Origin of the sequence: Bartonella sp. AP88XZML (assembly GCF_042195565.1) — a bacterium.
In the GTDB taxonomy this organism is placed as follows: Bacteria; Pseudomonadota; Alphaproteobacteria; order Rhizobiales; family Rhizobiaceae; genus Bartonella.
The window spans coordinates 288,358-346,028 of record NZ_JBHIOQ010000040.1; the positions used below are offsets into that span (position 1 = coordinate 288,358).

At 37.8% G+C, this 57,671-nt stretch carries 55 protein-coding genes and 4 pseudogenes; 21 read left to right on the plus strand and 38 right to left on the minus strand.

Annotation, left to right across the window (positions count from 1 at the left end; genetic code table 11):
* Positions 1–129 precede the first annotated feature (129 nt).
* The gene (locus tag ACFIK2_RS05330; protein ID WP_375676949.1) at positions 130–4,839 is read right to left on the minus strand and encodes an NAD-glutamate dehydrogenase; all 4,710 of its coding nucleotides are present in this window, start codon (positions 4,837–4,839) and stop codon (positions 130–132) included.
* A 274-nt stretch (positions 4,840–5,113) separates the two neighbouring features.
* Here ACFIK2_RS05330 and ACFIK2_RS05335 point away from each other — a divergent pair, with 274 nt between their 5' ends.
* From ACFIK2_RS05335 to rpsP, 4 genes are all read left to right on the plus strand, one after another.
* Positions 5,114–5,770 carry a carbonic anhydrase gene (locus ACFIK2_RS05335; RefSeq protein ID WP_375612226.1) on the plus strand — a complete coding sequence of 219 codons (657 nt, stop codon included), beginning with the start codon at positions 5,114–5,116 and terminating at the stop codon, positions 5,768–5,770.
* A gap of 230 nt (positions 5,771–6,000) precedes the next feature.
* Positions 6,001–7,569 (plus strand): signal recognition particle protein, encoded by a 1,569-nt coding sequence (gene ffh / locus ACFIK2_RS05340; RefSeq protein ID WP_375677043.1) that lies wholly within the window; start codon positions 6,001–6,003, stop codon positions 7,567–7,569.
* Between the two features lie 24 nt (positions 7,570–7,593).
* On the plus strand, positions 7,594–7,923 hold the full coding sequence (locus ACFIK2_RS05345) for a chorismate mutase (RefSeq protein ID WP_375633593.1): 330 nt from the start codon (positions 7,594–7,596) through the stop codon (positions 7,921–7,923).
* Between the two features lie 16 nt (positions 7,924–7,939).
* On the plus strand, positions 7,940–8,314 hold the full coding sequence (gene rpsP, locus ACFIK2_RS05350) for a 30S ribosomal protein S16 (protein ID WP_375634339.1): 375 nt from the start codon (positions 7,940–7,942) through the stop codon (positions 8,312–8,314).
* A 122-nt stretch (positions 8,315–8,436) separates the two neighbouring features.
* Here the strand turns inward: rpsP and ACFIK2_RS05355 are convergent, their stop codons facing one another.
* Positions 8,437–8,652: a DUF1674 domain-containing protein gene (locus ACFIK2_RS05355; RefSeq protein WP_375606032.1), complete on the minus strand. Its 216-nt coding sequence runs from the start codon at positions 8,650–8,652 to the stop codon at positions 8,437–8,439.
* 83 nt (positions 8,653–8,735) lie between these two features.
* Between ACFIK2_RS05355 and htpX the strand changes: the two genes are divergently transcribed.
* The 3 genes from htpX (at position 8,736) to ACFIK2_RS05370 (ending at position 13,004) form a co-directional block, all read left to right on the plus strand.
* Positions 8,736–9,782, plus strand: coding sequence for a zinc metalloprotease HtpX (gene htpX / locus ACFIK2_RS05360; protein ID WP_375676950.1), 1,047 nt, complete (start codon positions 8,736–8,738; stop codon positions 9,780–9,782).
* Between the two features lie 47 nt (positions 9,783–9,829).
* On the plus strand, positions 9,830–11,194 hold the full coding sequence (locus tag ACFIK2_RS05365) for an RsmB/NOP family class I SAM-dependent RNA methyltransferase (protein WP_375634343.1): 1,365 nt from the start codon (positions 9,830–9,832) through the stop codon (positions 11,192–11,194).
* Positions 11,195–11,258: 64 nt separating this feature from the next.
* Positions 11,259–13,004, plus strand: a complete 1,746-nt coding sequence (locus ACFIK2_RS05370) for a heparinase II/III family protein (RefSeq protein WP_375634345.1) — start codon at positions 11,259–11,261, stop codon at positions 13,002–13,004.
* A gap of 919 nt (positions 13,005–13,923) precedes the next feature.
* Here ACFIK2_RS05370 and ACFIK2_RS05375 read toward each other — a convergent pair.
* The 3 genes from ACFIK2_RS05375 to ACFIK2_RS05385 all read right to left on the minus strand — a co-directional run bounded on the left by ACFIK2_RS05375 (position 13,924) and on the right by ACFIK2_RS05385 (position 17,531).
* Complete coding sequence (locus ACFIK2_RS05375) at positions 13,924–14,076, minus strand: DUF1127 domain-containing protein (RefSeq protein ID WP_273790070.1); 153 nt, start codon at positions 14,074–14,076, stop codon at positions 13,924–13,926.
* A gap of 346 nt (positions 14,077–14,422) precedes the next feature.
* A complete protein-coding gene (gene purH / locus ACFIK2_RS05380; RefSeq protein ID WP_375676951.1) occupies positions 14,423–16,042 on the minus strand; it encodes a bifunctional phosphoribosylaminoimidazolecarboxamide formyltransferase/IMP cyclohydrolase in 1,620 nt (539 codons plus the stop codon).
* 706 nt (positions 16,043–16,748) lie between these two features.
* Positions 16,749–17,531, minus strand: coding sequence for an SURF1 family protein (locus tag ACFIK2_RS05385; RefSeq protein WP_375633588.1), 783 nt, complete (start codon positions 17,529–17,531; stop codon positions 16,749–16,751).
* Positions 17,532–17,826: 295 nt separating this feature from the next.
* Here ACFIK2_RS05385 and rpmB point away from each other — a divergent pair, with 295 nt between their 5' ends.
* From rpmB to ACFIK2_RS05410, 5 genes and pseudogenes are all read left to right on the plus strand, one after another.
* Complete coding sequence (gene rpmB, locus ACFIK2_RS05390) at positions 17,827–18,144, plus strand: 50S ribosomal protein L28 (RefSeq protein ID WP_375633587.1); 318 nt, start codon at positions 17,827–17,829, stop codon at positions 18,142–18,144.
* Between the two features lie 76 nt (positions 18,145–18,220).
* A complete protein-coding gene (locus ACFIK2_RS05395) occupies positions 18,221–18,904 on the plus strand; it encodes a VUT family protein (RefSeq protein ID WP_375633586.1) in 684 nt (227 codons plus the stop codon).
* Positions 18,905–19,610: 706 nt separating this feature from the next.
* Positions 19,611–20,311, plus strand: a pseudogene (locus ACFIK2_RS05400) (DNA adenine methylase).
* Between the two features lie 8 nt (positions 20,312–20,319).
* The gene (locus tag ACFIK2_RS05405; protein WP_375633585.1) at positions 20,320–20,595 is read left to right on the plus strand and encodes a hypothetical protein; all 276 of its coding nucleotides are present in this window, start codon (positions 20,320–20,322) and stop codon (positions 20,593–20,595) included.
* Positions 20,565–21,214 (plus strand): annotated as a pseudogene (locus tag ACFIK2_RS05410) (HaeIII family restriction endonuclease). Before ACFIK2_RS05405 ends, ACFIK2_RS05410 begins: the two are co-directional and overlap by 31 nt.
* A gap of 49 nt (positions 21,215–21,263) precedes the next feature.
* Here the strand turns inward: ACFIK2_RS05410 and cobT are convergent.
* The 3 genes from cobT to ACFIK2_RS05425 form a co-directional block, all read right to left on the minus strand.
* Positions 21,264–23,159 (minus strand): cobaltochelatase subunit CobT, encoded by a 1,896-nt coding sequence (cobT, locus tag ACFIK2_RS05415; protein ID WP_375676952.1) that lies wholly within the window; start codon positions 23,157–23,159, stop codon positions 21,264–21,266.
* 14 nt (positions 23,160–23,173) lie between these two features.
* Positions 23,174–24,154, minus strand: coding sequence for a cobaltochelatase subunit CobS (cobS, locus tag ACFIK2_RS05420; protein WP_375634354.1), 981 nt, complete (start codon positions 24,152–24,154; stop codon positions 23,174–23,176).
* A gap of 201 nt (positions 24,155–24,355) precedes the next feature.
* Positions 24,356–24,976, minus strand: a complete 621-nt coding sequence (locus tag ACFIK2_RS05425) for a J domain-containing protein (protein WP_375606021.1) — start codon at positions 24,974–24,976, stop codon at positions 24,356–24,358.
* A gap of 124 nt (positions 24,977–25,100) precedes the next feature.
* Between ACFIK2_RS05425 and ACFIK2_RS05430 the strand changes: the two genes are divergently transcribed.
* Entirely contained in the window at positions 25,101–25,373 is a 273-nt protein-coding gene (locus ACFIK2_RS05430) for a BolA family protein (protein ID WP_375612716.1), read from the plus strand.
* Positions 25,374–25,391: 18 nt separating this feature from the next.
* Here the strand turns inward: ACFIK2_RS05430 and ACFIK2_RS05435 are convergent, their stop codons facing one another.
* The gene (locus ACFIK2_RS05435; protein ID WP_375676953.1) at positions 25,392–26,360 is read right to left on the minus strand and encodes a tyrosine recombinase XerC; all 969 of its coding nucleotides are present in this window, start codon (positions 26,358–26,360) and stop codon (positions 25,392–25,394) included.
* Between the two features lie 3 nt (positions 26,361–26,363).
* Positions 26,364–27,185, minus strand: coding sequence for a SapC family protein (locus ACFIK2_RS05440; protein WP_375676954.1), 822 nt, complete (start codon positions 27,183–27,185; stop codon positions 26,364–26,366).
* A gap of 131 nt (positions 27,186–27,316) precedes the next feature.
* Between ACFIK2_RS05440 and rimM the strand changes: the two genes are divergently transcribed.
* The 7 genes from rimM to ACFIK2_RS05475 all read left to right on the plus strand — a co-directional run bounded on the left by rimM (position 27,317) and on the right by ACFIK2_RS05475 (position 33,428).
* Complete coding sequence (gene rimM, locus ACFIK2_RS05445) at positions 27,317–27,874, plus strand: ribosome maturation factor RimM (protein WP_375676955.1); 558 nt, start codon at positions 27,317–27,319, stop codon at positions 27,872–27,874.
* 283 nt (positions 27,875–28,157) lie between these two features.
* Positions 28,158–28,856 (plus strand): tRNA (guanosine(37)-N1)-methyltransferase TrmD, encoded by a 699-nt coding sequence (gene trmD, locus ACFIK2_RS05450; RefSeq protein ID WP_375612244.1) that lies wholly within the window; start codon positions 28,158–28,160, stop codon positions 28,854–28,856.
* 209 nt (positions 28,857–29,065) lie between these two features.
* A complete protein-coding gene (gene rplS, locus ACFIK2_RS05455) occupies positions 29,066–29,506 on the plus strand; it encodes a 50S ribosomal protein L19 (protein WP_375676956.1) in 441 nt (146 codons plus the stop codon).
* A gap of 470 nt (positions 29,507–29,976) precedes the next feature.
* Positions 29,977–30,378 (plus strand): succinate dehydrogenase, cytochrome b556 subunit, encoded by a 402-nt coding sequence (sdhC, locus tag ACFIK2_RS05460; RefSeq protein WP_375634363.1) that lies wholly within the window; start codon positions 29,977–29,979, stop codon positions 30,376–30,378.
* A gap of 18 nt (positions 30,379–30,396) precedes the next feature.
* Entirely contained in the window at positions 30,397–30,783 is a 387-nt protein-coding gene (gene sdhD / locus ACFIK2_RS05465; RefSeq protein ID WP_375612246.1) for a succinate dehydrogenase, hydrophobic membrane anchor protein, read from the plus strand.
* 6 nt (positions 30,784–30,789) lie between these two features.
* Complete coding sequence (gene sdhA / locus ACFIK2_RS05470; protein ID WP_375620955.1) at positions 30,790–32,634, plus strand: succinate dehydrogenase flavoprotein subunit; 1,845 nt, start codon at positions 30,790–30,792, stop codon at positions 32,632–32,634.
* Positions 32,635–32,648: 14 nt separating this feature from the next.
* Entirely contained in the window at positions 32,649–33,428 is a 780-nt protein-coding gene (locus tag ACFIK2_RS05475; RefSeq protein WP_005774220.1) for a succinate dehydrogenase iron-sulfur subunit, read from the plus strand.
* Positions 33,429–35,299: 1,871 nt separating this feature from the next.
* Here the strand turns inward: ACFIK2_RS05475 and ACFIK2_RS05480 are convergent.
* The 27 genes and pseudogenes from ACFIK2_RS05480 to ACFIK2_RS05610 all read right to left on the minus strand — a co-directional run bounded on the left by ACFIK2_RS05480 (position 35,300) and on the right by ACFIK2_RS05610 (position 53,696).
* Positions 35,300–35,476 carry a hypothetical protein gene (locus ACFIK2_RS05480; protein ID WP_375628619.1) on the minus strand — a complete coding sequence of 59 codons (177 nt, stop codon included), beginning with the start codon at positions 35,474–35,476 and terminating at the stop codon, positions 35,300–35,302.
* Between the two features lie 1,258 nt (positions 35,477–36,734).
* Positions 36,735–37,796, minus strand: coding sequence for a P-type DNA transfer ATPase VirB11 (virB11, locus tag ACFIK2_RS05485; RefSeq protein ID WP_375634367.1), 1,062 nt, complete (start codon positions 37,794–37,796; stop codon positions 36,735–36,737).
* Positions 37,771–38,928: a type IV secretion system protein VirB10 gene (gene virB10 / locus ACFIK2_RS05490; protein WP_375677044.1), complete on the minus strand. Its 1,158-nt coding sequence runs from the start codon at positions 38,926–38,928 to the stop codon at positions 37,771–37,773. Before virB10 ends, virB11 begins: the two co-directional genes overlap by 26 nt.
* Positions 38,928–39,734, minus strand: a complete 807-nt coding sequence (gene virB9 / locus ACFIK2_RS05495; RefSeq protein WP_375676957.1) for a P-type conjugative transfer protein VirB9 — start codon at positions 39,732–39,734, stop codon at positions 38,928–38,930. Before virB9 ends, virB10 begins: the two co-directional genes overlap by 1 nt.
* Positions 39,735–39,747: 13 nt before the next feature.
* Positions 39,748–40,449 carry a virB8 family protein gene (locus tag ACFIK2_RS05500; protein WP_375676958.1) on the minus strand — a complete coding sequence of 234 codons (702 nt, stop codon included), beginning with the start codon at positions 40,447–40,449 and terminating at the stop codon, positions 39,748–39,750.
* Entirely contained in the window at positions 40,446–40,589 is a 144-nt protein-coding gene (locus ACFIK2_RS05505; protein ID WP_273791747.1) for a TrwH protein, read from the minus strand. Before ACFIK2_RS05505 ends, ACFIK2_RS05500 begins: the two co-directional genes overlap by 4 nt.
* A gap of 238 nt (positions 40,590–40,827) precedes the next feature.
* A pseudogene (locus tag ACFIK2_RS05510) lies at positions 40,828–41,678 on the minus strand (type IV secretion system protein).
* A 31-nt stretch (positions 41,679–41,709) separates the two neighbouring features.
* Positions 41,710–41,886 (minus strand): annotated as a pseudogene (locus ACFIK2_RS05515) (trwi protein); the annotation flags it as partial.
* A 183-nt stretch (positions 41,887–42,069) separates the two neighbouring features.
* On the minus strand, positions 42,070–42,282 hold the full coding sequence (locus ACFIK2_RS05520) for a type IV secretion system protein (RefSeq protein ID WP_375676959.1): 213 nt from the start codon (positions 42,280–42,282) through the stop codon (positions 42,070–42,072).
* Positions 42,197–42,772, minus strand: coding sequence for a type IV secretion system protein (locus ACFIK2_RS05525; protein WP_375677045.1), 576 nt, complete (start codon positions 42,770–42,772; stop codon positions 42,197–42,199). Before ACFIK2_RS05525 ends, ACFIK2_RS05520 begins: the two co-directional genes overlap by 86 nt.
* 610 nt (positions 42,773–43,382) lie before the next feature.
* Entirely contained in the window at positions 43,383–43,526 is a 144-nt protein-coding gene (locus tag ACFIK2_RS05530; RefSeq protein WP_015857026.1) for a hypothetical protein, read from the minus strand.
* A gap of 244 nt (positions 43,527–43,770) precedes the next feature.
* Positions 43,771–44,616, minus strand: coding sequence for a type IV secretion system protein (locus tag ACFIK2_RS05535; protein WP_375676960.1), 846 nt, complete (start codon positions 44,614–44,616; stop codon positions 43,771–43,773).
* A gap of 171 nt (positions 44,617–44,787) precedes the next feature.
* On the minus strand, positions 44,788–45,555 hold the full coding sequence (locus ACFIK2_RS05540) for a type IV secretion system protein (RefSeq protein ID WP_375676961.1): 768 nt from the start codon (positions 45,553–45,555) through the stop codon (positions 44,788–44,790).
* Positions 45,552–48,023, minus strand: a complete 2,472-nt coding sequence (locus tag ACFIK2_RS05545) for a VirB4 family type IV secretion/conjugal transfer ATPase (protein WP_375676962.1) — start codon at positions 48,021–48,023, stop codon at positions 45,552–45,554. Before ACFIK2_RS05545 ends, ACFIK2_RS05540 begins: the two co-directional genes overlap by 4 nt.
* A 2-nt stretch (positions 48,024–48,025) precedes the next feature.
* Positions 48,026–48,334 carry a type IV secretion system protein VirB3 gene (locus ACFIK2_RS05550; RefSeq protein ID WP_375613868.1) on the minus strand — a complete coding sequence of 103 codons (309 nt, stop codon included), beginning with the start codon at positions 48,332–48,334 and terminating at the stop codon, positions 48,026–48,028.
* A 12-nt stretch (positions 48,335–48,346) separates the two neighbouring features.
* Positions 48,347–48,655 (minus strand): conjugal transfer protein, encoded by a 309-nt coding sequence (locus ACFIK2_RS05555; protein WP_375676963.1) that lies wholly within the window; start codon positions 48,653–48,655, stop codon positions 48,347–48,349.
* A gap of 125 nt (positions 48,656–48,780) precedes the next feature.
* Positions 48,781–49,101 (minus strand): VirB2 family type IV secretion system major pilin TrwL, encoded by a 321-nt coding sequence (trwL, locus tag ACFIK2_RS05560; RefSeq protein ID WP_375676964.1) that lies wholly within the window; start codon positions 49,099–49,101, stop codon positions 48,781–48,783.
* Positions 49,102–49,227: 126 nt separating this feature from the next.
* On the minus strand, positions 49,228–49,542 hold the full coding sequence (trwL, locus tag ACFIK2_RS05565; RefSeq protein WP_375676965.1) for a VirB2 family type IV secretion system major pilin TrwL: 315 nt from the start codon (positions 49,540–49,542) through the stop codon (positions 49,228–49,230).
* Between the two features lie 114 nt (positions 49,543–49,656).
* Positions 49,657–49,968 carry a VirB2 family type IV secretion system major pilin TrwL gene (gene trwL, locus ACFIK2_RS05570; protein WP_375676966.1) on the minus strand — a complete coding sequence of 104 codons (312 nt, stop codon included), beginning with the start codon at positions 49,966–49,968 and terminating at the stop codon, positions 49,657–49,659.
* 127 nt (positions 49,969–50,095) lie between these two features.
* Positions 50,096–50,419, minus strand: a complete 324-nt coding sequence (gene trwL / locus ACFIK2_RS05575) for a VirB2 family type IV secretion system major pilin TrwL (protein ID WP_375676967.1) — start codon at positions 50,417–50,419, stop codon at positions 50,096–50,098.
* 56 nt (positions 50,420–50,475) lie between these two features.
* The gene (trwL, locus tag ACFIK2_RS05580; protein ID WP_375676968.1) at positions 50,476–50,799 is read right to left on the minus strand and encodes a VirB2 family type IV secretion system major pilin TrwL; all 324 of its coding nucleotides are present in this window, start codon (positions 50,797–50,799) and stop codon (positions 50,476–50,478) included.
* A gap of 75 nt (positions 50,800–50,874) precedes the next feature.
* Positions 50,875–51,192: a VirB2 family type IV secretion system major pilin TrwL gene (gene trwL, locus ACFIK2_RS05585; RefSeq protein WP_375676969.1), complete on the minus strand. Its 318-nt coding sequence runs from the start codon at positions 51,190–51,192 to the stop codon at positions 50,875–50,877.
* Positions 51,193–51,301: 109 nt separating this feature from the next.
* Complete coding sequence (trwL, locus tag ACFIK2_RS05590; RefSeq protein ID WP_375676970.1) at positions 51,302–51,619, minus strand: VirB2 family type IV secretion system major pilin TrwL; 318 nt, start codon at positions 51,617–51,619, stop codon at positions 51,302–51,304.
* Positions 51,620–51,756: 137 nt separating this feature from the next.
* The gene (gene trwL, locus ACFIK2_RS05595; RefSeq protein ID WP_375676971.1) at positions 51,757–52,074 is read right to left on the minus strand and encodes a VirB2 family type IV secretion system major pilin TrwL; all 318 of its coding nucleotides are present in this window, start codon (positions 52,072–52,074) and stop codon (positions 51,757–51,759) included.
* Positions 52,037–52,336, minus strand: a complete 300-nt coding sequence (korA, locus tag ACFIK2_RS05600; protein WP_375676972.1) for a KorA family transcriptional regulator — start codon at positions 52,334–52,336, stop codon at positions 52,037–52,039. The genes trwL (ACFIK2_RS05595) and korA overlap by 38 nt, the downstream gene beginning before the upstream one ends.
* A 128-nt stretch (positions 52,337–52,464) precedes the next feature.
* Positions 52,465–53,082: a TrwN protein gene (locus ACFIK2_RS05605; RefSeq protein ID WP_375676973.1), complete on the minus strand. Its 618-nt coding sequence runs from the start codon at positions 53,080–53,082 to the stop codon at positions 52,465–52,467.
* Entirely contained in the window at positions 53,082–53,696 is a 615-nt protein-coding gene (locus ACFIK2_RS05610; protein WP_375676974.1) for a hypothetical protein, read from the minus strand. The genes ACFIK2_RS05605 and ACFIK2_RS05610 overlap by 1 nt, the downstream gene beginning before the upstream one ends.
* 128 nt (positions 53,697–53,824) lie before the next feature.
* On the opposite strand from ACFIK2_RS05610, the gene ACFIK2_RS05615 reads away from it, so the two are divergent.
* Positions 53,825–54,112 carry an H-NS family nucleoid-associated regulatory protein gene (locus tag ACFIK2_RS05615; RefSeq protein WP_015857007.1) on the plus strand — a complete coding sequence of 96 codons (288 nt, stop codon included), beginning with the start codon at positions 53,825–53,827 and terminating at the stop codon, positions 54,110–54,112.
* A gap of 1,579 nt (positions 54,113–55,691) precedes the next feature.
* On the opposite strand, the gene ACFIK2_RS05620 is transcribed toward ACFIK2_RS05615, so the two are convergent.
* On the minus strand, positions 55,692–56,969 hold the full coding sequence (locus ACFIK2_RS05620; RefSeq protein WP_375676975.1) for a ubiquinone biosynthesis hydroxylase: 1,278 nt from the start codon (positions 56,967–56,969) through the stop codon (positions 55,692–55,694).
* Between the last annotated feature and the right edge of the window lie 702 nt (positions 56,970–57,671).

The following is a 57,671-nucleotide window of genomic DNA, read 5'->3' on the forward strand; positions in this document are numbered from 1 at the left end:
TGTGATAAATAGCGAGATTTTTATTTTTGGAACCTTGCCTAAAAATGCAAACTCCCGCTCTCTATTTTTGTTGGTTTGTTGTAGTGGTGGGATAGAACGGGAGATTGAGTGGGTCGTTTTGTATTTGCTTTAGGTTTGAAAGCCAATATTTTGAAGTTGAGAAATCAATCCTGCTGCAAAGGTAAAACGAGAAATATTGAGATCATTTTCAATAAGGGCGCTAATGCGGTTTGTAATGTTGTGAATATGATCTTCTTCTGTTTTTTTCCAAGTGTCAAAAGGATCTTTTTTCTTTCCATGATTTTTGAGGATTTTCATAACGATTTGCCGAAAGCTTTCAGAAACATTTTCTTTGGCTTGGCTTAAAGCCATACTATCATAATAATCTACTACAGGGATTATACGACTTGCTTCGTTAATGCGGTTTATACGAATGATTTGCGCAAGTGAAAAGTAGATCTCTGCGGTTTTAATAAGATCACTGTTGCTTTTTTTTGCAATTAAAGAAATATCACAGATTGTTGAAGCAGCTTCCAAGAGGGCTAATTGTTTCGCTAATGCTTTTGGTGCTCCCTCTTCGCTGTAGTGTAATGCTTTTTCTTCAATCTTTTGCTTAATATCGTTGTCGTGAGAATGCATAAGCTCTTTTTCAATAACGCTACGGGCTTGCTTTATTGTTTTTACAATTTCTTCTAATGGACGTGAGAGATCTATGTTGTGCAAACCCCAATTGGTTGTTTCAAAGAGCATTGGGGTCATTGTTGCGTAGAATTTATTTTGGACAAGACCGGGTATTTTATTATCAAGCTTATCAATTTGCTCAGACAATTGAGGAATTTCGAAACCATCGCGGATGGCAATGAAAACGCGAATAATATTTTCAGTCTTTTGTTCTGTTGCATCGTGTAGTCTATTAACAAAAGTGGGGCCTCCACGATTTACAATATCGTTGGCAATCAGCGTTGCGATAATATTACGACGCAATTGATGGTTAATAACTTCCTTCTTAAAATTTTCTTGAATTTGGGTTGGAAAATAGTTCAGCAAGGCTGTATTGAAATAGTGATCATCAACAATGGGGCTATTAGCAATTTCTTCTTTTAAGGTCAATTTAGCATAGGCAAAAATAACGGCGAGTTCTGGACGGAGAAGACCTTTGCCTTGGGTTGTTCTTTGTCGTAAAATTTGCTCATCAGGGAGTATTTCAACTCTACGATCTAGAAGCTTTTTTTGTTCCAAATCGTGCATAAAGCGTATTTGATAGGGCAAATCAGTAGTGCTTTGGTTTTCCGCCAAAGAAAGCGCAAGGGGTTGTAGATAATTGTTGCGCAAGACGAGTTGCTCGACTTGAGGCGTCATTTTTTTCAAGAGCTTATTGCGATCTTCGCGGGTTAACGTTTTGGCACGTAGTGCTGATGCAAGAACAATTTTGAGATTGACCTCAATATCAGAACAATTCACACCAGCAGAATTGTCAATGGCATCCGTATTGCATCGACCACCATTTAAGACATATTCAATCCGTCCACGTTGTGTAACACCAAGATTAGCTCCTTCACCAATAATTTTTGCACGCACTTGTTCTCCGGTAATGCGTATTGCATCATTTGCGCGATCACCTACTTGGGCATCGTTTTCTGTTGCAGCACGGATATAAGTACCAATGCCACCGAACCATAAAAGATCAACAGGGGCTTTGAGAAGAGCAGAGATAATTTCAAAGGGTGTTCCTGTTTGTTTTTCGAAACCAATGGCTTGTGCTGCTTCAGGTGAGAGAGTAATGGTTTTTTCTTTTCGTGAGAAGATACCACCGCCCTTTGATAATTTGCTTTGGTCGTAATCCTGCCAGCTTGAGCGAGGCAGTTTGAAGAGACGCGTACGCTCTGCATAGCTTTCGTCTATGTTCGGATCTGGGTCAATAAAGATATCGCGGTGATCAAAAGCGGCAATCAATTTTGTTTGTTTGGAAAGCAGCATCCCATTGCCAAAAACATCACCAGACATGTCGCCAACACCGACACAGGTGAAGGGCGTTGTTTGAATATCGTGATTAAATGATTCTCTAAAATGTCTTTTGACGGCTTCCCATGCACCTTTAGCTGTAATACCAATGTCTTTGTGGTCGTAACCTGCTGAACCTCCAGAGGCAAAAGCATCATCAAGCCAAAAGTGGTTTGCTTGGCTGATGGCGTTGGCTGTATCAGAAAAAGTTGCTGTTCCTTTGTCTGCCGCAACAACAAAATAGGGGTCAGGGTCATCATGACAGATGACATTGTGGGGAGAACTTATTTTGCCGTTAATCAGATTGTCTGTAATGGAGAGCAAAGCTGTTATAAAGTCTGTATAAGCTTGTCGTGCTGCTTCTATGATGACAGCACGGTCATTTGTTTGGGGAAGCCGATGGGGATAGAATCCACCTTTTGCACCTGCAGGAACGATAACCGCATTTTTAACTTGTTGGGCTTTGACTAAGCTAAGCACTTCGGTGCGATAATCTAATGCACGGTCAGACCAACGAATTCCGCCACGAGCGATAGGTCCAAAACGCAAATGGACCCCTTCAACTTCTGGTCCATAAACAAAAATTTCTCGGTAAGGGCGCGGTTCAGGCAAACCTTCAATCTGGCGCGGATTTAATTTGGTGGCTAAAATACGCCGTGGACTTCCATCAGGAAGAGGTGTAAAGGCATTCGTTCGTAAACTCGCCTCGATAAGGTTACAATAACGGCGTAAAATGAGATCATCATCTAAACCAGAGACTTTCCGTAATTTTTCTTCAATGCGCTTTTGAATGACTTGTTGGTTTTTTTCCCGTTCTTTTTCTGTATGGCTTTGATGAAATTTTAAATGAAATAAAGCATAAAGATCTTGGGTAATGTCAGGATAAGCATTTAAAGTTTGGGCAACGCGATCTTGCGAATAAGGAATTCCAGCTTGTTGGAGATAGCGTCCATAATGGCGCAAAATAACAATTTCATGCCAATCAAGCTCAGCTGTCTGGGTGAGAGCATTAAAGCCGTCATTATCAGCATTTTGTGCCCAAATGGCTTCAAAGGTTTCGGCGTGTTTTTGACCGTCTTTTTCAAAATCGATACAGCGTTGGAAAGTACTTTCTAGCTGCATATCATGAAGATACACAGAGCGCCCATTGCCATCTGGTAATTCAAGGGTTTGTTCAGCAATAACGCGAAACCCCATGTTTTCAAGGAGTGGTACACGTTTGGAAAGGGCAAGTGCTTCATGGCGGTGAAAAAGCCGAAGAGAAATGCACTGTTTTTCTTTGTTTTGTGCGTGATAAAAGATCACGAAAAGGGGCTTTTCATCATGAAGACTTAGAATATGTCCGGCATCGTTAATAGCGTCTTCAGCTGAAAATAAATCACGATAGCTGTTGGGGAATTCACTGGCTAGACGTGTTTGTTGCTCTGTTATTTTCTTGTTAAAAGCGATGGCTTGAACCCTGTCTTCCCAACTTCGTGCAATCGAACGTACATGTTGTTCAAGTGTGGAGCGCTCGTGAAGAGGAACAGTTTCATTTCCTTTGCGATGGATGATATAATAGACACGTATAAGGGTGCTTTCCAAAAATAGCGGATAAGATTCAAAAAAGTCACCTTTATAAAGCTCAACAAAATGTTCGCCAACTTTTTCACGCAGGCTGCTGCTATATTGGTCACGCGGTACGTAGACCAGGATAGAAACAAAGCGTCCAAAAGAATCAGTGTGGGCAAGAACCCGTAAACGTGGGCGCTCATCTAATTGTAGAATAAGCTTAGTGTTTTCTGTCAATGTATCAACATCAGAGCGAAACATTTCATCTCTTGGATAGGTTTCTAAAGCACTGATGAGTGCTTTTCCTGAATAATCGGCGTGATTGTGTCCAAGACGTTGAATAATAGTTCGGGCTTTTTCTTTTAAGAAAGGAATTTGCAAAATAGAACGTGTATAAGCTGAGGAGGTAAAAAGCCCTACAATGCGTAATTCTCCACAGAGTTGGTTTTCTTTATCAAAGATTTTAAGACCAATATAATCGAGCCAAACAGAACGGTGAATTTTGGAGCGGCTGTTCGCTTTTGTCACGATAAACAGATTATCGCTTTCCATGAAGGATAAAACTTCTTGAGGAGGTTCTTTCATGCTTTTATCGTCAATAATATGAATAGAAGCATCCGTGAGTATACCAAGTTCAATATTACTCGCTGTAAAGGATTTTAGGGGTTTTTGGTCTTTGATGAAGTTGTAAGTGCGCATACCAAGGAAAATGAAATTATCGTCCATTAGCCAGTGAAGAAACTCAATGGCTTTTTCGCCTTCTTGTTTGTAGTGCGGGGGAAGACTTATTTGGTAGGCATGAATATGCTTTTCAACTTCTTCAAGCATAGGTTTCCAGTCTTGTACAGCAGCATTAACCTGTTCAAGAACTAAGGTGAGTTCATTTTCAAGTTTTTGTATTTGCTGTTTGTTTAATGACTCGATGTGAATTTGCATCAGACTGATGCGTTTTCCAGAAGCACAATCAATAATGGGGTGTGCAATCAAATAGATATGGTTTTTGTGTTGATTGAAAACATTTAAAATAGAATCGAGAAGGAAGGGTTTGTTATCATTGACAAGCGTGATAACGGTTACAGGTCTGTTACTACGGGTTAAATTTTGTTCAAAGCAGATGGTGTTGTTTCCCGTCTGATGGAGATTAAAAGCTTTTACCGCGATGGCTGTGGCCTTTTTAAGTTCTTCATTTTCATAATAAGTAATATCTTCTTTATCGGTTTGGGCAAAAAGGATTTGTTCTATTTTATCTTGGGTGTTTTTTGTTTCTGTTTTTTTTTGTTGCAACACATTCACTCTCCCTTTTTGCTCTTAAGGGGTCTTTTCTTCTCTTTTTAAAAGCAGACCATTATATTTTTTATATACTGTAACACCTTCTTTCTGAAGAAAATAGCTCTTTATTTGGAAAGAATGAGTTTGTTTTTGCTATTTTTAGTAATATTTTGTACTTTAAAGAAATATTTTGCTTCAAGGAAAGGGCATTTTTAGTATTTTTGTATGTTAATAGTTTGTTTTTTAAACTATACAAAATGAAAGTAAAAAAAGAAGCAAAAGTAAAGAGAGAATGGCGCATTTACCAGAAAGACTTTTAAGTGGTTACCAAAACTTTATAAACAATCATTTTTTATATAAAATAGCAGATTATCAGCAATTGGCGATTGAGGGGCAGAAACCTGAAGTTTTGGTCATTGCTTGTTGTGATTCGCGTGCAGTACCAGAAATGATTTTTGATGCTAAGCCAGGGGAAATTTTCACTCTGCGCAACGTGGCGAATGTGGTTCCTCCTTTTTCTCCTGATGACCAATATCACGCAACATCAGCAGCTCTTGAATATGCTGTGCAATTGCTTGAGGTGAGACATATTGTCGTTTTTGGTCATGCCCATTGTGGAGGCATTCGTACTGCTCTTAATGAGACATATAAATCTTTATTATCAAATGATTTTATCGGTCAATGGATAAGTCTCTTAGCTCCAGCAGCAGAAATCGTTTTGAATAATAAGTCGCTGTCTTGGCCAGAAAAACAGACGGCATTAGAGCAGCTTTCTATTCGCCATTCGTTGAGAAATTTAGAGACGTTTCCGTGGATAAAGCTTCGCAAAGATCAAGGTTTTTTGACATTGCATGGGGTTTGGTTTGATATCTCTAGCGGAAAATTATGGAGCATGGAACAGGAAACAGGTTGTTTTATGCGTGTTGAAGTTGAAAGTTTTGAAGTATAGTATTTGTTGTTTTTATTTCTTCGTATAAAAAGATATTTTATGATAAAACTTGACAAAGCTGGGGTTTTATTGTTTGAAGGAGCAAGCTTTCAGTGACAAAATTAACTTGGAGCCACCGACTGAGACCCCGGTTTAAGGGTATAAAGAGATCTCAGAGGTCAACATCCGACGGCGCGATGCGTTCTCGGATGCTATTTTGGTTTGTTTGTTATGCAACAATGAGGTAAATGATGTTTGAATCCTTGCAAGAGCGACTTGGTTCTATCCTGTCTCATTTGACGGGACGTGGCGCTTTATCGGATCAGGATGTTGTAGAGGCGCTGCGTGAAATTCGTCGCGCTTTATTGGAAGCTGATGTTGCTCTTGATGTTGTGCGCTCTTTTACCGATAGAGTTCGGGAAAAAGCTGTTGGGGCCGAAATCGTTAAATCAATTAAACCAGGCCAAATGGTGGTTAAAATTGTTCATGATGAATTGGTTCATATTCTTGGAAATGAAAGCGTTCTGAGTGATTTAAATGCACCAGCTCCTGTTGTTATCATGATGACTGGTTTGCAAGGTTCGGGAAAAACAACCACAACAGCAAAGCTTGCAAAACGTTTTACTGATAAGCACAATAAAAAAGTTCTCATGGCGTCATTAGATACACGCCGTCCCGCTGCACAGGAGCAATTGCGCCAATTGGGAGAGCAGGCAAAACTTGCAAGCTTGCCTATTATTGCGGGTCAGCTGCCCGTTGATATTGCATCACGTGCCGTGCAGGCTGCTAAATTGGGTGGTTATGACGTGCTTCTTCTTGACACAGCAGGACGTAATCATATTGATGAAGCTTTGATGCTCGAATTGGCTGAAATTAAAGCATGTTCCCTTCCTCATGAGATTATGTTGGTGGCTGATAGTTTGACGGGGCAAGATGCCGTTCATCTTGCTCGTTCTTTTGATGAGCGTGTAGGGATTACGGGGATTATTTTAACACGGATGGATAGTGATGGGCGTGGTGGCGCTGCTCTTTCTATGCGTGCTGTTACAGGTAAACCAATTAAAGCAATTGGAACTGGTGAAAAAATAGATGCTTTAGAAGAATTTCATCCCAGTCGTATTGCTGATCGTATTCTCGGAATGGGGGATATTGTTTCTTTGGTTGAAAAAGCTGCAGAAACAATGGATCACGAGAGAGCTGCTGCTTTTGCAAAAAAAATGCAAGCCGGAAAATTTGATCTGAATGATCTTGCAGAACAGTTGCAGAAAATGAAAAAACTGGGTGGAATGGGCGGTATTATGGACATGTTGCCAGGAATGGGGAAGGTCAAAGAGCAGATTGCGGCTGCGGGGTTTGATGATCGTTTGTTTGATCGTCAATTGGCCATTATTTCATCTATGACACCGAAAGAGCGGGCGAATCCAGAGCTTTTAAAACATAGCCGCAAACAACGAATTGCTAAGGGGTCTGGTACGACAGCGGCTGATATTAATAAACTTTTGAAGATGTATCGCCAAATGGCTGATATGATGAAAGCCATGGGTGGTAAAGGAAAAAGTGGTTTTATGGGAAAAATGTTGGGAGGCCTTGGTTCCAAAATGGGTTTTGGTGGTATGGGAAACTTGGGAGGGGATTCTTCAGCTATGCCGGATTTGTCGGGATTGGATCCAAAGCAATTCTCAATGCTTCAAAAGCAAATTGAAAATGGTAATGGAGGGAAGCTCTTGCCCGGACTTCCTAAGCGTGGACCTACATTTCCTGGTTTTTCCAATGGCATTGTCGATGGGGGAAATTTTCCTCAGCATCCTAAGAAAAAATAAGATGTAAAGAGGGAAAGGAATATAATGCAGGAAACAGTATTAAACGAATTGGCACATTTACGAGCATCCATTGATAATTTTGATGCAACCTTGATTCATATCTTAGCAGAGCGGTTTCGTTGTACGAAAGCTGTTGGGCGCTTAAAAGCCCATTATGATTTGCCTAAAGTAGATCCTCTGCGTGAGCAATATCAGGTAGCGCGTTTGCGGCAATTGGCTATAGATAGTCATCTTGATCCTGATTTTGCTGAAAGATTTTTAAAATTTATTATTAAAGAAGTTGTGAGTCATCATGAAGTTATTGCTGAAGAGCAAAAAACAAAAAAAGTCAATTTAAACGAAAGCCAGAGCTGACAATAGGAGATAAAATATGGCATTGAAAATTCGTTTGTCCCGTGGAGGTTCAAAAAAACGTCCTTACTATCATATCGTCGTTGCAGATGTTCGTAGTCCGCGCGATGGACGGTTTCTTGAACGTGTTGGTGCATGGGATCCAATGTTGCCTAAAGATGGACCGAGGGTGAAACTTAATGAAGAACGTATCCAATATTGGCTTGCGCAAGGGGCTCAACCAACAGATCGCGTTTTACGGTTTTTAGATGCAGCTGGCTTGAAAAAGCGTCCAACTCGTAATAATCCACATAAAGGTGAACCGGGTAAAAAAGCACAAGAACGTATAGCAGCAGCAAAGCAAGCGGCAGAAGAAGCAGCGGCAGCGGCTGAAGCAGAATCTGCTACAGCATAAGAAGCATGGTTGTTTAATCAACGTGTTTTTAAAAGCTTTAGAAAAATAAATATTATCCGTTTTTGTCTATCAAAAACGGATTTTCTTTAAAAAGCTGCTTGTTTAAACCGCGCTGGTTTTTTTTAAAAATCAATGGCGCGGCCTTTAATTTCCCAGTCTCCATAGCGGGAAGGGTCTTTGCCGCCGCGTCCGCCGTTTTCTAAAGGTTGTTCTTTTTTTGTTGCGCGTTTTCGTCTTTCCTCAGCTTCTTTAAGGGCGCGTTGTGCTGCGGGAGAAAGAGATTGCTGTTTAATGACAGTTGCATTTTTTTTGCTTGTTTTCTCATCTTTTTTATTCATTTTACACCTATTCCATTGAAAAAGCAGAAAGAAAACACCATCATATAGTATTGATTGACTTTTATCATGGAGTTTTTTGAGTAATGAATATAATGCGTACAGCTATGCTTTTGGCTTTTTTAACTGCTCTTTTTATGGGAGTTGGTTATCTTGTTGGAGGGGGTGGTGGCATGGTCATTGCTCTTTTGATGGCAAGTGGTTTAAACTTTTTTTCTTATTGGAATTCAGATAAAATCGTTTTACGCATGTACGGGGCGCGTGAAGTTGATCAGCATTCAGCACCAGTTTATTATAAGATTGTAAGCGATTTAGCTAAAAAAGCTTCTCTTCCTCAACCAAAAATTTATGTTATTGAGAATGCACAGCCAAATGCTTTTGCGACGGGACGTAATCCGCAAAATGCAGCTGTTGCTGCAAGTACTGGGTTGTTAGAGCGGTTAAGCGCTGAGGAAATTGCCGGCGTTATGGCGCATGAGCTCGCACATATTGAGCATCGTGATACGTTAACAATGACTCTAACCGCAACGATTGCAGGGGCAATTTCAATGCTTGGTAATTTTGCTTTCTTTATGGGAGGACAGCGTAACTCTTCAGAAGATTCTCATGGCGCAGGGGCAATTGGAGGATTTATTGCATTGCTTGTGGCGCCTTTTGCAGCGATGCTGGTGCAAATGGCGATTAGCCGTACACGGGAATATGCTGCGGATCGTAGAGGGGCTGAAATATGTGGTAATCCTTTATGGTTGGCTTCGGCATTGCGTAAGATTGCTGATGGGGGACGTGGGGTATATAATGAAGAAGCAGAGCATAATCCAGCAACCGCGCATCTGTTTATTATTAATCCTTTGAGCGGTGAGGGAGCGGATAGTCTTTTTTCGACACATCCAGCAACTGCAAATCGTATCGCTGCTCTTTATCATCAAGCAGAAGAGATGAAAGGGGCTCTTGCCAAAAGTGTGGGATGGAATAAAGAAGACGCTATACATGAAAAAAGCAGCGGAATGAACTATGGAGATTTTCATAGTGGTCAGACTCATGTATTAGGTGAACAGGAAAACAGTTCTTTTCAACGTGTTACAAAACGTCCTTCTTGGCTTCGTTATGAAAATTCAAAAAGATCTCGTTCATAGAGTTATTGAGGGAGCTTTTGAGAAAACTGTGATATAAAGGTGGTGTTTTGAAACACAAAAAAGCGGGGCATGTGTCTGAAAAAAATGTTCCAGGATTAGCTGTTCGGCAGGTATGTGTGCGTCTTTTTGGGGCGGTAGTTGATAAGTACACGCCTCTTTCTGGTTTGACAGATAATGAACACGGAAATCCACAATATTTAAAACTTTCACAACGAGATCGTTTGTTATGTCGGGCTATTTTAACAGCTTCATTGCGTCATCGAGGGCAGATTATGGCGGCTCTCTCACGCTTTTTGGCGCGTCCTTTGCCTTCACAAGCACTTTCACTTCAGAATCTTTTGCATATCAGTGTTGCACAAATTCTTTATCTTGATATTCCTGATCATGCGGCTATTGATTTAGCTGTGCGTGTGGCGAAACTTGATCCTCGAATGCGCCGTTTTTCAGGGGTAGTGAATGCTCTTTTGCGCAATGTTGCGCGTGAGGCAGAGCCTTTACGCCAACAAGTTCCTACCATTGAAGGTGTTCCAGCGTGGTTTGGACAACTTTTAGTGTCAGCTTATGGAACAGAAAAGGCACATCAGATTATCGCAATTCAAAGTGTGGAACCCCCTCTCGATTTGACAGTGAAATCTGATAGTGGTGGATGGGCTGAAAGGCTTGGTGGTGTGGTATTGCCCAATGGTTCTGTTCGATTGAATCGTCTGGAGTGTTCTGTTTCTGATTTACCAGGCTATCGTGAAGGGTCTTGGTGGGTTCAAGATTTCGCTGCATCGTTGCCTGCTTGTTTACTTGGGAGTATTGAGGGTAAACGCGTTTCTGATCTTTGTGCGAGCCCTGGGGGAAAAACAGCACAATTGGCTTTGCAAGGGGCTGAGGTGACTGCAATTGAGCTTTCTGCTAACCGCATAAAGCGTTTAAAAGAAAATATGGAACGGCTTCATTTTTCAGTTCACATTTGGCAGGGCGATGTGAGAAATTTCTATCCCACACAGCTTTTTGATGCGGTTCTTCTTGATGCTCCTTGTTCTTCTACAGGAACAATCCGTCGTCATCCAGATATTTTATGGACGAAATCGAAGGATGATATCGTCAAGTTAGCGGCGTTGCAATATGATTTGCTTGTCGCAGCAATTTCTTTGGTGAAGGTAGAGGGGCGGATTGTTTTTTCCAATTGTTCATTGGCAAGAGAAGAAGGTGAAGATCTTATTGAGAAAATTTTGTCGACACGCAATGACATTGTTTTAGACCCTATTTGTCCAGAGGAAATAGGAGCACTGGAGCATTTGCTTTGTGAGGGGGTGTTACGGACAACGCCTGCGGATTTTTGTCATAAAAATTTTGATGCTGAGAAAACCGTATTTTTAGGAATGGATGGTTTTTTCGCTGCGCGCTTACGAAAAATTGCTTAATTAACGCTTCATTTACAAAAATGGTCGAAATTGTATTTGATTCAGCATAAATGGAGATGAAATTTTGGCAGTTGCGGTAAAAGCTCCTCAGGTAAAAGTGGCAGCCTGTATCGATACGATACAGAATGTTATGCGGCGTTTATGGGTTGGACCATTGTTTCGTTGGCGATTTTCAGGGTTTCGTCCTCATAAAATTTTAGCGCATCCCATGGATTTGCATGTAGCAGACTCTATGATGGCGCATGAATTTTATCATGGTCGTTTTGCTTTTGCTGGTCACATTGTTCATTCTGGTGCTGTTTCGCCGTTTTCATTGGTTCCACCAACGCTAGAATGGGAAGCGGCTCTACATGATTTTCATTGGTTGCGCCATATGGAGGCAGCAGGAAGTGATTTAGCTTCTGCACATGCACGCTCTCTTTTAGAAGATTGGTTTGACCATGCTGGCAAGAAGGTAAAAGGACTTGCTTGGAGTGGTCCTGTTGTGGCGCGGCGCTTGATTTCATGGATTTGTCATTCGAAAATGTTGTTAGAAGGGGCAAGTGAGCGGTTTGAAAAACGCTTTTTGCGTGCACTTGGTTTGCAATTTCGTTATTTGCGCGTGACAATTTGTAGTATGGAGCACAATGATCAACGTTTACAAGCAGCAGTGGCTTTGACATTCGCATCTCTTGCTTTGCCTGTTTCTGTGGCAGTGAAAAAAAAGGTACAAACGACGCTTATAGAGGAGCTTTCCCGTCAAATCCTAGTTGATGGTGGGCATATTTCCCGTAGTCCTGTTATTTTGCTGAATTTGTTATCGGATTTATTGTCGTTACGGCATCTTTTTATGCGTAGCAATGAAACGGCACCCCGTATTTTGATTGATTCTGTTGAGCGTATGTTGCCAGCTTTACGATTCTTTATCCATGAGGATCAGACGTTGGCCCATTTTAATGGGGTTGGTCCCCTTGTGTCGGAACGGTTATCATCACTTTTGGAGCTTGATGAAACAGGAGGACATCCTTTTAGTTATGCCCGTTATTCAGGATTTCAGCGCTTAAAAGCCAATCAAACAACAGTGCTTGCAGATACAGGAAAGTTTCCACCCCGCTCTGTAGCACAGCAGGCTTGTTCGGGGTGTTTGTCTTTTGAAATGTCTTCACAAGGGCACCGTTTTATTATCAATACCGGTGTTAATCCTGATGGGAGGGAAGATTATCGACATTTAGGGCGTGTTACTGCAGCACATTCAACAGCTACGCTTAATGATTGTTCAGTGGGTTCTTTTTATCATAAAAAGAAAAATGGCGCGCCATTTTTGTTTGATGGACCAACAGATGTTCAAGTGTGCCGTATAGATGATTCAGAGAAGACGGGTTTTATTGCGAGTCATAATGGTTATGTGCGACCCTTTAATCTTATTCATGAGCGTGGTCTTATTTTGGCGACAAATGGAGATACGATCGAAGGTTTTGATCGCTTTTTTATGCCAAGTAAAGGGAGAAAGAGACACAAGAGTGTGCAAAATGAACAAAATTATGTTGCTGTTCGATTTCATCTTCATCCACAAGTTGAAGTTAACTATGATGGCAAACGTGTGTGTTTAGCCGTAAAGAACGAGAACGTGAAGAGCGAACAAATATGGTATTTTATATCGCCTGACGCAGATATTTGTCTTGAAGATTCGATTGATTTTGCAGAATTAACAGGTCCACAACGGACACAACAGATTGTTTTATATTTTCGTCCTGCATTTCAGGAAAAAGTTCGTTGGCGTTTTATCCGTAAAGCGTTTGATAAAAAATTAGAACATTGTTCCAACCCATAGTATATTGCGTTTTATATTGCGTGTCGCAAAACATTATTGTTTATTGTGGTAATATTCTCAAAATTTGAAGATCATATCAATTTTATACACGAAGCATTTTTTGGGAGTATGGGTTGGATGTTTTTAGGCAAGGTTTGCTCATAGAATCTCATGAGGTGATGCTAAAGGGATTGGCTTCAGAAAAAAAGTTTTTGAAAGACCCTTGTTGACAGATGAGTACTAGTTAAGGATTTTGATCCTTTAAAGATATGGAGAGAAAATTAAGTAGTTGCTTATCTTCGATAAGTTTTTAAGTGTGATGTTGGGATCAATATTTCTCTCTGAGAGAGTTGCATTAATAGGGCTACACTCCTCACGAAAAACAGAGCGCTATTGTATATTCACGGACTTATTTTAAAGAAAAATCCCTTAACGCTTCCAAGCCTATTTTGCGACGATGCCCGTGATGGGTATAACGGTAAATCCATTAAGCACCCCCCATCTTTATGCTTATGAAAGAGCAGTTCGGCACTATCACACTATTTATCAGTGTCCAATGTTTGTAACAGTTCTTGGCACTAGAGATGGTTCATAAGAGGCATTTTTAGCCTTTTCTTAATGGCTTTTATCCATACAGCTCCCCCCGCTTGTAACGTGCAGGCGAATGGTTTTGGTTGATTCAACATACATAGATTTGAAATGAGAGAAACTTACGGTATTCGGGGTTCTAATTTAATATGAATAACGCTAAATTATTATTACAAATCAAATGTTGTACATCACAGAAGCATTGAAAATTCGAGAAACAATACATTACAATGGCCAAGAAAAATAACCCTTCTGCTCTTTGTTATTATACTAAAAATGAAGTCATAATAACAAACCACAAAATGCGCACTTTTTTATAGCAAAGCATTCTCTCAAATATCTCAAACAATTTTCATAAAGATTTACGCGAATAACGTCGTGCAATTGAATCAATATCACCTCGACAAATTCCAAGATCGCTGAGTTCATATGTTGAAAGACGACTTAACGCATTAACGGTTCGACGATAACGGCGCCAATTACTATAAAAACGTAGAATATTCATATCCTCTACTCAAACTTTTCATTACACTCTTTAGTTTAAGAATAGAGTATATTACTAAAAAGAGTTGTGTTATAATATCATAGCAGGTATGCATCTACATACAAGATAATATCCCTTTAACATTTTCCTCATGCGAAAGGGTAACCATTAAAAATATCAACAAGAACATCTTATCCCTAATCAATGGCTAAATTATGTGCATTTTCTGCGGTGATAAACTTCTTCACGTGTAGATTCTTTGGATTGAATAACTGCTTCCATTTCAACAGTTATCAATAGTCATACGATAATTATGAAAAATTCCTTGAAACATTTGTCTCATACGAAAAGAAAAGCAGCAAAATTATTAATGGCGGAAGTGACGTGTTCCTGTAAAAACCATCGCTAACCCCTGTGCATCAGCAGCGGCGATAACTTCTTCATCACGCATGGAGCCTCCTGGTTGAATAACTGCTGTTGCTCCTGCTTCAGCTGCTGCTAATAAACCATCTGCAAAAGGAAAAAATGCATCTGATGCAACAACAGATCCTTTTGTGAGAGTTTCTATTAAGCCTGCTCTTTGCGCACTTTCTGCTGCTTTACTTGCAGCAATTTTGGCTGAATCGATGCGGCTCATTTGTCCGGCTCCAATTCCAACTGTTGCGCTATTTTTCGCGTACACAATAGCATTTGATTTAACGTGCTTTGCTACACGAAAAGCAAATTGAAGATCACGCATTTCATCTTGAGTTGGTGCCCGCTTTGTCACTACTTGCAATTTAAGATCATCGACTACCACGTTATCACGTGATTGCACTAAAATACCTCCTGCAAGTGTTTTCGCAAGAAGTCCTCCACAGCGTGGATCAGGAACTCCACCTGTAATGAGCAAACGAAGATTTTTTTTCTTGGCAATAATTTCACGTGCCGCCATTGTGGAATCAGGAGCAATAATCACTTCTGTGAAAATTTTAACAATCTCTTCAGCACATTCCTCATCAAGGATTTGATTTAAAGCAACAATTCCACCAAATGCCGATACATTATCACACATAAAAGCTTTCAAATAAGCTTCTTTCAAATTTTCTCCTTCCGCAACACCACAAGGATTGGCATGTTTAATAAGAGCGACAGCAGCGGTTTTTTGCGGATCAAATTCTGCCACGAGTTCAAAGGCTGCATCTGTATCATTCAGATTGTTATAAGAAAGCGCTTTGCCTTGTAAAAGTTTTGCTGTTGCAATACCAAAACGTTTTTCATTATTGCGATAAAATGCTGCCTGTTGATGTGGATTTTCTCCATAGCGCATAACGTTTTCAAGATGACCAGAAAAACTCTGCCACGATGGAGTTTCAATTTCTAAATCCCGTGCAAACCATGATGCTATTGCCGTATCATAAGCAGCGGTGTGTGCATAAGCGCGCATTGCTAGCTGATGACGCATAGATAAGCTTAAACATCCATTATGCTGCTTTAATTCAGCTAGAATCGAATCATAATCTTTTATCGCTGTTACAACACCGGTATAAGCATAATTTTTTGCCGCGGCGCGAATCATCGCCGGTCCACCGATATCAATATTTTCAAGAATCGTTTGCCCATCAGCTCCCGAAAGGATCGTCTCTTCAAAAGGGTAAAGATTCACCACCAAAAGATCAATTACATGAATGCTGTTCTTTTCCATAGCTTCCCTATGGTTAGGATCTTCTCTTACCCCTAACAAAGCACCATGAATCAAAGGATGGAGTGTTTTTACACGCCCATCCATTATTTCAGGAAATCCGGTAACTTCAGCAACATCTTTTACGGGTAAACCAGCCGCTATGAGGGTTTTGGCTGTTCCTCCTGTTGAAATTAATTCAACATTGTAAGTAGCATGAAGGGCTTGTGCAAAAGCAACCACACCCGTTTTATCAGACACAGAAAAGAGAACACGACGAACCCGATGAAGATCAGGTATGGGAAAATTTTTGGCAACAACACCCATAACAGCAGCCTTAAAAATGAAAGAGTTAAAATTCTAGTAAAACACGCTTATACGTTTATAGCATAAGCCTTTAGCAAAATACACTGAAAGGATAAACTGTCTTTTTAGAATATAGGATGATTCACCTTTTTCTATTATCCTGTAAAAACCTCTCATTTGAGGTGTGGTGATAGGTATAAAAGTCTCATTGAGACATTAAATATTTTTTTGTTGCTTATAACTCAATATCTCATCTTCATAGCAGTTGTGAAACAAAAAATGTATCCGTATGTTCTTTGCTATATTAGCTTTTATATTAGATGAAGGCGAAAGTATTGCGTATATCAATTGGAGTAATCTCTGAAATGGGAAACAATCTAATGAAGCAAGAATATAAAATTATAAAGGCAAAAATGAGTGCTCATCTTTTCTATTATTTTAAAATTTAGCTTTATATTTTTTAAAAGCGTTTATGACAATTCTTTTTAAGAGTGAAGATAATGCATTTCTTCACATTTTGGGGCATTACATCTTTAATGAATCAACCCTATTTTATGATGTTTTTTTGATAAGAGTGTCGCGTAAATCTTTTGTGGATGGTATAAAGTTCATTGTATGCTTATGATCTTTAATTTAACAAAGGCGCAAGTTGGTAGCTTTTATTCTCTTTATCAGTTTTCAAGATTCTAAAAATTTTTGTTACTTGAGATGGAAGAGGTATTTTTTTTTAGTTTTTTTGCCGTAGCAGAAAAAGAAAACCTCCTAACACACCAGTAGCTAAAATAAACCACGTGATTGCATAAACGAGATGATTATTTCGAAAATGGATAATCGTAAGACCAACGACGGGAAGTTTTGCTTGTGGAGATGTTTTTCTGGCATCAATGAAATAAGGGGCAACAGTGGACAAACCAAGTTTTTGTGCCATAGCGGGGAGATCGCGCGTATACCATAAATTTTTGTCAGGATTATTTTTACGCGGGAAAAATCCATTTTTTTCACTCATGCGTAATAAACCTATAATCGTTGTTTGTTCTGTGTCTGTGGTAGAATTTTGCTGAGATAAGGCATTTGTATGTGATTGCTCTGTGTTTTGAAAATTGTTACGTTCATCCATGGGGATAAAGCCACGGTTGATAAAGATCAGTGTATTATCAGCAGTTTTTAAAGGAGTCAAAACCCAATAGCCTGTAGTATTTTGAGCGGCAGCAGTGACTAAAATATTTTTATCTGTTAAAAATTTTCCTGTGATAATAACAGGTTGATATTCATATTTTTCAAAAGTAACATCTGACCATTGATTTTTTGGAGGGGCTTTTATGGGGGGCAAATGAATGCGTTGATTGGTACTGGTGATAAGATTTGTTTTCCAGTTTAACCGTTGTACTTGCCATATACCTAATGCACTGAAGAGAAGAAAAAAACAAATACATAAAGTTCCAAATAAAAAAGAAGAAAAACGGCAAGAATTTCCCTGAAGCTTTGTCATAGGGGGCTCTTTTTTGCTCATGATTTGTGCTTCCTTTCGGGACAATAGGCTTTTATTCTAACATGTATATATTAAAAAAAACATTTTGTACGCGTTTTGGTGGAATTTGCACGCCTTATTGAGGAAAAAGATGAAAAATGAGCCAACAAGAGATGAAAAAGGTTTTATAAAAGACTTGACCTTTTGTTGTCGACCCCCTATTAGAAAGAAACTTCCCAATGATGCCCGTTCAAGGTTGCATTGCGCGTGTTTTGCGTTCATTGTGTCCTTTGGGTATGGGGATTTGAAAGTTTCTTAGAGTTTAAGGGTGAAGTTTATGTCTCGTGCATGTGAATTGACAGGGAAGACGGTTCTGTATGGTAATAATGTTAGCCATGCGAATAATAAGACTCGGCGTCGTTTTTTACCAAATCTTTGCAATGTGACATTGATTTCAGAGGTGTTACAGCAAAGTTATCGCTTGCGTATTTCAGCAAATGCGTTGCGTTCTGTTGAGCACCGCGGTGGTCTTGATGGTTTTTTGATTAAAGCAGACGATAAAGAGTTGTCACAACGTGCGCGTTTGTTAAAACGCCAAATCGTTAAGAAAAAAGCTGAGCAAGAAGGTGAGCAGAAGGCTGAACAAGCAGCGTAATTTTCAGCGTTATTGTTTTTGGCTTTTTTCTTTTTGATCGCTCTGTTTTATTGGTTCCATATCCCAGGTTAAAAAAATGTCTTCAAGCGGTCTTTTATTAGAACAGCAAAAGAAAAGGTATGTTGTTTTTTCTATTTTTGCAATGTGCCTTGCTGTCACGGCTTCTAATATTTTAGTTCAATATCCTGTCTATTGGTTTGATTTGAATGCGCTGTTGACTTATGGGGCTTTTACCTATCCATTTGCTTTTCTAATCAATGATTTGACCAATCGTTTTTATGGTCCATCTGCTGCGCGGCGTGTGGTTTATGCTGGTTTTTTTACGGGTGTCTTTGTTTCTTGGATATTGGCGACACCACGGCTTGCACTTGCTTCTAGTTTTGCATTTTTATTTGGGCAACTCCTTGATATTGTTGTTTTTACTCCTTTGCGACGTAAAACATGGTGGAAAGCACCTTTAGCAGCAGCGTTGGTTGGTTCAGCTTTGGATACAGTGCTGTTTTTTGCTCTTGCTTTTTCTAGCTCGTTTGCTGTTCTTGATAAGATAACAGGCTATGCTGATAGTTCACTAGTGGAGAGTACTGTTTTGGGAGGGATAGGCATGCCAGTTTGGTTATCGCTTGCTTTTGGTGATTTTTCGGTAAAAATTATTATGAGCCTGTTTATGTTGATTCCTTATGGAACAATTCTTAATATTGTAAAGCTTCCTCTTTATCAAAGTCCTTCAAAGGATGATTCTTCTTTTGTTTGTAACAAATAATGGTCTTTGTTCTTTTGTTTTGCTAAAGAAGAGGGGAGGGGAGTTCTGTCCTCTAAGGGCAGAATTTAAGCGGATTTATAAGAGGTATTTTGATTCTTTTCTCAAGTTGTATTTATCCATACATCATCTATGCTTACGATGTGTAAGGAAATGGTTTTGACTGATTCAGTATGGGATAAGAGCATCTTATCAGCATTAAAAACAGATAATAAAGCTCTTATAAAGGATCAAAAATGTTTTGTTAAGAGTTGTGATGTCTTACTTATGATTATTTGAGCTATAAGAAACTTGGTTCTTATAAAGGAAAAAACATTTCGATATACATTTGGGTAGTATATAAATAGAAAAATAAATACCAATGGTATCAAGTATTTTTTGACAGTTTTAAAATTTGGTTATACTGATATTTATCATTATTTTAGTAACAAATGTTTGTGCAGATATGTTAATGAATTTACAATTTGTTATAATGCGATCTCTGTAGAATTTGGCAAACGCTTCGAGTGTTTATTTTAGATAATTGTAGGTTAGAAATGCGATACTTGGAGCTGATAGTATGAATAAAATGATAAATCAAACAGATCATACAGAGGCTTTATTTGATAATTTTGTATTAACTTCCTTGAAAAAACAGAGAGAGACTAGGGAGTTGCCTATTGTAAAATCACTTCTTCGTTATCCGGGAGGGAAAAGTCGTGCTGTTCCTATGATTATTAATAACTATATAAGGAAACAGAAAACTTTATGTTCTCCTTTTGTAGGAGGCGGTTCAATTGAATTAACCTTAGCAAAAAGAGGAACAAGGGTTTATGCTTATGATGCTTTTAAGCCGCTTGTTATTTTTTGGCAGATGCTTTTGAAAGATGCTTCAGCTCTTGCAGAAAAAGTGAGAGAATATGAAGATATGACTCCCGTAATGTTTTATAATCTCCAAAAAACTTTTGGGAATATTAAAAATCAATTAGAGATTGCTGCCGTTTTTTTGTTCTTAATCGTTCTTCTTTTTCCGGAACGACACTTTCTGGTGGTATGTCTCCAGGACACCCCCGATTCAATTATCGTTCTATTGAACGGCTTAAAGATTTTAAGATTGAAAACTTCATAGTGGAACACAGAGATTTTACAGAAAGTATTCCTAAACACTCTAACGATTTTCTTTATTGTGATCCTCCGTACCTTATTAATCAAAAACTTTACGGTCACAAAGGCGATAAACATAATTCTTTTGATCATCAAGCTCTTGCTGAACTTTTGAGAAAGCGTCAAGGATGGGTTTTATCTTATAATGATTGTGTGGAAGTTAGAGAACTTTATAAAGGACATACAATACTTAATCCTGAATGGACTTACGGTATGGGAAACAATAAAAAATCAAATGAACTCGTAATTTTGAGTAAGGATCTTTAGGAAATTGCATGAATCAGGTAGAAAATGGAAAAGCCTTTGAATATGCTTTGGCTATGGGTTTTAAAAAAGCAACAAAGGCTTCTATAGAGTTTAATTCGTCTTTTCAAATAGCGGAGTCTTTTTATAATTTATTTAATGATACTGAAAAAAGGCTTTTAAATCTTGCTTCTATTGAAGCAGCCATTTTTTACAGTTACATGATAAAAATATTAGAAACACGAAAACTATTGTTCTTCAGGAAGATTTTGTTGGGATCAAAGGAGATGTCCGTGATATTATTTTAAAAGTTCCTGAAAATCCTATTGGTATTTCTGCAAAACATAATCATAGCGCTATCAAACATCCTCGCCTTTCCAGTAAAATAGATTTTGGTAAAGAATGGACAGGTTATTCTTGTAGCAGCGTTTATTTCAATGAAGTTAGTCCTATTTTTGATTATTTAGCAGAGCTTAGAGATAAGAAGATGTTCTTTAGAGATATAGAGGATAAAGACAGCAGAGTTTATCTTCCAATCCTAGAAGCTTTTTCTAAAGAACTTCAAAGGCTTTGTTTAGATTATCAAGATAAATTTGTGAAGCTATTGTTTCAGTATGTTATAGGTTCTTATGATTTTTATAAGATTATGATAGATACAAGATCTAAACAAAAACGGGTTATTATTCAGTCTTTTAATTTGAATGGCACTCTAGGATATGGTCGTAAATGGAAAATTCCAAGCAAAATTTTATCCGTTGCACTAAAACCAGAAAGTAAAAACAAACTCATTATAATTTTGAAGATGGTTGGAGCATTTCTTTTAGGATTCATAATGCATCCAGTAAAGTAGAAGCTTCCTTAAAGTTCGATATTCAATTTGTGGGATTATCTTCTCAGGTTGTTAGTCATCAAATTCCGATGGTTTAATGATAGAGATAATTTTTTAAAATGTAATCGTTGCTGATTCAAGGCAGGTTTATTTCTTATGAATATGAGTTCTTTTATCACTAAAAAGTATTTCTAATTGTTTTGTTATGGCGTCGGCGAGTTCTTCAGCATTCATAATTGTTACAGCACGTTGATAATAACGTGTGACGTCATGACCAATTCCAATGGCAATGAGTTCGATAGGGGAGTGTGTTTGGATTTCTTGAATCACTGCGCGTAAGTGTTTTTCTAAATAATTGCTGGAGTTGACCGATAGTGTCGAATCGTCAACAGGAGCACCATCAGAAATGACCATGAGGATGCGACGTTGTTCACGCCGTGATAAAAGGCGTTGATGAGCCCAAATCAAAGCTTCTCCGTCGATATTTTCTTTTAATAATCCTTCTTGCATCATCAAACCTAAATTGCGTTGTGCGCGACGCCATGGGGTATCAGCACTTTTATAGATGATATGGCATAAATCATTGAGGCGTCCAGGATTATGGAGTTTGTTTTGGGTAAGCCATTGTTCGCGCGATTTGCCCCCTTTCCAAGTTTTGGTGGTAAAACCTAAAATTTCAACTTTGACACCACAACGTTCAAGAGTTTGTGCCAAAATATCAGCACAACTTGCAGCAACGCTAATGGGGCGTCCACGCATTGAGCCAGAATTATCAATGAGGAGTGAAACAACTGTGTCCCGAAATTGGGTGTTGCTTTCCATTTTAAAAGAAAGGGGTTGCATGGGGTCAATAATTAGACGTGGAAGCCGTGTTGTATCAAGATATCCTTCTTCAAGGTCAAAGTTCCAGTTGCGATTTTGTTGCGCCATCAAGCGGCGCTGGAGACGGTTTGCTAAACGTCCAACGATGTTTTGCAGATGATTGATTTGCTTATCAAGATAACGGCGTAAGTGATCTAACTCGTTTTCAGAACAAAAATCTGTTGCTTCCAAAATTTCATCAAATTGACGGGTGAAGATTTTATAATTGCCAAGTCTTTGCATTTGTTCCGAATCAGAAAAAAGGTGTTTGGGTTTGCTCGGCTTTTCTTGCCAAGGTCCATTTTTTTGCTCGCCGTCAGCTTGATCATTGTTGTTTGATTGTGTCGCTTGTGTTTTTCCATCATCTTGCACATCACTTTCTTGTTCAGTGCTGGTTTGTTCTTCACTTTGAGCGTGTTTTTTGTTTTTACTCTCTTCTTCTCTTTGGTCTTGAGGTTCACACGCATTTTTTAATTTTTTATTGTTTTCACTGTTAGAAGCTTCAGCTTGTTGCACTGTCATTTTGAGTGTAACAAGCATTTGGCGAACAATCTGTGCAAAAGCTTGTTGGTTGTAAATATGATGTGGGAGTTCATTGAGTTCTGCTGCTGCTTTTTGTTCGAGTTCTTGACGCCACAATTCTAAGACAGGACCTGATTCTTTTGGAGCTGTGCGCTTTGTTATTTTTTCACGCAATAAAAGTGCAATCGCTTCTTGGATGGGGGCTTCACTTTGGTTTCTAATCTTATGATAATGGGCTCTTTTGTATTTATCGGCGAGCATGATATCAAGATTTTTTGCAAGTCCCTCCATGGTTAAAGTGCCAATTGCTTCAACACGTGTTTGTTCGAGGGCATCAAAGATAGCACGTGCTTCTGATTCTGGTGGAGAAAATTGCATGTGAATGCGGTTGTCATGCCATGCTTTGCGCAGAGCCATGGAATCACCTAGTCCGCGGGTAATGGTGATGTCTTTATTCGTTGCGTATTGAGGTAATTCTGGTAAACGCGCGCAACTTTCGCTTAAAGATGGTCGGTTATGACTAAAGGAAACTTCAAGGTTGTTTGTGCCTGCAATTGCACGCATACAGGTGGAAAGTGCTTTTTTAAAAGCTTCAGCATTAAGAGTGTTGTTGGAAGAGTCCTTTGCCAGATTTTTGTTGTCGCCAATATCGGTAGCCATGAGTGACAGATTCCTTAAGGCGAAACACCATGAATGAGTGATTCGGGAAGCTCTTGTCCAAAGGCGCGTTGATAAAATTCTGCAACAGTGGCACGTTCGAGTTCATCACATTTATTGAGAAAGGTTAATCGGAAGGCAAAGCCGACATCTTGAAAAATTGTTGTATTTTCTGCCCAAGTAATGACGGTACGTGGACTCATGACAGTTGAAAGATCTCCATTGATAAAAGATTGGCGTACCATATCAGCAACATGAACCATTTGTGAAATTGTCTTTTTTCCCTCAGCCGTTTGAAAAGATTTGACCTTTGAACAAATGATATTAACCTCTTTATCATGGGGTAAATAATTGAGTATCGTAACAATAGACCAGCGGTCCATTTGAGCTTGATTGATCTGTTGGGTACCATGATAGAGACCGGTTGTATCACCAAGACCAATGGTGTTTGCCGTTGCAAAAAGACGAAATGCTGGATGGGGAGAGATGACACGGCTTTGATCAAGTAAGCTTAGTTTTCCAGAGGTTTCAAGAACGCGTTGGATAACAAACATAACATCGGGACGCCCTGCATCATATTCGTCGAAAACAAGAGCAATATTATTTTGATAAGCCCATGGCAAAATGCCCTCTTTAAATTCAGTGATTTGTAAGCCATCTTTTAAAACGATAGCATCTTTTCCTACAAGATCGATACGACTTACATGACTATCAAGATTAATGCGAAGACAAGGCCAGTTAAGACGTGCAGCAACTTGTTCAATATGCGTTGATTTCCCTGTACCGTGATAGCCAGAAACCATTACACGGCGGTTAAAGGCAAAACCTGCGAGAATCGCTAAAGTTGTTTGCTGATCAAAAAGATAATCAGGATCGATATCAGGAACATGGGGACTTTTTGTGCTAAAAGCAGGGACTTTCAGATCTGTTTCAATATGAAATAGATCGCGAGCACAAAGTGTAATATCGGGCAAATTTTCAACGGTAAGATTTGTCATTATGTTTCTGAAAGGGAGAGGACGCTATTTATTCATTAGAAACGATACAAGAGTTAAAGTATTTATGCAATGCTCTATAATGAGAGCCTTAGATATTGAAGAAAGATTTTTTTACGTATTCTATAATGTTTTGCAAAAAAGTAACATTTTGCGCAAATAATGATGGTCTAAATGAAAATAGACTCATATAAGCGCATGTTTTCAGCACAAACCAGACTTTTTTAGCAAATTGTAAGCATGTAAAACATCACGAAAGCGCTCTTCTGAAGCACGATTACCACCATTGGAATCAGGATGGTGCTTTTTTACCAACTCTTTATATTTCATTTTGATGTCTTCTGCTGAAGCGTTTGCCTGTAGTCCCAGTGTATCAAAAGCTTTTGCTTCTAAGGGCTTTAATTTTCGTGAGAACTTATTGCTTGAATGCTGCCCAGTAAAAAGCGTGAAGGGATCGCGCATGCGATTTTGATAGGCAGCTGTGCCAGAGCGAATCTTTGCATAATTCGCGGCTGTTTTTTTCGATGTACCATTGCTCAGATCTGTAGGCCATGTCGGACGATGTCCTGTGAGAGCATCCTTTTGAAATTTTGCGATATCTTTATTGCTAAGACCAGAGAAGTAATTAAAATTTTTATTATAGGCGCGTACGTGTTCAATACAAAAATATAAATATTGTCCTTCGTGATTTCGACCTGCTGGTGCTTTATGGGACCCTGTTTTTTCACAACCTTCCCACTGACACTGTTGTGCTTCTGGCTCAGCTTTTTGTTTTTTATTTGAGCTTATGCGAATTGAATCGAATAATTTAGATGTTATTGTCATATTATTGGTTTATGCAAAATTGATTAATTTTACAAGAATTGACTTTTGAAAAATTTGTTTTCACACTTATTCTATTATGAAAAAGGTGTATTTTTGCACGTTCATTTTGTTTGAGGAATGAAAAATGTTTATAGAAACAATAATTCAGAGAAAGCTTCAGGATGCTTTTCATCCGCAAAAGCTTGAAGTGATTAACGAAAGTCATCTTCATGAGGGGCATCCTCATAATGAACATGCTTTTGATGGTAAAGGAGAAACACATTTTCGAGTGAAAATTTTATCTTCTTCTTTTTCTAATATGACACGCGTAGAAATACATCGAGCGATTTATAAAGTTTTACAAGAAGAGTTAGCTACTTGTGTTCATGCTTTGGCACTTGAGGTTGAAACACTCTAATTTTTTGATGAGACGTTTTTAGGAACGGGGATGGGCCTTTTGATAGATTTTTAACAAATGGTCTGTATCGACGTGGGTATAGATTTGTGTGGTGGAAAGACTAGCGTGCCCAAGAAGTTCTTGAATCGTGCGCAAATCTCCCCCCCGTGATAAAAGATGGGTGGCAAAAGAATGGCGCAGTGTATGAGGCGTTGCAGTTTCTGGTAAACCAAGGCTTGTTCGTAAGTTGCGTACAGTTTTCTGAATAATGGCGGGCTGTAGGGGACCGCCTCGCGCCCCGCGAAATATGGGTTGGTTATCCAATAAAGGATATGGGCAACATTTGAGATAATTTTGTACAGCTTCGTAAACAATTTTGATGAGAGGAACAAGGCGTGTTTTGCCGCCTTTTCCTGTTATAAATAAACTTGTTTTTTTAGGATCAGAAAATTGTTCTGGTGTGAGGCTTAAGGCTTCTGATATTCGCATTCCACAGCCATAAAGAAGCATGAGGACAGCAGCATTACGAGCGCTGATCCAAGGTTCATTTTCCAGTTGATTTTCTTGTTTGACTATGTGAAGTGCTGATTTTATCGCTAAAGGTTTTGGGAGCAATTTGGGGTGTTTGGGGCTTCGGATAAGTTGAGCCGCGGGAACATTGACGATTCCTTCACGTGATAAGTATTTGAAAAAAGAACGGATGCCTGCTACTCCGCGGCTTAAAGAGCGCGCACTTACATTGTTTGTACGCCGATAAGCAAGATAAGCACGCAAGTCACTGATGCGTAAATGAGCAAGATCTGTAAGGATTGGTGTATGATTTAAGTGTTGACAGAGAAAAGACAAAAATTGCCGCGTATCACGTTCATAGGCTTGCACTGTTTGTGCTGACATACGACGTGTTTGGGTAAGACACTCTAACCAATTTTTCCTTGCTTTTAAAATTGCATGGTCTGCTGGAATGAGAGGAATATTTTCATCTTTTCTCTTGTCGTTTTTGATAGGCATTATCTAGTTGAGAGTTTCTTTCTTTTTAGATTTTTCATCGTTAGAATGACCATTCTTGTTTTGGGGTTGCTCTTCACGATTGATAAGTTGCTTTTCACCTTTGAGAGAGAGTATTTTCACAAGATTGTGCGTTGACATCAAATGCGCAAAAATTAATCCTAAAAAGCCATTTTTATGAAGTTTGGCAAGTTGGCTTGCTGATAATTTATTCAATTTTTCTTCATCAACAACCCAAAAATGTTCCAATTGAGCTGAGAGACCTTTATCGTTTTTCACATTGATGGATTTTTGGCTTAGAAGATCCATTTCTACAAGAGCATCAATAAACTCAGAGGTTTTTTCCATAGCGACTTTAAAACTTTCAAGAAAACGAATACGTTCTTCCATAAAAGGAGAAATAGAGCCGTCGGAATTAAAAAGTTCTGTTCCTGCAACTTCATTAAACATACCGGACTGTTGATCAAAGCAAACAGAAAGTTCTTTTTCATTGCTAATTTGTGCCAAAACAAAAGGATAGCGACGGACAAAAGCGGGAACATAAGTATTGGTTTTCCAACTTTTATCAGAAGCGATATAGTCATTTTCGTCATTAGAAAGACCGACAAGAGCCGCGGATGTGTAGTGCCGTTTTTTTTGTTCATCTTCGGCGCACATAAATAAAATAGGATAGTCTAGTGCTGCTTGAAAATATTCAGTACTTGCTAAAGGAACCCAATGAGTATCCTTGGCAAAAGACATATCAGTTGGAGGAGCAAATTTTAGATTTTTATGGGAAATTTTGTTGATTGGTGTGATATCTTTGTAAAATAGCATAATATTTGCCATAAGACTTTCTCCTTTATTAATTTGTTTTTGTTACCAAGAAAGGTCTTTTAGAAGATTGTCTCATATGGCAACAAGATTGAATAGAAAACTATAAGATTGAAGGGTTCATTTTTGAGAGATAATATTTTTGCATGAAGTATAATAAAGAAAAGCTTAAAAATAAAGTCTATCTTGCCATTATTGGTATGCCTCATGGTATAAAAGGAGATGTTTTTGTTAAAATTCTAAGTGCTGAGCCACAGCGTTTCAAGTTTTACAGCACTCTTTATGATGATATGGGGCGTTCTTATGAAATTGTAACTCTTCGCATACAAAAAAATAAGGCGATTGTACGTTTTAAAGGGGTAGAAAATCGTAATGCGGCTGAGTCTTTAAAAGGTCTTCGCCTTTATGTGACGCGTGATCAATTAATGGATGATTTGATGGAGGATGAGTTTTATCAAGTCGATTTAATAGGCTTGTGTGTCCAAGATTGTGGGGGAAAAATCTTAGGTGAAGTGTGTGGTTTTTTTAATTTCGGGGCTGGTGATTTGCTTGAAATACGTTTGAATACAGGTAAAAGAGTTCTTATTCCCTTTAGTAAGGCGGCGGTACCAGAAATTTATATGGATTCTGGTTTTCTTGTTGTTGATCCCATGGCAGCTGGTTTAAGTGATGGGGGAGACAATGATAAAAAGGAAATAGCTTGAATCTAAAAATAAAGATGAAGGAAAAAATAACAGATGAATTTCGTCAATAAAAAGTGGAATGTGTGGAAATATTAAAAATACACTTTTGAGCAGATATTGTAAGCACTTTATCTCGAAATAGTCCTGAATTTTTAGAGTCTTTTTTAGTGCAAGTATTTAGAAGGATCGTATTGAATATGGCGCAGATCAAGGAGATTCAATTTAACGCTATAGCGTTAAATATTTTGTTTGTGCTATTTTTGCTATTAAGAGTCTGTTTAAGAAAATAAGGATGAGAAATAAAATGAAGTTTCAGGCGCGCGTTTTAACTCTTTATCCTGAAATGTTTCCTGGTTTTTTAGGGTATTCTTTAGCAGGGCAAGCTTTAGAGCGCGGAATTTGGTCACTGGAGACGGTACAGATTAGGGATTTTGCTTTAGACAAACACCATAGCGTTGATGATAAACCTGCTGGTGGGGGAGCGGGTATGGTAATGCGGGCGGATGTATTGGCGGCGGCTCTTGATTGTTGTCCACAGGATTCGCCAAGATTGTTGATGAGTCCACGTGGGCGCCCTTTTGACCAAGCTTACGCGCATAGCTTGGCTCGTGATACGGGTGTAACGTTAGTTTGTGGACGTTTTGAAGGGGTTGATGAGCGAGTCATAGAGGCACGAGAACTAGAAGAAGTCTCTATTGGTGATTATATTCTTTCAGGGGGTGAAACAGCCGCATTGGTTATCTTAGATGCTATTATACGTCTTCTGCCTGGAGTGATGGGGAATGCAGCTTCTGCAAGGTGTGAAAGTTTTGAAAATGACTTGCTGGAACATCCGCAATATACCCGCCCTTCTCTTTTCGAAGGGCGGGGTATTCCGCCTGTATTGCTCTCAGGTCATCACAAAGCGATCGCAGATTGGCGTCAAAGCCAAGCCGAATTGTTAACACGTCAACGTCGCCCTGATCTTTATGCGCGTTATAATAAAAATCATCAGAAAACTTGATTCATATGATAAGGTGGTGTATTGCATGGCTCTCTTTTTAGAGAGTTTTTTATAAAAGGTTTTCTGTAGTTCCAAAATTAAAATGAAGGAATGGTGTATTCGCTCCTGTGTAAGACATAGCCTAAAGAGCTCCTTATTCTTAATAAAGGCTTTTTTGGTAAGAGTTGAGCGCTCTGACTGTTCGATAAAGAACATGAAGGATAAAAGAAATGAATATTATCGCACAACTTGAAGCTGAACAATGTGCAAAAATTGAAGAAAAGCGCCAATTTCCAGCCTTTAAGCCAGGAGATACAGTTCGTGTTATGGTGCGTGTGACAGAAGGTACACGAACGCGTGTTCAGGCTTATGAAGGTGTTTGTATTGCGCGTTCAGGCGGTGGGTTGAATGAGACCTTTACAGTACGCAAGATTTCTTATGGTGAAGGGGTGGAGAGGGTATTTCCTGTTTATTCTCCTTTGATTGAAGGTGTTGAGCTGGTGCGCCGTGGTAAAGTGCGCCGTGCAAAACTCTATTATCTACGTGGCTTGAGAGGTAAAGCTGCACGTATCGCTGAAAAGAGAGATTATCGGAAAAAAGCTGAAAAGGTTGTTGAGAAAGTAGAAGCAGCATCTGTCAGCACAGATGTTGAAAAGCAAGTTTCTGAGTAAAGATTGTATCGGCTAAACTTTATGCAAAAGCGGCTTTTATGCCGCTTATTTGTGTCTTTCTTGATTCGTTTTGCCTTTTAAAAGGCTTGGAGGGGACATAAAAATGTTTAATCTATCAATTTTTCCTCTTTTTATTCTTAATCATGGGTGCAGTTTAAGAGACCATTGCATATATCGTGGATACTCAAAAGGATAAGTTTAATCTGAAAAAATGTCTGTTTATATTTGGAAAAGATTTTAGACCTTTGACGTGAAGATAAAAGTGTATTAGATTAAGGCGAGTTTTGCGGATCATATCCGGGGAGTAATCGGTTTTTTTATGCGTGACCTTTAATCCGTTATTTGAGACAACCGACCTGTAATATCGGTATCTTGAGATGCCAAACAAGTAAAAACGAGAGAGTATGTTTAGTCGTTTTGCGCGAACTTTCTCGTTCATTGCGGTTGCAAAAACCAGGTCAGGATATTTTATGATAGAGACAACTAGGATAAAAGAGCGCCCTCGTTCCCCTCATATAAGTATTTATCGTTGGACAATTACTATGGCCATGTCCATTGCACACCGAATTACGGGTATGGCGCTTTATGTTGGAACGGTTTTTCTTGCTGTTTGGTTAATTGCTATTGCGTGTGGCGAGGAGACATTTAAAACAGTTCATGAGATTTATAGTTCTTGGTTTGGATTGTGTATTTTGTTTCTTTATACTTTGGCAGGGGTTCATCACATGGTTGGTGGTGTTCGCCACATTGTTTGGGATCTGAAGCCTTGCCTTTTGGCAAAAGAAAAGGCAACAGTCACTGCTTGGGCGACAGTGTTTATTTCTCTTATTGTTACTTTTGCGATTTGGATTATTGGATATACCGTTGTTTAGCTGGGGGTGAAAAGAGACATGAAAAAAGATTTTCGAACGGAACTTGGAAAAGTACGGGGGCGTGGCAGTGCTCATGAAGGAACAGAGCATTTTTGGCTAGAACGTTTGACGGGGTTTATCAATCTACCACTTTTGATATTTTTTATTGTTCTTATTCTTTCGCTTGTGGGCAAGGATTATAGTATTGTGCGTGCAAGACTTGCACATCCTATTGTTGCTATTTTGATGGGATTGATGACTTTTTCGGTCCTTTATCATATGAAACTTGGTATGCAGGTGGTGATTGAAGATTATATTCCACGTGAAGGTTTTCGGATATTCTTTTTGACGTTAAATATTTTATTTTGTTTTCTCATAGGTGGTATCATTATTTTTTCTCTTTTGAAAATTGCATTAGGGGGTTAAACAAGTATGGCGGGTACAGGATCATCTCTGGGTGCTAAAGCAGGTAACGCCCCTTATCGCACTGTAGATCATAAATTTGATGTTGTTGTTGTTGGGGCAGGTGGTGCAGGATTACGTGCGACACTGGGTATGGCAGAACAAGGATTAAAGACAGCTTGTATTACGAAGGTTTTTCCAACGCGCTCACATACGGTTGCAGCACAAGGGGGAATTGCTGCATCGCTTTCAAATATGGGACCTGACAATTGGCAGTGGCATTTATATGATACCGTGAAAGGTTCTGATTGGTTGGGCGATACCGATGCAATGGAATATTTGGTGCGTAATGCTCCTGCTGCTGTGTATGAATTAGAACATTATGGCGTTCCTTTTTCGCGAACGCAAGAAGGCAAAATTTATCAGCGTCCTTTTGGTGGACATACGACACAATTTGGTGAAGGTCCGCCTGTTCAGCGTACTTGCGCAGCAGCTGACCGTACAGGCCATGCCATTTTGCATACGCTTTATGGACAAAGCTTAAAGCATAATGCGCAATTTTTTATTGAATATTTTGCACTCGATCTCATCATGACGGATGGGGTTTGTACGGGGGTTGTGGCATGGAATCTCGATGATGGTACAATACATCGTTTTTCTGCCAAAATGGTTGTTCTTGCAACCGGTGGTTATGGACGCGCTTATTTTTCTGCGACATCGGCGCATACCTGTACGGGTGATGGTGGTGGAATGATCGCACGTGCTGGATTGCCACTTCAGGATATGGAGTTTGTGCAATTCCATCCGACAGGGATTTACGGTTCTGGCTGCTTAATTACAGAAGGAGCTCGTGGTGAAGGAGGCTATTTAATCAATTCTGAAGGTGAACGCTTTATGGAGCGCTATGCACCTTCCTTTAAGGATTTGGCTTCACGTGATTTGGTTTCGCGTTGTATCACACTTGAAATTCGTGAAGGACGTGGCGTTGGACCTAAGAAGGACCATATTCATTTGGTTCTCAATCATATTGATCCTGCAATCTTGCATGAGCGTTTACCAGGGATTTCAGAATCAGCACGGATATTTGCAGGGGTGGATGTAACAAAAGAGCCTATCCCCATCTTGCCAACGGTTCATTATAATATGGGTGGGATTCCTACCAATTACTACGGGGAAGTTCTCAATCCAACGGCTGATTCGCCTGATCGTATTCAACCAGGGCTGATGGCGGTAGGAGAAGCAGGATGTGCTTCTGTTCATGGTGCTAATCGCTTGGGGTCAAATTCATTAATTGATCTTGTGGTGTTTGGTCGTGCTGCTGCCATTCGCGCGGGTGAAGTTATTGATCGGAATGCAGAAATTCCACCCATCAATGAAGAAGCTGTTGACGAAATTATAGCGCGTTTTGATCGTTTACGTTTTGCACAAGGGGCAATACCAACAGCTGTATTGCGTGAAAAAATGCAACGCACGATGCAAGAAGACGCAGCAGTCTTCCGTACAGAAGATTCTTTGAAACAGGGATGTCAACGGATGAATAAAATCTGGGGGGAATTGTCGGATCTCAAAGTCACAGATCGTTCTCTGATATGGAATTCTGATTTGGTTGAAACATTAGAGCTTGAAAATCTTATGGCGAATGCAATCATGACTGTTCATTCTGCCGAAGCACGTTCAGAAAGCCGTGGCGCTCACGCTCGTGAAGATTATCCAGAGCGTGATGATAAAAACTGGCGTAAACATACGATTTCACATTTGTCAAAAGAGGGTAAGGTGACATTATCATATCGACCTGTCCATGTGGATCCGTTAACATCTGAAGCTGATGGTGGGATCGATTTAAAGCGCATTGCACCTAAAAAACGGGTTTATTAAGGGGAGAATGCAATATGGTACAAATTAAGCTTCCCAAAAATTCTCAAGTAAAACCGGGAAAGGTTTGGCCTAAACCTGAAGGTGCTACAAAGCTGACGGAATTTCACGTGTATCGTTGGTCGCCTGATGATGAGGAAAATCCTCATTTAGATACTTATTATGTGGATCGTTCTGCTTGTGGTCCTATGATTCTTGATGGGCTTTTGTTTATTAAAAACCATATTGATCCAACTTTGACACTTCGTCGATCATGCCGTGAAGGCATCTGTGGTTCATGTGCGATGAATATTGATGGAACCAATACATTAGCTTGTACCAAAGGGATGGATGATGTAAAACATCCCATTAAGGTCTATCCGTTGCCTTCCATGCCGGTTGTTAAAGATTTGGTTCCTGATTTAAAGCGTTTTTATGCACAACACCGAGTCATTGAGCCTTGGTTGCAAACAGTTTCTCCTGAACCTGCAAAAGAATGGTTACAAAGTCACTCCGATCGCCAAAAAATCGATGGCCTTTATGAATGTATTTTGTGTGCGTGTTGTCAGACTTCATGTCCAAGTTATTGGTGGAACGGTGATCGTTATTTGGGGCCCGCTGTTTTGCTTCAAGCTTATCGCTGGATTGCGGATTCACGTGATGAGATGTGTGGTGAACGTCTTGATAATTTAGAAGATCCTTTCCGCCTTTATCGTTGCCATACGATTATGAATTGTGCGCAAACTTGTCCAAAGGGATTAAATCCAGCGAAAGCGATTGCTGAAATTAAAAAACTCATGGTTGAACGCCGCCTTTGAAAATTTACTGATTGATCAAAATAAAGCGTAAGGTGGAAAAAATTGTATCTCCTTTTAGCAATTAAATCTCTAAAAGAAGATCGGCTGCTTATGAGGGTGCAGTAGCTATAATCATTCTAAAAGTGAAGTAATCCCTAAAAAATTAAGCAATCCTTGCAATGGCTGAGCAGAAAACTCATAGTTGAATATTATCTTTGAAATTTGACCGATTAACGAACAGTAAAAAGAAAAATAGAAAATTGTGCGTGTTTTTGTGCCTCTTTGAGGCTTAATCTCTAAAAATTTATTGGCTTCTATGAGGTGGTTAGTATAGTTATTATTGCCTTTAAAAAGGCATTAGTCTTTCGAGTAAACTATACTTTAAATAGCGTTCTATGTAAAAACAATAAAATCAATATGCCATGTGTTTTTATTTTTATTAAATTCGCATCATAATTTATACTTTGATGCAGATTCAAGTAATCATTTTTTATAAAAAATGATTACTCTGTATAAATATAGAACAAAAAATAAATGCTGATACAAATATTAAACGCATGTAAATTATCTAAATGAAATACAAAGGAGTGATCATTATGACAATTCGTCATTTTACGATACGTTTATTATAATATCGAAAACATTGCTAATATTCAAGGATTAGGAATTTTTGATAATATCATTATATATATAAAGGTCATATTTTTTGTTTTAAAGATTGGATTGTTAATCGCATTAAAAAGCAAAATTTATAGTTCTTAAAAAATGGAGAACGTAAAATCCCTCTCTATTGTAGAGATAGATCATACAGTTAAGGGGGAAGTAATTTAAAATTATTGTAACGTCATAGATTTAAATTCATTAAAGAGCAAATAAGGCGTTTTTAAAAAATATCAAATTTATAGTTTTTTCCAAAAATTTAGAAAAGGCTAGTGAGAATTCTAAGAACACGTGTTGCGAATGTGGAATAGGGATGTTTATAGGTTCGTTTGAGTTGAATGAATTCAATCATCAAAGAAAACATGTTGTGTTTTTATGAGTTTCATAGGTTTTGATTTTATATGTTTTTATCTATAAAAAATAGAGATTTCTAGGTTTAGGTCTTATTTATTATGTTAGGGTATTTCATTGTTCTTGTATATATGCTGAAGAAAGTTATTTAAGCAGTAAAAGTGTTTTTTATTTTTTAGCATAAAAGATATTTCTTAACATGAAAGAGAGGTGTCCAAGTATTAACGGTATAATCAGCCATTGTTTTGGTATTTATTCTGTTGTGCTGTAAAACACTATCTTATTTAGGATGTGGTAATTAGAGTGGTTAGAAGGTGAAATCTGCTAAGTGAGGGGGCGGATTGTTTGCAGATCAGTGGCGTGTTAAGAGGCTTCGTCCTTTGAGGTGTGATAGGTGGAGTCTGTTAGCCAATTACGTAAATGAGAGCGAAATCTACGTGGACAGGTTTTTAACCTAACCTCTCTTATATATTGTGATAGGAAATTCACCTTAATAAGGACTACGACCGGTTACAGAAAACAGAAATCATTGCGAAAAAACAAGCGTGCTTGTTTTAAAATTTTTAATATTTGTGATCATAGTGACATGCGAAATCTCCTGTAGTATCACGCAGACCGTTCGTATTCTCGAGCCAAGAGTTGTTCATATATCCTCTTCAATCTGATCTTCACGAATTGATGCAAGAGATGGGTACGAACACCTGTAAGAATAAGCAGATGCAAAGCCAGTTGTATCATTATTGTTGCTTTGCAGAGTGTTTGATAAAAATCTGGAACATTTCTCCAATTCATTGCCGGTTTATTAATGACTTTATGGCGTTGTTTTTCTAAAAGAGCTTTTGCTGTTGCAGCTTTTATTTATCAGATGGGAGTTAAGAATATTATGTATCTCTGTTGGCGCAATCTTTGAAAGTCGCTTTACAGCTTCCTAATTTGAGGAGAATATGAAGCTGTAAAGGTGCAAACCAGTTTCCATTTTTAGCATCATTTTTTAATTCTGCTTTACGACTTTCAAAAGCATCTAGAGTAATGTCTTTTAAATAATAGAGATTACGCATTGCTTCACGCTTTTGTTTCTCTCGTTCTTTAATAAGATCAAAACCCTTATGTAAAACAGAACGCCCCGAGCCAAATACACTTTGCTTGTCAATTTACACGCTTGTTTTTAAGAAACCTTTCTTTAAGGTGCCTAAGCTTATTTCACTACAGAGCTCGTGGATGGTATAATGGTAAAGCCCCGGTGAATAATATAAAATTTATAGAGCATCTCCATTTTTACACTTCATAAAAGAGCAAGTTGGGCGCCATTAGATACTTTGCAAACTCCCAATGTTGTGACAATTTTGGGCATTTTGGATGGTTTATAAAAGGCATTTTTAGTGCTTTTTGTACAGTTTCATTCTATACGGCTTTATTTACTTATAATGTGCAAGAGACATGGTTTTGGTTAATAAACAGCTTTGAAATGAGAGAATCCTACGGTACTAAGATCTTTTATCCAACACGCAAAATAATGAACACTCTTTATAGATCAATGTGACGTGGCTTAAGAAGAGTGATTGTAGATCTGTTCTTTTAGGAATTTTTGCTTTTTGTGGTGCAGAGAAGAGAGCAGGAATATTCAGAGTAGAGTTTACCTTATGTAGTCTATGGATATCATCTTTAGGAGAGGGACATAAGCCACGTGATATGGTTAGCAAAGCTTACTTAAGAGAAATTTGGTTGTTTACGAACAACTAGAGGTTAAGAATCTTTCTTCGTCCGAAGAAGACGTTGATATACCACTATACTTTTTATTACCAAATAGAACGTGGTTTATGGATGCTAAATCGAAATGATAATTTATTTCGTATGAGGTTTTCCGTATTTGGAGATTGTTTGGTTAAAAAACATATTTATTAATCACTTGAAAATAGCGCTTAGAATTTTAAAACGATAAGTTTTGGTTTTGATGACGATAATTATTTATGATGATCGAAAGTACCTATTTTACGAAGCTTTCATTGATAGGCGAATCAAAATTTATTCTTTTCTTTTGTTTAAATATTTATTTTGCAGCTATTTTTTCTTTTTTGCATCAAAGATACTTTTTCAAAAGGTAAATGGAAAGAATGATCAAAGGCAAGAGAATAAAGAGAGCCTTATGTATAATTTGGTTTTCTCGTAGAGTTGTTGTCTATTAACTTTTTTTCTTCATGAAGAGTGTAGAAAATCCATTGGAGAAGCAAAGAGAATAGGAAAAGTTAAAAAAATAGCCGTAACAACTAGTTACGGCTATTTTTGTTTGCTTCATATTACCGAGAGAGGAAGCTCCCCTTAAGCGATTTTTGATTTAGCAAAAATCGGGTCGTAAAAGACTTCAGAGAGTTTTCTATCTTTAAAGAACAACACTACGTCAACTGTTGTATAGAGAACGATTTTTATCATTTCTAACTCGAGTTGCCGGCCAATTTCTGATCTTTTAATCAAGGTGGCACATCGCTCAAATGTTTGCAAAGCGCTGTTGGCATGCGTTGTTGTAATCGATCCGGGATGACCAGTGTTGAGCGAATTGAGATATTCCCATGCTTCATTGCCTCGCAATTCAGCGAGAAAAATTCTGTCAGGCGACTGACGCATACACGCATCTAGGCATTCTTCAGCTGAAACACGGCCTACATTGTTACCATAAATCATATGTACATGATTGGGATGATTGGGTAGAAAAAGCTCATGAACATCTTCAATTGTGATAATACGCTCCTCTACAGGGACCTTTTCAATTAAAGAGCGAGCAAATGTTGTTTTACCAGATCCTGTTTTGCCTGCGATAATAATGTTGCGTTTGTGAAGGACGCATTTTTCCAAAAATTCAAGAATTTTTCCCTCACGTTTACTTTGTAAGAGTTGAACTTCAAATGGTTCCAACCGTGTGAAGTCCTGCCTCGATAACAAGTTATTGGCTTCTTTTGCTGAAGGCTTATTAAAACTTACATCAGAAAAATCGTCAAAAGCCCCTTCTTCTTTGAGTTCTTCTAACGTCTTAACTATGAGAGAATGTTTACGAATTACAAAGGAAAGAGCACCATCAACAACAGCTGGTGTTTGTATAATTGTACCACGTTGCCCACCAGGCAAGAGCACATAATTAATACTTCTGGGAGCCATACCGTTATAAACGATAATAGCTGTAATAAGCGTTTGCAAAAAAGTGGTTGTTAACTCTGGTACGCTATGTACTTGCCAACCCTTAAAGCTTTTCGTCCATACTTCACAGGGGCGGCAAATCGATAATTCAGTGATCGTGGGATCTTCTAAAAAACAATCAAGCGGTTGCAGAAGCTGAAAAACTGCTTGATCTTTTTGTATCGGGTTAACGTGTGACGAGACTGTAGACATCGCTGAAATCCAGATCACGAGCAACAAAAATATTTACTCGTTCGCCTTGGTTTTTGTAAAGTGTTGGTGTGATATTGATGGAATTCTGAAGAACATCGATTGCTATAGATTCAGCATTCTGAGCTCCTTTATTTTGTGAGTTATCTTTATTTTCTTTGCTGCTTTTACCAACTTTTCCTCTTACCCATTCTCCTAAATCACCGATAATGCTTACCATAATTGCACTACCAAATCGTTCCCAAAAATGTCTGTCAACCCAGCCACCAATACCCGCTTCACCCAGAGGACCTGTGCCTGGTGAGTCAAGATTGACAACAACACCAGAAGGCGTTTCAATGCGTAACCATTGCACAAACACGCGCGTTTGTCCTTGTTGTATGCCACTTTGGTAAAAACCAACGACTTTAGAACCACGGTCAAGCAAAACAACACGTCCACTCGTGGAATAAATATCGCGTGTTAAATGACACGTCGTCATTCCGGGTTGTGATGTAATGATTTTTGTTTCTAACGTACAATCTATTTGCGTTCCTTGTGTAATCAAAAAGTCACGGTTACGAAGTTGCATCGCATGTGATTGACCTAAACGCACGGGCTGAAGGTTATCAAATAATACGCCATTACCTCTATCATTATTCGATGCTTTATTATTTGTATCTGTAGATCCTTCGCTACCACCGTTGTTAAGGCTAGAACTGAGCATACGTTTGCGTGCTAATTCTTCAGAATCTTGGAGCATATGTGGAGGAATGGCTGTTTGAAGAAGTTTACTCAAGGCCGGTGGAATATCCAAGTTTGAATCTTCTATTTGTGTTGATTTTTCTGCTTCTTCTACAATCTTTGGTTCTTCTATAATTCGAGGGACATAGTTTGGTATAATTTGCTGTACTATTCGTTGTGGTTTTTCTTCCTCAACTTCTACGGTATTACGCATTTTAAAAGCTTTCCAAGTCAAGGCAATCGGTATCGCTACTATGACAATAAGTCCTACCATTAACAATGCACGGGTACCTGGAATTGTTGGACGACGTTCAGAACCTAGTTCGGATCCTCCATAGGCACCTTCAATATGTTTTTGCTCGACGTTGTCCAGTTTTGTACCTTTTCCCTCTCCTTCCTTATTGTCAAACATCATTTTCCTCCTTTATTGATACGATAAACCACCGAAGATACTGTCCCTGTTGTGTTTGGTACGCCATTGGGGTCATAGGCTTCATTAAAAACAGCTAGAGCGCGTTTACCAAGCCGTATGAGCCATTTAGGATTGACCTTATGAACGGCGATAATATCATTAGAACTGCCGATAACGGTGCGTGGTATTAAGCTTTCATTGCCTTCAGCATCTACGACATAAATCGATGGCATATCCATGTTAGCGGGAAATTTGAAGTAAGTAATACGCCCATTGTCCCAAGCATTTATCGGAGCAATATCTTGGTGACCGCTCATGGTATAACTGAGATTATAGCCGTTGACGCTTTGGTGAAAACCACGTTCAATCGCAAGGCGTCGATTGTTTTCTTTTGACTTTTCATCGTTTGAATCGGGATAATGGAAAGCCAATTCATATGTTGATCCCGCACGGTCATTCCGAAATTGTAGTCGGAATTTATAACTCCGTTTGTCGGTTACAACGATGAGATTGGTATTGGCAAGTTCTGCTTTTGGTTTAATAAAAATATGCCGCCCTTTATGAGCAAAGGCATAGGCTTCAGAATCGCCAAAGGCATGAGTTATGTACTGTTCACCTTCTTCAAGAATAATATGTGTTGCCACACCAAGAACTGTTTCAATTTGAACCACATCGGCTTCGTTATATGTTATATAGCGAATGCGATGATCATATTGTGAATTTGATGGACTTTTGAGCGCCTGCACAGGTACCGTATAAAGAGAAGAAAACGAAGACAATAGAACAACGAACGCAAGTTTTTTCATAACAATCAATTCCTTAATCATTCAACAGTATTTCTGGGTCAGAACGGTAACTTGTTACTTGAAAACCAAGGGGGTTAAGCAATCGATCAGATGATTTCATGGGTGCACCAACATAGGTGTAACCAATTGTTGCAATTTGGTGCTGTTTTGGTCCAGTAGCAGCACCGTTGCTGTCAAGTTGCTGAGTCGTAAAACGTACAGTTGCTTGACCGAGTCCATTAGGCTGGATTGATCGTACTTTAACTGTGATACGTGCATTGTTGGAAAGCACTTTGTCCCGTGCATTTTCTCCATCATAGATTTTATAATATTCTTGTTGAACAGATGCCGCACTTAAAAGTGCTGTTGTGTCATAGTTCAGTTGAATAGTATCGTAGTCGTAAGTTTCGCGGTTAAGCACATATTGGTTTAGCCAATATCTATCTACAACTTCACCATAGCTTTCTTCGTGTTCACGCATGATTGAGATAACATCAACTGCACCCGTCGTATTATCAACGCGCAATACTAAGGGAGTTGGAGCTGGTTGAGAAAATCCAACAACTCCACATATCATACCGAATAAGCCAAAAAGACCCACAGTACTCGCAACACGCCATGCCGTTTTGCGCGACCTTATAAATTCATTGATAAGATCACGTTCTAAGCCACGGCTTTCTTCATAATAACTTCTAAGTTGTTCGGCTTTCACTGGTTTTGCTTGTTTTGTTTTCATCTGTCTCCTCGCTTGATTTCGGCAGGGATTGTTTTATTAATAGGCACGCGGTTCCTATCATTAGGCTGTTTTAGCTTTGGTGCTAATGCACAAGCCGATAAAAGGTTTGCAATCAAAATCACAAGAATGATCGACTTCATTTTAATATTACTCTTTTTACTGTTATATACATCCTGATATTTATTGTCATTATTCCTATTTTGAACATAAAGTAAAGTGCGTTGTGTGCAATTATTTTACTTTTTTATTCCATTTTAATTTATGAAAACAGCTCAATTTCAGTGCAAATATTTTTTACTTTAGGATTGGATATCCTCGTTATTTTGTCATATGGATATTAGGGGCGTTTGTTATGGGAACCATTGCTTTTTATCTCATCTAGTTTCTATGTCTCCATAGATGTCCAAATGTAATGCCTTTTGCGAGAGAATTGGCGATACTTGATAGTTTGAGTAACAGCATGATGGATATAATGGACAAGATGAGAGCTCCCCCAAACATGAAGCTTACATTTTGGTCGTAGTCGAGTTTCATATCACTCAAATAGTTTGCAAAGATATTCATCATCAGATTAAATACAGTGGCTAAGAGTAGAAAGAGGATTATATAATTGACGACTTGGATTATCCATTGCTCGAAAAGGCGATGAGTTGGTTGCCAGAGCAAAGCAATGATGAAGAGTGGTCCCAATCCTACGAGAAGTGCAAGTGCGATTTTTGTTAGGAGAACGAGACCACCGCCGATTGCTACTACGAGGCTTGTTGCTAGCAAGATAATGATGCCTAAGAGACTGTAAAGCAGTCCATTGGCTTCGAAGAAGACGGTTTCTTGGAAAAGGCGGCCTGCATATTGGATTGGAATCCTTTGGTTGCTGTTTTGTCAAGTAAATTCATTAATTGTGTATCATTGAGTGGATTTGTCATGAGCGCTTTTGATAACTCATAGGGCATTTGTGTTATTAAATTGGCAATTTCACTTTGATAAAGTCCTGTGGTAAGAGCTATTGAAGTAATAATACTTATTCGCAGGAAACGATTTACAAATCCGGAGAGAGGCATATCTATAGCGCCACGAATGATGAGCCAACCATAGATGATGAAAGCGATTGTGATACCGATTGATACAAAGGGTGTAATTGTAACAATTGCTTTTGAGGAAAGATCCGTGACATATGTTTTTGTTATCTGATCAATTTTATTGAAAAGTTGCGTGAAAACTGTAAAGTCCATGGAATTCCTCTTTAACGAATTTTCAATTTTNTGGCATATCGATAGCGCCCCGAATGATGAGCCATCCGTAGATGATGAAAGCGATCGTGATTCCAATTGAAACGAAAGGTGTAATTGTAGTAATTGCTTTTGAGGAAATACCCGTGACATATGTTTGTGTTACCTGGTTAATTTTATCGAAAAGTTGCGTGAACATAGTGAAGTTCATGGCATTCCTCTTTAACGAATTTTCAATTTTTCATCATCTTAGAATATAAATACATGCTAAACACTTCATTTGCATTTATACAGTCCCTAAGTATTTTCACCACGATATCTTGGCTTTGATAAAATCTCTGTGTCTCTTTGAATTATTGGGATAGTACTGAACCCTGTAAATTAGCTTTTGTGTTCATCGTATGATCGGTATCTGTTTTTTTTCATTGTTAAAAAACATCATATCAAGTTCGCGTCTTTTCCTTTTGAGAAGTGATTGCTCAGCTTTACGTAAATACGCTACCATTTGCATCTTTATAGATTCATTTTGGATCATAGCTAATGTACCATCGATATGTGCTTGAAGATCTGCAATGTCTTTCAGTTTTTCTTTTGTTTGAAGNATCATGTAAATACGCTACCATTTCCATTTTTATAAATTCATTTTGGATCATAGCTAATGTACCATCGATATGTGCTTGAAGATCTGCAATGTCTTTCAGTTTTTCTTTTGTTTGAAGTTCATCGAGTAGTCCTCTGAGGTATTGAAAACGACTTTTTACGTTTTCAAAACCTTCCAAACTCACAGCTTTATCTTGAACAGATACAGATTGTAAACGCCCAGAAATAGCTTTGCTGATTTGATCGAAATTCCCAGAAACTTTGTTTTCTTCCTCCAAGACCTCTTGATATGATTGCCTTGAAAGCTTACTGTCTGTATAAAGAAATTCTGGCTCTTTAAGAAAAAAACTAGAAAAGTCTATTTGCTTTGGGTTTGTTTTCTGATCCTTTGTTATAGCCTGATAAGCTTTTTCTACTTGTGAAAGTTGTTGTCTTTTCGAATCAAGCTGCTTTTTTAAGAGCTCAATAATTTCTCCTTTTTTTAAAAGCTGAAGGATTTCCGAATATTCTGCTGATAGAGCAGGTTGTGGCGGTGGAGAAGATTGTGGCGGTGAAGCAGGTTGTGGCCGTGGGGCAGGTGGTGAGTCTACAGTNGAAAAGTTTTTAAAGTTACAGCTTTATCTATAATCGATATATTTTGTAAACGCCCAAAAAGAAGTTTACCGAGTTGATCAAAAGACTGAGAATGTCTGTTTTCATCATTCAAGACCTCTTGATATGACTTCCCTGAAAGCTTACTATCTTTATAGAGCAATTCTGGCTTTTTAAGAAAAAAACTAGAAAAGTCTATTTGCTTTGGGTTTGTTTTCTGATCCTTTGTTATAGCCTGATAAGCTTTTTCTACTTGTGAAAGTTGTTCTTTTTTCAACTCAAGGTGTTTTGTTAGCAACGCAATAATTTTCAGATATTGTTCTGATAGAGCAGGTTGTGGCGGTGGAGAAGATTGTGGCGGTGAAGCAGGTTGTGGCCGTGGGGCAGGTGGTGAGTCTACAGTTGGATCCTTAGGTGGTTTTTGGGGGACGAAACTTACGCTTACAGCTGCATTTGCTGGAGCTAGATTCAGTATTCCCAAAAGGGTAACCATTCCTACTATAATAAATTGCTTTTTCATCTGTCTCCTCGCTTGATTTCGGCAGGGATTGTTTTATTAATAGGCACGCGATTTCTATCATTAGGTTGTTTTAGCTTTGGTGCTAATGCACAAGCCGATAAAAGGTTTGCAATCAAAATTACAAGAATGATATTTTTCATTTTAATATGACTCTTTTTACTGTTATATACATTCTGATATTTGTTGTCATTATTATAATTTTGACACTAAAGTAAAGTGTATAGTTTACGATAATTTATCTTTTCTTAATTTCATTTTTTAATTTATGAAAATAGCTCAATTTCAGTGCGAATATTTTTTACTTTAGGATTGGATATTCTTGTTATTTTATCGTGTGCATTTAAAGTTTCTGTTACGAGAATCATTTCTTTCTAGCTACATCCTCTAGTTTCTATGTTTCCATAGATGTCCAAATGTAATGCCTTTTGCGAGAGAATTGGCCATGCTTGATAGTTTGAGTAACAGCATGATGGATATAATGGACAAGATGAGAGCTCCCCCAAACATGGCTGCTACATTCTGGTTATAATCGAGTTTCATATCACTCAAGTAGTTTGCAAAGATATTCATCATCAGATTAAATACAGTCGCTAAGAGTAGAAAGAGGATTATATAATTTACGACTTGGATTAACCATTGCTGAAAAAAGCGATAGGTTGGTTGCCACAGTAAGGCAATGATGAAGATAGGGCCCAATCCTACGAGAAGTGTAATAGCGATTTTTGTCAGTATGACGAGACCACCGCCGATTGCCACGACGGAACTTGTTGCCAGCAAGATGAGGATACCTAAGAGGCTGTAAAGCAATCCATTGGCCTCGAAGAAGACGGTTTCCTGGAAAAGACGACCTGCATATTGGAATCCTTTGGTTGCTGCTTTGTCCAATAAATTCATTAACTGTGTATCATCGAGTGGATTTGTCATGAGCGCTTTTGATAACTCATAGGGCATTTGTGTTATTAAATTGGCAATTTCACTTTGATAAAGTCCTGTGGTAAGGGCTATTGAAGTAATAATACTTATTCGCAGGAAACGATTTACAAATCCGGAGAGAGGCATATCGATAGCGCCCCGGATGATGAGCCATCCGTAGATGATGAAAGCGATTGTGATACCGATTGATACAAAGGGTGTAATTGTAACAATTGCTTTTGAGGAAATATCCGTGACATATGTTTTTGTTATCTGATCAATTTTATTGAAAAGTTGCGTGAAAACTGTAAAGTCCATGGAATTTCTCTTTAACAAATTTTCAACTTTTTATATGCTTTTTAAGCATTTTTCGTTGAATTTTTTAAGGATAAAATGAAACTTTGTAGACCTTTTCGATCTATGAGAGAGAATTGAGTATTACGCATTAACTTTTTCTTTTTACTATACAAAATATTGTTACAAAAAGCTTTATCTAATAAATCTTATGGTAGGCATTTTCGTGTTTTTACTATTCAAAATTTTTATGTTATGTTTATCTTTCTGTTGTTTGATAAGTGTATGTTCAGCATTGCGTAAATGTGTAACCATTTGTAGTTTTGCTGTTTCATTTTGTAGCATAGCAAGCATTCCAATTATATGTGCTTGTAACTCGGTAATACTTTTTAGATCTTTTGTTGTTGTGATTTCGTTTAATAGTTCTTCAATTTGCTGAAAACGATTGTTTGCTTCTTGAAAAGTTTTTAAACTTACGGCTTTATCAGTGATGGCTGCATATTGGATACGCTTGTTGATAAAACTGCTAGATTCATGGATAGTGACAGGAATTTCTTCTTCTTTTAAAATATTTTCAAGTGATGTAGATAGAGCAGAAGGTTTATTTCTATTGTAGAGATTCTCTGGATTTTTGAGAAAAAAACTACTGTGATCTGTTTTTACATTTTTAAGTTTTTTAGTATCGAATTTTTGGCTTCCCGTTATAGACTCGTGTATCTTTTTTACTTCCTCAAGGTGTTTTTTTAGCATATCGAGAAGTTGGGCATCAGGTGGCGCTTTCTTTTGCTGTGGAGTTTTTTTAGACTTTGATGTATTTGAAGATGAACTTCCAAAAAAATTGGGCCACTTCGTTGGAACGGATGCCGATAAATCCGCCGCCCCAGCGCCCCAAACCCAAGCCATCGCTGGGTTTGAAATCCCTAAAGTTATTACAACTACTATTGAAATGACCTTTTTTTTCATGTTTCCCTCCTGTCATTTTTTGCGTGCTGTAAGAAAATTGGTAACCATATTGCCGGATCATCACCAACTTCTGCGATAATGCTTTCGGCTAACTCTGCGTTATCAGGCGTTCCTGATAACACTAAGAGCTCGTCACTAAAGTCGTGTTCGATGGTTTTTCCATCGCGTGTCAGATGGAATTTACCAAGATTCAGTTCTGCAAGCGCAGATTGATCACCCTGCTTAATGAGGAATTGGCGACTAAACTCACCGAGTCCTTTAACGAGTTCAAATTCGGCATCTGTTAGTTTAAAGCCTTTTGTATAATCTTCATAATTTGCTTTGGGATTGGCTAGAAAAATGTAAGTTGCACACTGTTGAATGAGTGTTTTGGCAATATTACTTTCCAAGGCATCGCTAGGCTCTTGTGTTGCATAAACAAAAATACCATTTTGTTTACGGATAGTCTTTTGTTTATTTTTCGCTAAATCTTCAAAGTACGGATCTTGCAAAGGCTTCCAAAACTCGTCAAAGATATACATAAATCGCTGTCCGCTAATCATGCCTTCTGTGCGGTAAAGCAAATACATCATCACTGGAGTGCGAGTTTCAAAATTATCTAAAAATTCCGTGATATCAAAGCCGTAAATTTGATGTGTTAAGAGATCAAGAGCATCGTGGGGATTATCAAACAACCATCCATAATCACCACCTTCACACCATTTTAGTAAGCGAGCATGAACAGATGGGTGAGCATTATAATCACTTAAACGTGGATTTGGTAAAAATTGTACCAGAAAGGACAAACGACGGAGTGATTGGTCAATGTTAGCACTCATAACAGACATAACAGCTTTGTTAATTTCTTCCTCATCGTGATGCGTGACTTCACCACCAGCTTCTGCCAATTTTTTAACAAATTGTTTCAGAAAAATAAGATTTTCTTGTGTGGGTGGGAGTTGGAAAGGATTGAAACCACTTTTTCTGCCTGGCTTGAATGTTAAATATTTTCCACCCATCGCCCGAATGGCAATTTCCATACCACGATCTTTATCAAAAACAACAGTTGTCGGCTTAAATTTTTGTGCTTGTGCTAACAAAAAGCCGAGTAACACGGTTTTACCGGAACCAGATTGTCCGATAAGTGCGGTATTACCAAGTAAACGTTTATCTGTCGAGTCCTCTTCAAGTTTGGAGGCATGAAAATTGAAATAAAGCGGTGTTTTACTGGTTGTTTTAAGAATTGTGACGGCTGGTCCCCATGGGTTGCCAGTGGGTTTTCCTGACATAAAATTATGAAAAGATGAAAATGATAAAAAGTTCAATGATGTAATCGGAGCAGGACGTGGTCTCCATTTCCAATTGCCAGGAAGTTGTGCCCAATAGCCAGCCTCTATCGCTAAGTCTACAGGTTTAGGCAGTACCGCAACGTCTAGTAATGCTGCACTTGCTTTGGCCATATGGTCGCGAACTTGTTGAATTGTATCACCATAGATCGTCAATGTGCAGTGATGTTCTCCCATGACAAAATGCCCACTGATAAGCTGGTTTAGTGCTTCGTCAATTTGTTCAATTTGGCTCGTTGCCACATCTCGTGCATCAATAAGATTACGCTGATGCCGTTGTAAATAATCTTTAGCAGCATGTCGGGAGAGAACTGAAAAGCTCTGCGTCAATACGAACTCGAAGTCACTTTCCAACAAAACATTTAATTGTCCTGGTTTGGTTGTTGCATCATATTCTTTAATTTCAAGCATTCCAAATCGACGCATTCCACTGGTTGTTCGCAGTTCACCAAGAGCGCCCCATTTTGAGAAAAAAGGTCGATTGACAGACATATAGTCAGCAAAACGGTCATGGCAAATTGGCATAGGGCGATATTCACCATTGACAAGCATTCCAAGGAATTCAAGTGCAGAAGAATAAGCATGCCCATTTTTTTCATAAGCACCAAGAAGTTCTGCACCGTAACGGTTTAAAGATTGGCCTAAAGTACGATTGATGTCATTGAGTTCTTTGATACATGTGTCTTGTCGCATCTTTTTTTGATCAAGCGTTTCACGTTCATGTTTAGAAAAGAACGACATAATTTTATCCGCTATCGGTTGAAAAATGACAGTCAGATATAAATCATTGACCATCAAATTATAACCAGTAAAGCTTTGTCGATATTTTTCATCAAGCTGATAGCAAAACATTTGATCAAATGTTGAATCAGGATATTCATAAACACGGCGGCGCACAATATGCGTCCAAAATGATAAATTGGCTGATGCAAGACCCCGTAGAGTATTGTTAAGCTCTTTTATCCATTGAAAAATATCTTCTTCTGAAGCGCTTTGATGCGAACGCCCATCAATTTTCCAAATTGACAAATATTCCGCATTTTTAGTAGAAATAATCGTATCTGTAATATGATGTGAATAAGGCAGAAACAGGCTTACAGGTGCCTCTGATGCAAGGCGTTTGCTGCTTTCAACAGCTGTCATGTTTATCTCCTTTTACTATAATCAGAGGGACTATAACTTGATGCGCCCCAAAAACCTTTGTTGCGATTGCGAAATTTAGTATCGATCCATAACCACCAGATACGAAACGCCTTATCATCGTTTTTAGTAATTTGCACCATAATAAACCATAATGGAGGTGCTATAATCCACAAAAAGATACTTACTGTCATAGCAATAACAGCAACCCCCATAACCATAACGATAAATGGCATCATGGGGACACCCCATATCGTTGGAACACGTGTTGCTCCCTTGAATAGGGGGAATTCTTTTTTTTCTTGCGATTTCATGGAATGTTCTCGTCACTGGAGGTGAAATAATATGTGGCTAATATAAAAAGCTGCACCAGCAATAATGATACTGAATGCCCATCGCATAAATGTAGCTCTTGCGATAATGCGAAATATATAAATAAGCAAAAGTAATAAAAGAATGATAGCAGCAACGATAGGAATAATTATACTTAATCCATATTGCATCCCTATGAAAACATTTAAACTCTTTGTTTCCGTTTGAGCATATGCAGATTGAGTTATTAATAACATAATCAAAGTTATAAAAATAGTACTAATCTTACATATTTTTGATTGAAGCGTATTTAATTGTTTCATATCTTTTATCCCCTTTTAATTAAAGTTGCTATAAATAATATTCCTTTTTTCGTAGTATGAGCGATATTATTACTGGTACAAATCTATAATCAACGAACATTAAAAACATTACGTATTATACTAATTTATGCTTGACCTGTAAATAGCAGTTTAGCAAGTTGGGTTGCCGAGCCAGCAATGACAACGCCGATTGCCCACCGTACAAACGTATCTTTTCCTATATAGCGGCCTGCGTAACCAATTGCTAAGCACAAAAGTATCACGGCAGCAGCAACAGGAATAATGTGATCAATAAGATCTTTTTTTAGAGCATCTAGAGCTTTTTCAGCAGGAGCTAATTTTGCATTTGCATATGCAGACTGTGTTATAAAAAATGCAATTATAGCTGTAGAAATTACTATGATTCTGTTGTTATTTTGTGTTTGGACATTAATTAATTTTCGCATATTTTACTTTCATTAAATTTTCATGAATATTTTATATTTTTTAACATAAACAAATTACTATCTTTATATGTTACAATTAGCAAATATAAACTCTTAATTAAAAACATTATGTATTATACCAGTTCATTACTTACCTGTAAATAACAGTGTAGAAAGCTGTGTTGCTGAGCCAGCGATGACAACGCCGATCGCCCACCGTACAAACGTATCTTTTCCAATGTAGCGCCCTGCATAGGCAATTGCTAAACACAAAAGTATAACAGCAGCGGCGAGAGGGATAATCGTTTTTAAGTCATTTTGGAGTGCATCTAACGCCTTTTTTGCAGGATCTAATTTTACATTTGCATATACGGGATTCGTTATAAAAAAGGCACTTAGAGCTGCAGAAATTACGATAATTTTGTTATTATTTTTTAATTTGAGATTAATTAATTTTTTCATATTTTACTCTTATCAATACTTTGTATATTCTTAATATAAACGAAATATCACATAATATTTTTAAATTTATCAAACATAAACTCTCACATTAGAAACATTATGTATTATAAAGACTCACACTTGCCCCTTGAATAACAGGCTCGCAAGTTGGGTTGCTGAGCCAGCGACGATAACACCGATTGCCCACCGTACAAATGTATCTTTTCCGATGTAACGTCCAGCATAACCAATTGCTAAGCATAAAAGGATAACGGCAGCAGCAACAGGAATAATATTAGTAGTAAGATCTGTTTGCAGAGTTTTTAAAGCATCTTCAGCTTTTAGTTTTGCATACGCAGGATGTACTATAAAAAATACACTTATAGCCGAAGAAATTGCTGTGATTCTGTTGTTATTTTTAAATCGGAAATCAATTAATTTTTTCATATTTTACTCTTAATTAATGCTCTTATTAATACTTTGTATTTATTATTATAAAACATATGAGATTTTTATATGTGTATAATAATTAGATATAAAACCTTATGATAAAAATATTATGCATTATATAGACTTACGCTTGCCCCTTGAATAACAGGCTCGCAAGTTGGGTTGCTGAGCCAGCGACGACAACGCCGATTGCCCATCGTATAAATGTATCTTTTCCGATGTAGCGTCCAGCATAACCAATTGCTAAGCATAAAAGTATAACAGCAGCAGCGACAGGAATAATATTAGTATTAAGATCTTTTTGGAGTTCTTCTAAAGCTGTTTTTGCAGGAGCTAAACCGTTTGCTTGGGCCCATACGGGATGTGTTATAAAAAATACAGTTATAGCTGCCGAAAGTGTGATGATTTTGTTATTATTCTTTGATTGGAAACTAATTAGTTTTTGCATATTTCTCTCACTAAGATTATAGATAACATTTTGTATTATAGCTATCATCTTTAATTTTAATTAACTGCACCTGTGAATAAAAGCTTAGCTAGCTGGGTTGCTGAGCCAGCGATAACAACACCGATTGCCCATCGTATAAATGTATCCTTTTCGATGTAACGCCCTGCATAGAGAATGGCTAGGCATAAAAGTATAACAGCAGCAGCAATAGGGATAATGTTTTTAATGAGGTCGTTCTGTAAAGCCTCCAAAGCAGTTTTTGCATTTGTTAATTTTACTTGAGCATATACAGAATTGCTCATAAAAAATATAATTAAAGTTGCAGAAATTTTAATATTTTTATTTCTAACTATTGTTTGAAGGGTATTTAGTTGTCTCATATTGTTTGTCTCAATTTAGATTTCTCTTTAGAATAAAAAGATATTTTATACTGAATGACTTAATATTCATTCTCATTACGCGCCTGTGAATAACATATTTGCAAGTTGGGTTGCTGAACCAGCGATAACGACACCAATTGCCCACCGTACGAATGTATCTTTTCCGATGTAGCGCCCTGCATAACCAATTGCTAAGCACAAAAGTATCACGGCAGCAGCAATGGGGATAATCGTTTTTAAGTCTGTTTGGAGTGCAGTTAAAGCTTTGTTTGCAGGCTCTAAAACTACTGCTTGGGCTAACACAGGATTAGCGATAAAAAATACAGCTGAAACTGCAAAGTTTTTAATAGTTTTATTATGAATTATTCTTTGAAGGATATTTAATTGTTTCATATTTTTATCTCAATTTATATCACATTGGTATGAGTAATCTCTTTTCTTCAATATGTTTTTTATTGAATACAATGAAAATACTGAAATCTAAATTTTCTTTCATGAAAATTTATGCAGTTTTAAATAATAAACCGGCAAGTTCAGCTGCTGAACCAGCGATAACGACACCAATTGCCCACCGTACAAATGTATCTTTTCCGATATAGCGCCCTGCATAACCAATTGCTAAGCACAAAAGTATAACGGCAGCAGCAATGGGGATAATATCTTTCAAGTCTTTTTGGAGCGCTTTTAAAGCGTTGTCTGCAGGAGTTAAAACTACTGCTTGGGCTAACACAGGATTGGCCATATAAAATACAGTTAAAGCTGCAGAGGCTTTAGTAATTTTATTCCAAATTATTGTTTGAAGAGTTTTTAATTGTTTCATATTGCTTATTCCAATTTAGATTACAGTTAGTATAAATAAACTCTTTTTTCGATATAGTTTTTATTGTGCTAAATAAAAATACAGAAATCTAAGTTTCTTATTTCATGAAAGAAACATTTTATGTTTAAATAGATTTATCAGTTGGATTTAAATAATAAATTGGCAAGTTCAGCTGCTGAACCAGCGATAACAACACCGATTGCCCACCGTACAAATGTGTCTTTTCCGATGTAGCGCCCTGCATAACCAATTGCTAAGCACAAAAGTATAACGGCAGCAGCGATAGGGATAATCGTTTTTAAATCTGTTTGGAGTCCCTCTAAAGCTTTTTTTGCAGGAGCTAAACCCGCTGTTTGGGCGGGTACAGGATTGGTCATAAAAAATACAGTTAAAGCTGCAGAAAACGCAGCAATTTTATTACGAGCTGTTGTGTGAAGAATATTTAATTGTTTCATGTTCTTTATCCTGATTAAGATTAAAACTCCCACAAATGACCCCTCTTTCATGAAGAAACTTAAAAAGATATTTTGGATCAGCCCAAGTTCTTAGTTTTCCTCTTTGTGTAAGTAACGCATATTTATTTTGCTTTCCGGTGATTGGATCATCGGAAATAAACGTGAAATACCATTCCCTCTCTGAAAGCATCACGACTGTAATCTCACGTGCTGCTTTTTGACTAAATGCTATATCAACGCTGTTTTGTTCTATCATTTTCATTATCTTTGCCCTCAATTAGAAGAGATTTTGTTCAATCTTACTAATTAGAGCTTTAACATTTTCTTATCTACCTTTCATTATAATATCCTATCAAAATTCTGGGTTTTCGTGAAAATATCAGTCATCACTCAGTGATCTTCTCGATGAAGAAAATCTTCAGCTGAAAAAGCATCTCTGGCGCTACTTTCTTTATGTGTAAATGCATCTTCTTCTCCTTTTGAAGAGAGAGAAAGAGAATCTACTTTAGTTGTCTGTTCTGGTTCTTCTTTTTTAAGCTTTATAGGCTCCTGCAAGCCTTCATTTCCTCGTACAGCAGCTTTTACTCCAATATATGAAGTAATTTTTTGCATATGGGCGTGGTTTGAGTTTTCTGTATTGTAAAAATTCAGCACAGACTGCAAAGTCGCTTTTTCAAAGATGCACTTTGATGTTGTTTGTTCATAGCAGTAAGTTAAAGCGCTTTGTGCAGCTGTAAGATTTCTGCAAAAATCAAATGCATCAAAAAGATAAAACAATTTCACATTTCCAACACCAATTTGCCCTAAAATTATGTTAAAATTATGTTCACTCTGTTCAGCTGTTGCGATTGTTTCCTTAAGCTGAGATGTTTGATAGAAGAAGTTATCTTTATTATCTGTTACATAGACATTGTCCCGCGCTTCTTGTTTGGCGATAACTGAAAATGCTATGGGGGGCGTATTGGATATGTATGCAGCAGCAAAAAATGTGAAATCTGGAACAATCATTAGCAATACACCTTATTATGAAGAATTTTATTAATACAAATGCTAATTCTGTGTTGTGCTTTTTCTCGTTGTCTTTTGATTTTATAAATTTGCAGAATGAGATTGTTTAGCTTAGAATATTCCTTGTGATTATTGTTTTGTTCCCTTCTAAGAATACTTTTAACATATGCGAATATCCAACCAACAAGATAAAAGTGTGGAATAAAATAGAGCATATTACGCCAACCAATATTATTGGAATCACGAAGAAAGGCGCTGCTTTTAAAAAATAATAATCTTTGATACTGTATTGAAGCTGCTTGTTTTATATAATTCTCTAGTTGCAAAAATCTTTTCAAAAAAAATTTATACGAAGTAAAAAGCCGTTGTGTATGAGGGGAGGTTTTCTTGTCATAATGAACTACACTATCATTATACAGAGAGGGCTTGTTCTTTGTTGCGTATTGCCATAACTTATAGAGTGACGATTTATATTTACTTTTGACTACTGTTTCATAAGAGTCAGAGAGGTGTGATGGTGTTTGAGCACTGCATTTAGCAGTTCCAGCGATTGAGCTGAAAAAAGATGCAGTGGCGGTAATTGATATACCAATAAACAGTTCTTTGTGGCTCAAAGCACATCTCCGTCAAAGTGATATATGTATCGTAATTTTAATTTCGATAATAAATAGACAGAAATTGTCTATAATTGTGTTTAAAATATGTCAAAAAGAAATTCTTTTTTGCAAGGGGAGTAATTAAGGTGAATGATCTCAAAAATATGAATTTTGATGAACTACAAGAGATGCGTACACAAATCGATGTGGAATTAAAAAAACGGCAAGCAAAGGAAAAGCAAAATGCGCGACGAAAAATTCTTGAAATTGCTAATGCCCATGGAATTGATATCGCTGATCTTGTGAGCAAAGAGCGCCATTATAGAAATCCCAATAACCAATGGGAATTATGGAATGGGCGTGGACGTAGACCTAAGTGGATTAAAGAGTGGTTGGAGAATGGGTATACACTTGATGAACTCGAAGTAACGTAACACGTGTGCGATCTTTACAAGATAAGGGAATACCAAGGAATGTAAATGCAAGAAGTATGCTCTTTTGGGTAATTTAATTGTATAAATATACTGAACGAATATATTAAAGTATTGAGTTACCAAATACAATGATAGGGAGCGTGAACAATTTATTTAAATGCAAAAGGTCTTGTTGTCATAATCTGGCAAGCATAATGATGATGCCAGATTGGAATATTGTAATTGCTTTTGGCATGTGAGAGAGGGGGGATATTTTACTTCTTTTTATCGTTTCATTAACGTTGCTCTTTTTAGTCTATGTAAATAAATAGTTTTATTGATTATTTACAAAAATGGTCGAAATGAGAATAATTTATTGCATAGGGATTTTAACTCAATATGTAAAATGATAATTTTATCAATTAATATGTTAATAAATTAGCATACTTATATTTTTGAAATACTGTTCTGTAGAACAAGCCTGATGTTATAGATTTTGTTTGGTCTTTTTTCTGTAAGATTATATATGAGGCATTTACTTTATTTATCGTTCGTTTAGTTGAGATGAGTGAGTGTGTAGAAAAATGGAAAATTTCTATGGCTGTTATGGGTTTTATAGAATTTATGACATATTTCTGAGCGTTTGTGATTAAAATTCATTTATGAGCGTTTATGAATAATGAATAAAGAGTGTATTTGAAAATAAAAGGATTGGATCATTTCTATTGCGGTTTATCTTCTTTTATGGTGTGAAATAGGGGGGTATGCAGGTTTACAATTGTGTGTGATGGTATAGAGTGCGGAACACTTTGTTATATATCGGAATATTTTTTCTAAAATTGTGTGGTATTCCACAATAAGTTAAAGAGTTTGTCTGAGAAGCAGAATGCCCCAAACGGAATACATTTATGTTTCCAATTTACGCGCTTTTTTAAAAGAAAATTTTTCAATGCAACTAAGCTTATTTTATGGCGCTTCTCATGAATAGTATAACGTAAAAGCCCCTATGATCATATAAAATTCATTGTACACCACCATTTTTACTTCAATAAAAAGTATAAGCCGGCGCCATTATATACTTTACTCGCCTACAATGTTGCTAAAGTCCTTAGTTCTTGAGAGGGGGAGACTTTTTGTTGCTTTGTTTAATTGTTTTTATTTATACGACACTCTCACTTGTGATGTACAAGCGAATGATTTTGATTGCTTCAACGTGAGAGAGATTTGAAATAAGGGTATTTTATGATCTTTAGATTTCTCACTCAATATGAGAACAATGAACTTATTATTGTAAATAAAGTGTTGTGTGCTAAAAAGTCTTGTTTATTTTGTTATGCCGTGAAATGGCTTCTTTTAAGGTGTGGTGATATAAGGTAACCTCTTTGAGACATTAAACGTTTTTTCAGTGCATGGTGAATATTCTTAGAATGTAGCTTGCTTGTCGAGTTTTATGTTAAGTGAAATATGGGAGGAGGAAGTCAAAAAAAAATTACTCGACAGGAATCCGGTTTGTAAATAGATTGGATGAGATAGGAATTTTTTGTTCTTTGAAGGAGGAAGGCAAAGGTTGTAAAAAAAGTGAAATAGTATGAATTTTTGCTTAAAGTGGGAAGCCATGTAGAAGACGTGGGGCATTTGGAGGGAGTCCGGCAGCTTCTTGAATGAAGTATTTTTTTATTTTTGGTGCTTGATTAATGATTCCAAGTCCGGTATCGCGGAGCATCCGTAAAAGAAGGCTATCATTAGAAAAGAGTTTATTAAGCCAATCATTGCTTAAAGCCATACGGACAATTTCAAAACGTCTCCAGCTTTGATAGCGCTCTAAAGCCGTGAGGGAGCCAATGTCAAGACCTAGTCGTGCTGTTTCAATAATCACTTCAGCGAGGGCAGCGCTATCGCGTAATCCTAAATTGAGTCCTTGTCCTGCAATGGGGTGGATGGTATGGGCGGCATCGCCAACGAGAGCAAAACGTGGTTTAACGCATTGACGTGTTAAAGAAAGACTCAAAGGAAAAGCTTGACGTTCGCCATCCCAAGAGAGTTTGCCTAATCGATGGCCAATGCGTCTTTCGAGTTCTGTTTCAAAAATAAGTGCATCAGCTTTGAGATAATATTGCGCAGTTTTATGATCTTCATTCCACACAATGGCGGATCGGTTGCCTTTGAGAGGGAGAAGAGCAAAAGGACCGGCAGGTAAAAAATGTTGAATTGCTTGACCATTATGGGGTTTTTCATGTTCAACTGTGCAGATAATTGCTGTTTGTTTATAGAGATGAGAAAAGTTTTTAAGATCTGCTTTTTGGCGTAATTTCGAATGGGCTCCGTCAGCTGCAATAAGCAATTTTGTTTGCCAAACCTCTTCATTATTTAAAGTAACGGTTGTATGTTGGTCTTCTTGATGAAAATCAATGACACGGGTGTTTGTAATAACAGGGATATTGAGATCTTTGACACGTTTTTTTAAAGTGTTGATGAGTTCTCTATGCTCTACCATAGCAGCAAAGGGCTCGCCGGGATTAATGTCGCCTTCAAAGGTTAAAAGAGTAGGTTTGACAGGATCATTTGTGCTTGTATCTGTGATGATCATTGAATGAATGGGTTGCGCATAGGGTTTTATAGATTCCCAACATTGTAATTGTTTTAACATACGAATAGAAGCAGCAGCAAGGGCAATGGTTCGTATGTTAGAAGCAGGGGTATCTCCTTGTGGAGCAGCATCAACGATTTTTATTTTCAGATTAGGGGCTGTTTGCTTGAGTGCTGTCGCTAGGGTTAAACCGACAGCTGCCCCCCCTGCAATGAGCAGATCACATTGTTTAGTTTTATGAGATTTAATTTTTTTATTGGGTTGTACGTTTTTATTGCGATTAGAACACACAATACTTCTTCCATTGTTTATAGTTTGCTTTCTTTTAAAAAGAATATCTTTTTACATTGCCTAAAATATCTTAACTTTTACTTTTCTCTCTGCTTTACAAGAACGAGGTTTCTTTTTGGCGCCAATCTGATGACGGATTGGTTTTTCAGAGTTTTTCTGCTTAATCATTTATGTGATTCATCTTACAGATTTATCGGATAAGCTTTTTTGAATATTCCTCTTCAATTCTTTTTACACTTGGTTGATAAAAAAGAAAACTAAAAATAAACAAAGATGGTCGTGTATTTTTTAAGTTGTGTGAGTTACTTCAGTATGCCTGTCCTGAAGGGGGATATTTAGTTAGTATGATAGATAAAAAATTGTTGTCATTCGTGATGGTTAAAACAGTATTCATATTTTGCCGTTATCATGATGTAGCATAAAAAATATTATTTGTTGAGGAAGGTGCCTATAGGACCCATGTGACATTTTAACACATGAGGTGTTTTTTGGTTGATCGTGTGATAAATATCTTGGGAGAGCTTTTTGTGTGCCTTATGAAGGATAGTCTCTTAGGGTGGTGATATATGAGTGATATGAAGTGGTTAGAAGGTAGAACGCGCTAGATAAGACGTCGGATTGTTTACAGGCTATTTGTTTACAGATCGGTACAGAGTTTTAAGCTTCATCCTTTTTTAAGAGAGAGAGGGAGTTATAACTCTT

What these genes read in the sequence shown, in the direction of transcription:
- ACFIK2_RS05335 (WP_375612226.1), top strand. Translation starts at nt 5,114, where the DNA reads ATGGCGCATTTACCAGAAAGACTTTTAAGTGGTTACCAAAACTTTATA.
- ffh (WP_375677043.1), top strand. Translation starts at nt 6,001, where the DNA reads ATGTTTGAATCCTTGCAAGAGCGACTTGGTTCTATCCTGTCTCATTTG.
- ACFIK2_RS05345 (WP_375633593.1), top strand. Translation starts at nt 7,594, where the DNA reads ATGCAGGAAACAGTATTAAACGAATTGGCACATTTACGAGCATCCATT.
- rpsP (WP_375634339.1), top strand. Translation starts at nt 7,940, where the DNA reads ATGGCATTGAAAATTCGTTTGTCCCGTGGAGGTTCAAAAAAACGTCCT.
- ACFIK2_RS05355 (WP_375606032.1), bottom strand. Translation starts at nt 8,652, where the DNA reads ATGAATAAAAAAGATGAGAAAACAAGCAAAAAAAATGCAACTGTCATT.
- htpX (WP_375676950.1), top strand. Translation starts at nt 8,736, where the DNA reads ATGAATATAATGCGTACAGCTATGCTTTTGGCTTTTTTAACTGCTCTT.
- ACFIK2_RS05375 (WP_273790070.1), bottom strand. Translation starts at nt 14,076, where the DNA reads ATGAATATTCTACGTTTTTATAGTAATTGGCGCCGTTATCGTCGAACC.
- purH (WP_375676951.1), bottom strand. Translation starts at nt 16,042, where the DNA reads ATGGGTGTTGTTGCCAAAAATTTTCCCATACCTGATCTTCATCGGGTT.
- ACFIK2_RS05385 (WP_375633588.1), bottom strand. Translation starts at nt 17,531, where the DNA reads ATGAGCAAAAAAGAGCCCCCTATGACAAAGCTTCAGGGAAATTCTTGC.
- rpmB (WP_375633587.1), top strand. Translation starts at nt 17,827, where the DNA reads ATGTCTCGTGCATGTGAATTGACAGGGAAGACGGTTCTGTATGGTAAT.
- ACFIK2_RS05395 (WP_375633586.1), top strand. Translation starts at nt 18,221, where the DNA reads ATGTCTTCAAGCGGTCTTTTATTAGAACAGCAAAAGAAAAGGTATGTT.
- ACFIK2_RS05405 (WP_375633585.1), top strand. Translation starts at nt 20,320, where the DNA reads ATGAATCAGGTAGAAAATGGAAAAGCCTTTGAATATGCTTTGGCTATG.
- cobT (WP_375676952.1), bottom strand. Translation starts at nt 23,159, where the DNA reads ATGGCTACCGATATTGGCGACAACAAAAATCTGGCAAAGGACTCTTCC.
- cobS (WP_375634354.1), bottom strand. Translation starts at nt 24,154, where the DNA reads ATGACAAATCTTACCGTTGAAAATTTGCCCGATATTACACTTTGTGCT.
- ACFIK2_RS05425 (WP_375606021.1), bottom strand. Translation starts at nt 24,976, where the DNA reads ATGACAATAACATCTAAATTATTCGATTCAATTCGCATAAGCTCAAAT.
- ACFIK2_RS05430 (WP_375612716.1), top strand. Translation starts at nt 25,101, where the DNA reads ATGTTTATAGAAACAATAATTCAGAGAAAGCTTCAGGATGCTTTTCAT.
- ACFIK2_RS05435 (WP_375676953.1), bottom strand. Translation starts at nt 26,360, where the DNA reads ATGCCTATCAAAAACGACAAGAGAAAAGATGAAAATATTCCTCTCATT.
- ACFIK2_RS05440 (WP_375676954.1), bottom strand. Translation starts at nt 27,185, where the DNA reads ATGGCAAATATTATGCTATTTTACAAAGATATCACACCAATCAACAAA.
- rimM (WP_375676955.1), top strand. Translation starts at nt 27,317, where the DNA reads ATGAAGTATAATAAAGAAAAGCTTAAAAATAAAGTCTATCTTGCCATT.
- trmD (WP_375612244.1), top strand. Translation starts at nt 28,158, where the DNA reads ATGAAGTTTCAGGCGCGCGTTTTAACTCTTTATCCTGAAATGTTTCCT.
- rplS (WP_375676956.1), top strand. Translation starts at nt 29,066, where the DNA reads ATGAATATTATCGCACAACTTGAAGCTGAACAATGTGCAAAAATTGAA.
- sdhC (WP_375634363.1), top strand. Translation starts at nt 29,977, where the DNA reads ATGATAGAGACAACTAGGATAAAAGAGCGCCCTCGTTCCCCTCATATA.
- sdhD (WP_375612246.1), top strand. Translation starts at nt 30,397, where the DNA reads ATGAAAAAAGATTTTCGAACGGAACTTGGAAAAGTACGGGGGCGTGGC.
- sdhA (WP_375620955.1), top strand. Translation starts at nt 30,790, where the DNA reads ATGGCGGGTACAGGATCATCTCTGGGTGCTAAAGCAGGTAACGCCCCT.
- ACFIK2_RS05475 (WP_005774220.1), top strand. Translation starts at nt 32,649, where the DNA reads ATGGTACAAATTAAGCTTCCCAAAAATTCTCAAGTAAAACCGGGAAAG.
- ACFIK2_RS05480 (WP_375628619.1), bottom strand. Translation starts at nt 35,476, where the DNA reads ATGCGTAATCTCTATTATTTAAAAGACATTACTCTAGATGCTTTTGAA.
- virB11 (WP_375634367.1), bottom strand. Translation starts at nt 37,796, where the DNA reads ATGTCTACAGTCTCGTCACACGTTAACCCGATACAAAAAGATCAAGCA.
- virB10 (WP_375677044.1), bottom strand. Translation starts at nt 38,928, where the DNA reads ATGTTTGACAATAAGGAAGGAGAGGGAAAAGGTACAAAACTGGACAAC.
- virB9 (WP_375676957.1), bottom strand. Translation starts at nt 39,734, where the DNA reads ATGAAAAAACTTGCGTTCGTTGTTCTATTGTCTTCGTTTTCTTCTCTT.
- ACFIK2_RS05500 (WP_375676958.1), bottom strand. Translation starts at nt 40,449, where the DNA reads ATGAAAACAAAACAAGCAAAACCAGTGAAAGCCGAACAACTTAGAAGT.
- ACFIK2_RS05505 (WP_273791747.1), bottom strand. Translation starts at nt 40,589, where the DNA reads ATGAAGTCGATCATTCTTGTGATTTTGATTGCAAACCTTTTATCGGCT.
- ACFIK2_RS05530 (WP_015857026.1), bottom strand. Translation starts at nt 43,526, where the DNA reads ATGAAAAATATCATTCTTGTAATTTTGATTGCAAACCTTTTATCGGCT.
- ACFIK2_RS05535 (WP_375676960.1), bottom strand. Translation starts at nt 44,616, where the DNA reads ATGGACTTTACAGTTTTCACGCAACTTTTCAATAAAATTGATCAGATA.
- ACFIK2_RS05540 (WP_375676961.1), bottom strand. Translation starts at nt 45,555, where the DNA reads ATGAAAAAAAAGGTCATTTCAATAGTAGTTGTAATAACTTTAGGGATT.
- ACFIK2_RS05545 (WP_375676962.1), bottom strand. Translation starts at nt 48,023, where the DNA reads ATGACAGCTGTTGAAAGCAGCAAACGCCTTGCATCAGAGGCACCTGTA.
- ACFIK2_RS05550 (WP_375613868.1), bottom strand. Translation starts at nt 48,334, where the DNA reads ATGAAATCGCAAGAAAAAAAAGAATTCCCCCTATTCAAGGGAGCAACA.
- ACFIK2_RS05555 (WP_375676963.1), bottom strand. Translation starts at nt 48,655, where the DNA reads ATGAAACAATTAAATACGCTTCAATCAAAAATATGTAAGATTAGTACT.
- trwL (WP_375676964.1), bottom strand. Translation starts at nt 49,101, where the DNA reads ATGCGAAAATTAATTAATGTCCAAACACAAAATAACAACAGAATCATA.
- trwL (WP_375676965.1), bottom strand. Translation starts at nt 49,542, where the DNA reads ATGAAAAAATTAATTAATCTCAAATTAAAAAATAATAACAAAATTATC.
- trwL (WP_375676966.1), bottom strand. Translation starts at nt 49,968, where the DNA reads ATGAAAAAATTAATTGATTTCCGATTTAAAAATAACAACAGAATCACA.
- trwL (WP_375676967.1), bottom strand. Translation starts at nt 50,419, where the DNA reads ATGCAAAAACTAATTAGTTTCCAATCAAAGAATAATAACAAAATCATC.
- trwL (WP_375676968.1), bottom strand. Translation starts at nt 50,799, where the DNA reads ATGAGACAACTAAATACCCTTCAAACAATAGTTAGAAATAAAAATATT.
- trwL (WP_375676969.1), bottom strand. Translation starts at nt 51,192, where the DNA reads ATGAAACAATTAAATATCCTTCAAAGAATAATTCATAATAAAACTATT.
- trwL (WP_375676970.1), bottom strand. Translation starts at nt 51,619, where the DNA reads ATGAAACAATTAAAAACTCTTCAAACAATAATTTGGAATAAAATTACT.
- trwL (WP_375676971.1), bottom strand. Translation starts at nt 52,074, where the DNA reads ATGAAACAATTAAATATTCTTCACACAACAGCTCGTAATAAAATTGCT.
- korA (WP_375676972.1), bottom strand. Translation starts at nt 52,336, where the DNA reads ATGAAAATGATAGAACAAAACAGCGTTGATATAGCATTTAGTCAAAAA.
- ACFIK2_RS05605 (WP_375676973.1), bottom strand. Translation starts at nt 53,082, where the DNA reads ATGATTGTTCCAGATTTCACATTTTTTGCTGCTGCATACATATCCAAT.